Source organism: Streptomyces sp. NPDC048612, from assembly GCF_043199295.1.
Taxonomy (GTDB): domain Bacteria; phylum Actinomycetota; class Actinomycetes; order Streptomycetales; family Streptomycetaceae; genus Streptomyces.
Window position 1 is genome coordinate 1 of the sequence record NZ_JBICVV010000037.1, and the last position, 52,005, is coordinate 52,005.

Sequence of the window (52,005 nt, forward strand, 5' to 3'; positions counted from 1 at the left end):
GGCTCCAGGGTGTAGCCGGTGACGGGGTAGCCGGCCTTGATCAGGTTCTCGGCCATGGGCGAACCCATGATGCCCAGACCGATCCACGCGACCTTGGGAAGACTGCTCATCGGGTGCCTCTTTCGGGGAACGGGCGACGGTCAGGAGCGGGCGGCGCGCCGGTCGGCCGGGAGCCAGCCGAAGGCCTCCGCACTCGGGCCGTCGCCGGGCTTGTACTCCAGGCCGACCCAGCCGTCGTACCCCGCCTTGACCAGGCGGTCGAGCAGGCCGGCGAGGTCGAGCGCGCCGGTGCCGGGGGCGCCGCGGCCGGGGTTGTCGGCGATCTGCACATGCGCGGTCTTCGCGGCGTAGTGGTCGATGACCTCGTCCAGGTCCTCACCGTTCATCGACAGGTGGTAGAGGTCCATCAGGAAGCGGGCGTTGTCCAGGCCGGTCGCCGCGTTCACCGCGTCCACGACCTCGACGGCCCTGGGGGCGCTGACGATCGGGCAGTCCGGCGACTCGGGCGCGTTGAGCGCCTCGATCAGCAGGGTGCCGTTCACCTCCGCCACCGCCCGTGCGGCGAACGTGAGGTTCTCCAGCGCCAGCCGGTCCTGCTCGGCCGGGTCGACGCCCTCGACGCGGTTGCCGTACAGCGCGTTGAAGGAGGTGCACCCCAGCGAGCGCGCGAACTCCACCGCCACCGGCACATTGGCCCGGAACCGCGCCGACTCCTCGCCCGGCACCGACAGCGCGCCCCGGTCCGGGCCCGGCAGCCGTCCGGCGTAGAAGTTCAGCCCCACCAGCCGCGTCCCCGCGTCGTCGAGCGCCTCCCGCAGGGCGTCCAGCTCCGCCTGCTCCGGCACCGGGGCATCCACCCACGGCCACCACAGCTCCACCGCCGTGAAACCCGCCGCCCGTGCGGCCGCCGGCCTCTCCAGGAGGGGGAGTTCGGTGAACAGAATCGACAGGTTGACGTTGAAGCGCGTGTCCGGGAAACCCATAACGGCGGCGCCCTTCCGGATAGTGGAACTGTTTTTCTGCTTAATGGAACACTGCCTGGTGGCTTCGAAGGCTGTCAAGAGGGCTCAGGGGCGATTTCTGGTGGCCGGGCCCCACCGCGCGTAGGTTGAACGACGTGCGATTGAGAGTGGAATTCACGACGGAGCCGTTCGATCTGGACGAGGCACCGGCACATGCGGTGGTGGCACGGGACGTCGTCACGGGCGCCGAGCTGGACGCCGTGGACGTCGGCCCGTTCGGCAACACGGCCGAGGGCGATGCCGACCAGGTGCTCGGCGCGGTGAACGCCCTGCTGCGCGAGTCCCTGCGGGCGGGCGCCACCCGGGTCTCCCTTCAGGTCAACGTCATCGGCGGGGCCGGCCGGGGCGAGGGGGACGCGACATGACCGATCCCGCCGACCACCCCTTCGTCCAGGCGGTCAAGCCGCTGGTCGACGCGATGGGTGGGCAGATGGTCGCGCCGGACCAGGCCGAGGGTGACGATGTCGTGCTGACCTGGGAGGGCCGGGACCGGGTGGCCGTACGGCTCCCGCATCTGTCGGACTCGCTCGACCACATCCTCGCCGAGCTCCAGCGCCGGCACGGGGTGCCGCTCGCGGAGCTGGACCGCAAGACCAAGCAGTCGGTCGTACGGATTCTGGAGTCCCGCGGCGCCTTCTCGGTCCGGCACGGCGTGGAGACGGTCGCCGGCGCCCTCGGGGTGAGTCGCTTCACCGTTTACAACTACCTGAACAGGGAGAACGCCGCGAAGGACGCCGACTGAGGGCGGTCGTTGCCGGCCCGTCCCGGCCGCCGGGGCCGCCGTCGTGCGGCACCGGACGGTGGCCATTGCGTCGCCGAGTTTTCAACAAAGTGTTGACGTTATGTTGCCAGGGGTCTTAGCTGTTTCCAGCCAAGCAGAGCTGTCCAGCACCACCAGGCCACGGAGGCTTCCCGTGTCTTCGCGTTCACCACGCCCGACGGGGGACACCCCCGCGCCCCCCGCGGGGCTCACCCGGTTCAACACCGCCGACGACGGTACGGCACGCGCCGCACTGCACGAGGTGTGTGCCAGCCGGGCATGGGGCGAGCGGATACTCGCCCGGCGCCCCTACGCCACCACCGACGCCCTGTTCGCCGCGAGCGACGCCGCCATGGCGGAGCTGACCGCGGACGACCTGGCCGAGGCGATGGCCGGGCACCCGCCCATAGGCCGGCCGAAGCCGGGCGACCCCACCTCACACCGCGAGCAGAGCGGTATGGCGGGCGCCTCCGACGCGCTGAAGGCGGAGATGCTCGAACTCAACCTGGCCTACCAGGAGAAGTTCGGGCACGTCTTCCTGATCTGCGCCTCCGGCCGTACCGGGGAGCAGATGCGTGACGCGGTCCGCAACCGGATCGACCACACGCCGCAACAGGAACGCGAGATCGTTCGTACCGAACTCGGCAAGATCAACCGCATCCGGCTGACCCGTATCGCGGAGAACGCAGAAGGAGACGCAGCATGAGCGGCGAGACGGCTGCACCGACGTCGGTGTCCACCCACATCCTGGACACCAGCGTGGGCCGCCCCGCGGAGGGCGTCGCCCTCACGCTCTCGGTGCGCTCCGGCGGCGACGGCGCCTGGACCGCCCACGGCGCGTCCACCACCGACGCTGACGGACGCTGCAAGGACCTGCCGGAGCTGCCGGCCGGCACCACCCATGTACGCCTCGACTTCGCCGTCGAGGAGTACTTCGTCTCAAACAAGCACCGCGTTTCACACCAGCACCGCGCTTCACCCCAGCAAGCCGAGGAACAGCAGGACGCCCCCCGCGTAAGGGACAGCGGAGCTTTCTTCCCGGAGGTGGCAATCACCTTTGCCGTCCAGCCGGGCGAGCACTATCACGTACCGCTGCTGCTCAACCCGTTCGGCTACTCCGTATACCGAGGGAGCTAGCACCGACATGACCGACCGATCCCGCCCGGCCCGCCCTGCCGATTCCCGCCCGGCCCGCGCTGCCGATTCCCGCCCGGCCCGCCCTGTGATGCTCGGCCAGAACCAGTACGGCAAAGCGGAGAACCGCGTCGTCAAGATCACCCGGGACGGCGACACCCACCACATCAAGGACCTGAACGTCTCGGTGTCGCTCTCCGGCGACCTGGAGGAGGTCCACCTCTCCGGCTCCAACGCGCACTGCCTGCCCACCGACACGACCAAGAACACCGTGTACGCCTTCGCCAAGGAGCACGGGATCGAGTCGGCCGAGCAGTTCGGCATCCACCTGGCCCGGCACTTCGTCACCAGTCAGGAGCCGATCCACCGGGCCCGTATCCGGATCGAGGAGTACGCCTGGGAGCGGATCGCCGGCTCCGACGCCAACTCCCGCTTCATCGGCGCCGACGAGGTCCAGCACTCCTTCGTCCGCAAGGGCCAGGAGACCCGGCTCACCGAGATCACCTACGACGGTGAGCGGTGGCAGGTCATCTCCGGCCTCAAGGACCTGGTGGTGATGAACTCCACCAACTCGGAGTTCTGGGGCTACATCAAGGACAAGTACACGACCCTCAAGGAGGCCTACGACCGCATCCTGGCCACCGAGGTGTCCGGCCGCTGGCGGTTCAACTGGACCGACGACGAGCAGCGGATGCCGAACTGGGAGCGTTCGTACGAGCAGGTCAAGAAGCACATGCTGCAGGCCTTCGCGGAGACCTACAGCCTCTCGCTCCAGCAGACCCTGTACCAGATGGGGGCGCGCGTGATCAATCACCGCTCGGAGGTCGACGAGATCCGCTTCTCGCTCCCGAACAAGCATCACTTCCTGGTGGACCTGGAGCCGTTCGGGCTCAAGAACGACAATGAGGTCTACTACGCGGCGGACCGCCCGTACGGACTGATCGAAGCCACTGTTCTGCGCGACGGTGTCGAGCCCGAGATCCCGGTGGATCTGACGAACCTCTGAGCGGCTCCGACGCAACGCCGTGCCGTGCGTTCCCCTCCCCACCCCGCAGCGGGGAGGGGAACGCACATCCTGAGGGGAACGACCCATGGCACCGCACCCGCACGACCCGCACCACCCCGCGTCCCCGGTCCATCCGGTGGACGAGAGGCCGGCGGCCCGACGGCTCGTCCCCGCCGCGCTCCAGCACATCGCGGCCATGTACGCCGGTGTCGTCACCCCTCCGCTCATCGTCGGCCAGGCCGTCGGCCTGGACACCGCGGGCCGGACCCGGCTGATCGCCGCGAGCCTGCTCGTCGCCGGGCTCGCCACGCTGGTGCAGACCCTCGGCCTCCGCCGCTTCGCCGGCAACCGCCTGCCGTTCGTCAACGCGGCCAGCTCCGCCGGCATCACCCCGATGCTCGCCATCGCCGAGACCACCGCCACCGGCCATCAACTCCCCGCGATCTACGGGGCGGTGATGGTCGCCGGGGCCTTCTGCCTCGCCGTCGGCCCGTTCTTCGGCAGACTGCTGCGCTTCTTCCCGCCGCTGGTCACCGGTGTCGTCATCACCCTCATCGGGGTCACCCTGATGCCCGTGCCGGTCGGCTGGGCGCAGGGCGGCGACAAGCAGGCCGCCGACTTCGGCGCCATGAAGTACCTGGCGCTCGCCGCCTTCACCCTGGTGGTGATCCTGCTCGTGCAGCGCTTCACCCGGGGCTTCGTCCAGCAGATCGCGCTGCTGATCGGCCTGGTCGCCGGCACCCTCGCCGCGGCGCCCTTCGGGATGGCGAGCCTCGACGGGCTGCGCGCTGCCCCCGTCGTCGCGCTGCCCACCCCGTTCTCCTTCGGCGCCCCCGAGTTCCAGCCCGCCGCGATCCTCTCCCTGTGCCTCGTGATGCTGGTGCTGATGACGGAGTCCTCGGCCGGGATGCTCGCCCTCGGGGAGATCTGCGACCGCCCGGCCACCGGCGCCACCCTCACCCGCGGGCTGCGCACCGACGGCCTCGCCACCCTGCTCGGCCCCGTCTTCGGCGGCTTCCCGACCAGCGCCTTCGCGCAGAACGTCGGGGTGGTCTCGCTGACCCGGGTCCGCAGCCGGTACGTCGTCGCACTGGCCGGCGCCACCCTGCTGGTCCTGGGCGCCTTCCCCGTGCTGGGCGCGGTGGTCTCGCTGGTGCCGATGCCGGTGCTCGGCGGCGCGGGTATCGTCCTGTTCGGTTCGATCGCGGTCAGCGGTATCCGTACGCTCTCCGCGGCCGGTCTCGACGACAGCTCCCACATCATCCTGGTGGCCGTGTCGCTCGGGGCGGGCATCATCCCGCTCGCCGCGCCGGCCTTCTACGCCGACTTCCCCGCCTGGGCACAGACCGTGCTCGGCTCCGGGATCAGCGCCGGAGCCCTGACCGCGGTCGTGCTCAACCTGTTCTTCCACCACCTCGGCACCCGGAGCACCCCACGGACAGCGGTCCTGTCAGCCGCTCCGTCCGGCTCCGGCACTCAAATCCCCTAGGGCCATGCCGTGCCCACCGCCATCACCGAAAGAAGGAATCGCACCATGGCCGCACCGGCATCCCCTGGCAGCGCGGTGAAGCAGCGCCTCGTCATCGAGAACTGCGCCATCGCGACCGTCGACGCCCACGACACCGAGTACGCCACCGGCCATGTGGTCGTCGCCGACCAGGTCATCGAGTCGGTGGGCGCGGGCAAGGCACCCGAGGGGCTGGCGAACGTGGTCCGGCGGATCGACGGCACCGGACACCTCGTCACCCCCGGCCTGGTCAACACCCATCACCACTTCTACCAGTGGATCACCCGGGGCCTGGCCACCGACCACAACCTCTTCAACTGGCTGGTGGCGCTCTACCCGACCTGGGCCCGGATCGACGCCCCGATGCTCGCCGCGGCCACCCAGGGCTCGCTCGGCATGATGGTCAAGGGCGGTGTCACCACCGCCGCCGACCACCACTACGTCTTCCCCCGGGGAACCGGCGACCTCGTCGGCGCGGAACTCGCGGCCGCCGCGGAGATCGGCGCCCGGATCACCCTGGCCCGCGGCTCCATGGACCGCAGCGAGAAGGACGGCGGGCTGCCCCCGGACTTCGCCGTCGAGACCACCGAGGGCGCCCTGCTGGCGACCGAGGAGGCCATCGACACCTACCACGACGCCTCCTTCGGCTCGATGGTGCACATCGCCGCCGCGCCCTGCTCGCCGTTCTCCGTGTCCACCGAACTCATGCGGCAGGGCGCCGAACTGGCCCGCCGCAAGGGCGTACGGCTGCACACCCACGGCTCGGAGACCGTGGAGGAGGAGAAGTTCTGCCACGAGCTGTTCGGCATGGGCCCCACCGACTACTTCGCGTCGACCGGCTGGCTCGGTGACGACGTGTGGATGGCGCACTGCGTCCACATGAACGACTCCGACATCGCCGCCTTCGCCCGCACCGGCACCGGCGTCGCGCACTGCCCGTCCTCCAACGCCCGCCTCGCGGCCGGTATCGCCCGGGTCCCCGACATGCTCGCGGCCGGCGTTCCGGTCGGTCTCGGCGTCGACGGCACCGCCTCCAACGAGTCCGGCGAACTCCACACCGAGCTGCGCAACGCGCTGCTCATCAACCGCCTCGGCGCCCACCGGGAAGCCGCGCTCAACGCCCGCAAGGCGCTGCGGCTCGGCACCTACGGCGGCGCGCAGGTCCTCGGCCGGACGTCCGAGATCGGCTCGCTGGAGGCCGGCAAGCTCGCCGACCTGGTGCTGTGGAAGCTGGACGGCCTCGGCCACTCCTCCATCGCCGACCCGGTCACCGCGCTGGTCTTCGGCGCCGCCGCACCGGTCACCCTCTCCCTCGTCGGCGGCCGGCCGGTCGTCGAGGACAACCACCTCAGCAACGTCGACGAGGACACCGTCGCCCGCACTGCGCGGGCGGAGGCACAGCGTCTGGCCCGTATCGCCGCCGAGGGCTGACCCCCACGGCGCGGTCACACCACCGACGCACACCCCTGACTCGGCCGGGAGGGACGGCTCCCGGCCGGGCCTGTGGACCCGAGCGGGGTCCATAGGCGCCGTACCCCGGGGGGCGGGAATTCCCGTACCCCCGGGGCCGGTAGGCCCGGCAGCCACCGTCCACGCGCCACAAGCGCGCCGTGCCGACCACGCTCACCAGGCGACGTCCCGCACCCGCACCACATCGCACGCCCTCCGTGACAGCCTCGCCTCGCCGGCCCCCGGTGACGCAGAAAACGAAGGAGGCCCGCAGTGGCCGCAATGACCGGGCAGCAGTCGGAGGGGGACCGGAAGCATCCGGTCGATGAGACCCTCCCGCCCCTGAAGATGTTCACCAGCGGCCTGCAGCATGTGGCCGCGATGTACGCGGGTGTGGTGGCCCCACCGATGATCGTGGGCCCGGCCTGCGGGCTGAGCGCCACCGAGACCGCCTTCCTGATGGGCGCCAGCCTCTTCACCGCGGGCATCGCCACCCTCCTCCAGACGCTCGGCTTCTGGAAGGTCGGCGCCCGGCTCCCGTTCGTCAACGGCGTCTCGTTCGCCGGTGTCACGCCGATGGTCGCCATCGGCAAGGCGCAGGGCCCCGGCGACGCCCTCCCGGTCATCTTCGGCGCGGTGATCGTCGCCGGGGTGCTGGGCTTCCTCGTCGCCCCCTACTTCTCCAAGCTCGTACGGTTCTTCCCGCCGGTGGTCACCGGCACCGTCATCACCCTGATCGGCGTCTCGCTGCTGCCGGTGGCCTTCAACTGGTCGCAGGGCGGCAACGACCGGGCCCCGGACTACGGTTCGCTGACCAACATCGGGATGGCCGCGCTGACCTTCCTGATCGTGCTGGTGCTGCGCCGGACGCTGCGCGGCTTCCTCCAGCAGATCGCGATCCTGCTCGGCCTGATCGCCGGCACGCTGATCGCGATACCCGTCGGCATCACCCACTTCTCGGCGCTCTCGGAGGCGTCCCTGGTCGGCTTCCCGACGCCGTTCCACTTCGGCGCCCCGCAGTTCGACCTCGCCGCGATCGTCAGCATGTGCATCGTGATGCTGGTCTGTATGACCGAGTCGACGGCCGACATGCTGGCCCTCGGCAGGATCGTCGGCCGTCCGGCGGACGAGCGCACCATCGAGGGCGGACTGCGCGCCGACACCCTCGGCACCGCCCTCAGCCCGCTGTTCAACGGCTTCGCCAACAGCGCCTTCGCCCAGAACATCGGCCTGGTCGCGATGACCAGGGTGCGCAGCCGCTTCGTCGTGGCGACCGGCGGGCTGATCCTGATCGTGCTGGGCCTGTGCCCGGTGGCCGCCTCGGTGATCTCGCTGGTGCCGCTGCCGGTCCTCGGCGGCGCGGGCATCGTGCTGTTCGGCTCGGTGGCGGCCAGCGGTATCCAGACGCTGGCCACCGCGGCGATGGAGAAGGGCGACAACGCGCTGATCGTCGCTGCGGCCGTCGGCGTCGGCCTGATCCCGATCGCCGCCCCGGACTTCTACCACCACCTCCCCAAGGACCTGCTGGTCGTCCTGGACTCCGGCATCAGCACCGGCTGTCTGGTCGCCATCGTCCTCAACCTCGCCTTCAACCACTTCGGGCGGAAGACGGCGGACGGCGGGACCGCGGAGGGAGACCCCGCGGACGGCACGGCCGCGGCCGCCCGCGGCGAGGCGGAGACCGCGCCGCGCCCCGCCTCCGGCGCCACGGACGAGGCCGGGGCGCCCGCGGCGGCGCCTGCCCACTGACACCGGCGCGGCCCGACGGCCCGTGGGGGAGCGGCATCCGGCGCTTCCTCACGGGCCGTCGGGCGTTCCGGGGGCCGTCGGGCGTTCCGCCGGGGTAGGGCGGGGTCAGCCCAGCAGGCCGCGGAGCAGCTCGCGGAGGCCCGGTGCCGGGTCGAAGTCCTCGTCGGGGAAGGCGAGTTGGTGGAAGGCGACGCCGTCCATGTAGTCGAAGAGAATCTCGCAGTGCCGGCGGGGGGACGGCGAGCCGAAGCGCCGCAGCCACTCCCCGCCCCAGCCGAGGACGGCCGCCCGGCCGCGGGTGAGCGCCGGCCGGATCTCGGGCCGCGCGGTGGCCTCCAGGAAGAGCGCGAAGCGGGCGGCGGTCCTGGCCAGCTCGGGGCCGGTCGCATGCCGCAGGAACTGGGCGACGCTGTCGGCGAGTTCGCCGGTGTCGGCCGGGGCGGCGGCCGCGGCGAAGCGCTCCCAGTCGCGGTGCTCCAGGGTCTGGAGATGGTCGACGATGCCGTCGATCAGCGCCGCCCGGTTACGGAAGTAGTTCGAGGCGGTACCCGAGGGGACACCCGCCGCGGCGTCCACCGCCTGGTAGGTCAGCCGCCGCGCTCCCTCGCTCCCCAGCACCTGGACCGCCGCGTCCAGCACCTGCTCCCGCCGTCGTGCCACCCTGTGTGTCCTTCCGGTCTCTTTACTACGTTTGTAGTGTCTATCTACTACGGGCATAGTAGCGTGCGCCATGCCCCGGAAGCGGTGCCCGGCGGCCGTCGCCGGCGGCGGGATCGGCGGACTGGCCGCGGCCGGGCCGGCGTGCGGCCGGGCCGACAGCCCGGACCGGCCGCCGGTGGGTCCGACGTCCGACCCGACGGCCCGGTCCGGCGGAGCGCTCAGGAGCGGGGCGCGGCGAGTACCTCGGCGAGCTGGCCGGTCATCCAGTCGAGTTCGTCGGCCGTGATGACCAGGGGCGGGGCCAGACGGATCGTGGAGCCATGGGTGTCCTTGGCGAGGATGCCCCTCGCCAGGAGCCGTTCGCAGGCCTCGCGGCCCGACATGAGCTGTGGGTCGATGTCGACACCGCTCCACAGCCCACGGCTGCGGACGGCGAGCACGCCGTGGCCTATCAGCGCTTCGAGACGCTCGCGGTGCTGCTCGCCGAGCCGGGTGGCCCGCGCCTGGTACTCGCCGGTCCGCAGCAGCTCGACGACGGTGTGCCCGACGGCGGCGGCCAGCGGGTTGCCGCCGAACGTCGAGCCGTGGTTGCCGGGCCGGATGACGCCGAGGGTCTCGTGGCGGGCAACCACGGCGGACAGCGGCACGATGCCGCCGCCGAGAGCCTTGCCCAGGACGTACATGTCCGGGGTGACCCCCTCCGCGTCGCAGGCGAAGGTGGTGCCGGTCCGGCCGAGACCGGACTGGATCTCGTCAGCCACGAACAGGACGTTCTCCCGGCTGCACAGCTCGCGCACGGCCGGCAGGTACCCCTGCGGCGGGATCACCACGCCCGCCTCGCCCTGGATCGGTTCGAGCAGCACCGCCACGGTGTGCTCGTCGACCGCGGCCGCCAGCGCCGCGGCGTCCCCGTAGGGCACCGTACGGAAGCCGGGCGTGAACGGGCCGAAGCCCTCCCGTGCGCCGGGGTCCGTCGAGAAGCTCACGATCGTGGTGGTACGCCCGTGGAAGTTCCCGTCGGCGACGATGATGTTCGCACGGTCCGCGGGTACGCCCTTGACCTCGTAGCCCCACTTCCGGGCCACCTTGAGCGCCGTCTCCACGGCCTCGGCACCGGTGTTCATCGGCAACACCAGGTCCATTCCGGCGAGTTGGGCGAGGTCCCGGCAGAACGGGCCGAGCCGGTCGTGGTGGAAGGCGCGGCTGGTCAGGGTGAGGCGTTCGAGCTGTTCCCGGGCGGCGGCCAGCAGCCGGGGGTGGCCGTGGCCGAAGTTGAGCGCCGAATAGCCGGCCAGGCAGTCCAGATAGCGGCGCCCGCCGACGTCGGTCACCCACGCGCCCCGGCCGGAGCTGAGCACCACGGGCAGCGGGTGGTAGTTGCGGGCGGTGGCGGTCTCGGCGAGGTCGAGGTGCTGCCGGGCCTCGGGGGCGGGCGGACGGTCGCCGGTGGTGTCGGTGGCGGTCATGTGCGGGTCCTCGTTCCTGAATGAGGGGTCGGGGCGGGCGCCGGGGAAGGGGGCGTCAGCGCCGTGGGATGAACTGCTCGGCGGCGGCCAGATAGCCGGCGAGCAGGGCGTGGGCGACGTCCCGCACCCGTTCGTCGGGCGGCAGGAACGTCGGGGAGTGCAGTTGCTCGGTGCCGCCGTGCGTCCCCACGAACAGCATCAGCGCGGGCATCCGCTCGGAGAAGTACGAGAAGTCGTCCGCGCCGGCGGACCGCAGGTCGGCGGCCACCTTCAGGCCGAGGGAGGCGAGCAGCGGCCGGGCCGCGGCGGTCAGCGTCGCGTCGTTGTCGAGCACCGGCTCACCCCGGGTGATCCGGACGTCCGCGGTGCAGCCGTGCGCCTGTGCCACCAGCCCGGCGGTCTCCACCAGCCGTTCCTGGATGACCTCACGGTCGGCCGCACGCATCGCGCGCAGGGTGCCGCGGGCCTCGGCGGTGCCGGGGACGACGTTCGCCGCGGTCCCGGCGGCGAGCGTGGTGACGCTCAGCACGACGGAGGACATCGGGTCGATCCCCCGGCTCACCAGGCTCTGGAGGGCGACCACGACATGGGCGAGGGTGACCACGGGGTCGCGGGTGAGGTGCGGGTAGGCCGCGTGGCCGCCGCGGCCCCGGACGGTCACGGTGAACTCGTCCGCCGAGGCGTTGACGCCACCGGGCGTACAGGCGACGGTTCCCGCCGCGAGCGCCGGCTGGACATGCGCGCCGATGGCCGCCCGGCACTGCTCGCGTTCGAGGACGCCGTCCTCGGTGACGTCCCGTGCGCCGGAGGGGTAGGTCTCCTCGCGGGGCTGCAGCACGGCGAGCAGCGGTGCCGGGCCGCCGGCCCGGTCCACGGCCCGCGCGAGGGCGACCAGCGCGGCCAGGTGCACATCATGACCGCAGGCGTGCATCACGCCCGGGTGCCGCGACGCCCAGGGCACACCGGTCTCCTCGTGCACCGCCAGGGCGTCGAGTTCACCGCGGACGGCGACGGCCGGACCGCTGCCGCCGACGCGGACCACGGCTCCGGTGCCGGCGACCTCGGTGGCGGCGTGCCGGCCGGGCAGCGCGGCGAGCACCAGCTCGCGGGCCGCGGCCTCGTCGCCCGACAGACAGGGCCGGGCGTGGAGTTGACGGCGCAGCGCGACGGCGTCGTCCAGCTCCCGTTCGAGCTGTGCCGCCAGGGTGGTCAGGGTGTGGCCGAGGCTCATGCGGCGCCCTCCAGACCGTAGACCCGGCGGGCGTTGCCGCGTCCGATCATGTGGGCCACCCGGACCGCCTCATCGAGGTCCCATTCGCCGTCGCCGACCCACGGCGCCATCGCCCGCAGCATGCCGCGCCGCCACAACAGCGCGCCCAGATGGTGCAGTTCGGGCGGCCCCCAGGCGTCGCTGGAGAAGAGGATCTTGGCGAACGGAGCCAGCTCCAGCGACTCGGCCACCACGGCGTCGGAGCGCACACCGGTGTAGTTCACACCGAGCCCGACATCGAAGAAGACATGCGGGAAGACCTGCGCCAGATACCCGGCGTTGCGCTGGAAGGGGTAGCAGTGCAGCAACAGCAGATCGACCCCGTGCGGCTGCACGCTCCTGATGAACCGGGTGAGCAACAGCGGGTCACAGCGGTGCAGTTCCACGTCCGGATCGCCGTACCCCGCGTGCAGCTGGATGGGCAGCCCCCGGTCGACGCCGGACCACAGGACGAAGCGGAGCAGCACCGGGTCGGAGACCCGTACGGTCCCCGTGCGCGCGCACTCGGCCAGCCACCGCCCGGCCGCGGCGGCCACCTCCTGGTCGGCCGGCCGCCCGGGATCGAAGTCGAAGCCGAAGCGGTAGGCGACGATGCTCTTGAGGCCGACCGCGTCGGTGGTCCGTGCGGCGAGGGTCTCGCGGAACCGCTCGGGCAGCTCCGCCGCGGCCACACCGCTGCGGGCCACGTCCTCCAGCACCGACTCCAGCCGGACGATCTCGTCGACGCGGCGACCGGAGGCCCTGGCCATCTCGTCGGTGCCGAGGATCTCCGCACCCCCGTAGCCGGTCTCCAGCAGGTAGTGGTCGATACCGGAGGCCGCGAGGAGTCGGCGGGTGACCTCCGCCGCTCCCAGCTCCCGGCGCCGGGCGAGATAGGCGTCCGGCGCGGCGTGCGCGGCGAGTCCGAGGACCGGGGCGCACCAGCGGCGCACCGCGAAGCCGATCTGCGAGTCGAACTGGGTCATCCAGGGCGGGACCGGACGGTCGGACTCGGTGAGCATCAGCTCCAGTCCGGCGCGGTCGGTGTCATCGCGGAGCGCGCCGTGGACATGGTGGTCCACGAGCGGCAGTTCGGCGAGCGCCGCCGCCAGGGCATCAGTGGACATCGGCGACCTTCCGGATACGTGCGGCGTCGTCCAGCCCGGCCAGCTGCGCCAGCTCGGACCGCTTGACCGACAGATGGGTGGCGAGGAGCCGCGGATCGAACCACGACCGCACGACCTCGTCCGATTCGAGTGCGTGCAGGGCCTCTTCGAGGGAGGAGGGGAGGGCGGGGACACCGTCGAGTACCGAGGCGTCGGTGTCCTCCGGCCACACCGTGGGCTCGTCGTAGTCGCGCACCAGCCCTTCCAGCCCGGCGCGGAGGAGGACCCCCAGGGCGAGCCAGGGATTGGCGGTGGCGTCCGCCGCGCGGTACTCCAGGTGGAACTGCCCGGCGGCGTCGCCCCCGGCGAGCTGCGTCGTGGGGCAGATCCGCAGCAGCGACTCGCGGTTGCGCTCGGCGAGGAAGATCCCTCCCGCGCTCCAGCGATGGGGGGTGAGCCGGAGGAAGGAGACCGGGCTCGGTGCCGTCCAGGCGGTCAGGGCCGGTGCGTGGCGCAGGATGCCGGCGGAGAACCGGGCGCCGAGCGCCGAGAGGCGCCCCGGGCGCGAGGGGTCGAAGAGGAGCGGGCGGCCCTCGGCGTCCTTCAGGCTCAGATGGAGGTGGACGCCGTTGCCCACCCCGTCCGGGGCGAGGAGGGGCGCGAAGCTGACCGGCAGCCCCCGGCGGCGGGCGAGGTCGCGCACCAGCTCCTTGAGCAGCACGGCGCGGTCGGCGGCGGACATCGCGGTCCCGGGCCGCAGGGTGATCTCGAACTGGCCGTCCCCGTATTCCGGGAGCCAGTTCTCCGGCTGCAGCCCGGCCTGCTCCAGGAGCCGTACGAGGTCCGAACCGAAGGGCTCCGCCTGGCGGAAGCGCTGCAGCGAGAAGGGCGGGCCGGCCGGCAGTCCGCCGAGCACGAACTCGTGCTCGATCGCGGCGACCACCTCGATCCCGGTGCGCTCCCGCAGCTCCTCGACCGCGTCGCGGAGGAAGGTGCGCGGACAGCAGGGCCAGGGTTCCCCGTCGGGCAGGGTCTGGTCGGCGAGGTAGAGCCGGAGGGCCGGGGTGTCCCCGTCCGCCGGGATGTCGACCGCGGTGGCCGGATCGGGGACCAGCCGCAGGTCGCCCCGCGAACCGAAGACGTTGTCGGGCGCGATCGGGCCGAACGAGGAGATCGCGAGGTCGGCCGGTACCCATCCGGTGCCGGAGCGCAGCGCGGAGGCCTGGTCCGAGGAGGGCACGGCCCGCCCCCGAACCTGTCCGGCCAGATCGCAGGTGGCGACGAAGACGGTGGCGGCGTCGGTCATCGGGGGTTCCTCCGGGGCGGCGCGGAGCGTGGGGGAGGGGCCGGGGACGGTGGCGGGACCGAGGAGTCCCGGCTCCTTCCCCGTCGTGTGCACCAGGGTCATGAGGGCACCTTTCGGTTCGGGTCGGTCGGCTGCGCGCCGTCGAGCGGCGTGCTGGTCAGCCGGGCGCCGATGCGCCGGGTGAGGGAGGGCGCCGCGAGGACGACCGCGACACCGGCCAGGCACCAGGCTGCGGCGATCCAGGGGAAGAAGGTGTACGGCGCACGCTGGCCGGTCGACTGCTGGAGGAAGACGAAGCCCAGATAGCCCAGCCCGGCGACCGGCACCACCAGTTCGTAGCGGGGAATCCGGCCCCGCCCGGAGAGCGTGAAGACGATCACCCCGACCCCGGCGACCGCGTACACCACCAGGACGCACAGCACGCCGATCGTGGCGTACCAGTAGTACGTGTCGAAGGCGGCGGCCCCGGTGCCGTACATCACCACGGTCAGCGCCGCCGCGACGGCGCCGCACACCCGCAGTGCCGTGGTCGGGGCGCCGGTGACGGGGTGGGTGCGGGCGAGGGCGCGCGGCCCGAAGCCGTCCCGGGCCAGCGCCTGGACCATCCGGGCGGCAGCCGCCGAGGAGGACAGCGCGGCGGCGAAGGCGGAGGCGACCGCGGTGAAGGCGATGACGAGCGCGAACCAGGTGCCGATGTACCGCCCGGAGAGCGTCGAGAGGGCCGACTCGGCCGCGCCGAACTCTCGTACCCCCTGGGCGTCGGTGCCGAAGCCGATGGTCTGGGCGAACATCATCAGGACGTAGAGGCAGCCGGTCAGCAGCACGCTGCCGGCCAGCGCGCGGGGGATGTTGCGCCGGGGGTCGGCGGTCTCCTCACCCAGCGACGCACAGGCCTCGAACCCCGCCCAGGACAGGAAGGCGAAGACGGTGGCCGTCATGACCGCGCCGTACGTGGTGCCGCCGGCGGTGAACACCGAGAGGTCGAGGCTCTGCTGCCGGGGCGCCGATCCCGTGGCGGCCCGCACCGTGATGACGGCGGCGAGCACCAGCATGGCGAGGATGCCGATGCCCTCCACGATCAGCAGGGTGCGGGCGGTGGTGCGGCCGTCCCGGGAGTTGAGTGCGGTGACGCCGAGGGCCGCGAGGAACGCGACGGCCACCCAGGGGCCGGTGGACCGGATGCCCGTCGCGTGCAGGAGCGCCTGGGCGAAGACACCGGTCGCGGCGAGGGTGCAGACGAGGAAGGCGAGATAGGTGCCCAGCAGGGCGAAGCCGCCGAAGAATCCGGCGCGGGGCCCGATGGTGGCCCCGGCCAGGGCGTACACGGAACCGGCCTGGTTGAAGTGCTGGGTCAGCCGCCAGAAGCCGTAGGCGACCAGGCCGACCCCGAACAGGCCGAGCAGGAAGACGAGGGGGACGGCCTTGCCGACGGTGGCCGCCACTCCGGCCCCATTGAGACCCATGGCGAGTGTCGGCCCCATGAGGCCGACGGAGAGGGTAAGCGCTTCCCACAAGCGCAGCTTGCGTGTTCGAGGGGGATTCGACACAGGGCGCTCCGAGGAGGAGACGGGGCTGAGTCCACAGCAGCCCGAGCCCTGTCATGAAACATACGTTCCACAAGGCGCGTCAAGAGGTGTGCATGAAATATTCATTTCATGGGCGTCATTCCATGGTGCGGTCGCCCGACGCCTCCTCCGCGGCCCTCATCCGCTCCTCCGCCGCTGTTCCCAGGCGTACGTGCACCGCGGCCACGAGCGTCTCCACCACCGCCACGGGCGCCACGAGGCTGTCGAACGGACTGGGCGCCTCGACCCGCACGGGCAGCACGACATCGGCGAACTCGGCCGCCGGGGACAGCCACGGATCGGTGAACAGCACGACCCGCGCGCCGCGTTCCTGCGCGAAGCGGGCGAGCTCCACGGTGTCGCGCTGGTAGCGCCGGAAGTCGAAGACCACACACACCTCCCGCCGCCCGAGGTCCACCCGGAAGCCGCCGTCCCCGCCAGGGGCCGGCAGGTGTACCTGGGTGCCCGGCCGCAGCAGCCGAAGATGCAGATCCAGGTACTCGGCCAGGAGGCGGGAGAACCGCCCGCCGAAGCTCACGATCCGCTTCGACGGGTCGCAGATCAGCTCGACGGCCCGGTCGAACTCCTGCTCCGGCAGCGCCGCGAAGGTGTGGCTCAGGGCCCCCCGGCCGACCTCCTCCGCCGCCTCGACCAGGTCCGAGGTCGGAGAGCTCTCGCTGACCACCGGCCGCAGGGTCAGCGGCGAGGCGCGGCGGGCCTGCACCTCGTCCCGCAGGGACTGCTGGAAGTGCCGGTAGCCCTCGAAGCCGAGCCGGACGACGAAGCGGACCACGGTCGGCGGGCTCACCCCCGCGCGTCCGGCCAGCCCGGACGTCGACTCCAGGCCCGCCGCGGGGTAGTGCGCCAGCAGCGCGCGGGAGATCTTGCGCTCCGCGGGCGACAGGGAACCCTGGAGTCGCCGCAGACGCTCGGCCACCGTCATGCCCAACTCCTGGCCCGCGTCCCCGTTCGCGGCCGGCGGCGCACCGTGTTCTCCTGGCCGATCGTCCATCCGACTGCCTCTCCACTTGGTGCTCACATGACACCACACCGTGCCGGGGCGCCCGCCCCGTCGGGCGGCGGCCGGAACGCCGTGGGGGGGGGGGGGGGGGGGCGGCCCCCGCCGCCCCCCCCCGCGCGCCCGCGCCGCCCTCGCCACCCCCCGTGGGTCTGAACATCCCCCCCCCCGGGGCGGGGCCCCCCCCCGGGGGGGGGGGGCGCCCCCCCGGGGGGGGCCCGCGCCGCCGCCCCGCCCCCGCCCCACCACAGGGACGTACGCCGAGCCGGCTCAGACCAGCAGCTCGTACGCGGGCAGCGTCAGGAACTCGGTGTAGTCCGGGTCCAGGGCGACCCGCAGCAGCAGGTCATGGGCCTGCTGCCACTTGCCCGAGGCGAAGGCCTCCTCGCCGATCTCGGCGCGGATGGCGGCCAGTTGCTCGGCGGCCACCGTGCGCACCAGGTCCGCGGTGGCCTTCTCGCCGTTCTCGAAGACGACACCGGCGTCCACCCACTGCCAGATCTGCGAGCGGGAGATCTCGGCGGTCGCGGCGTCCTCCATGAGGCCGAAGATGGCGACGGCGCCCAGGCCGCGCAGCCAGGCCTCGATGTAGCGGGTGCCGACCTGGACGGCGTCGATCAGGCCCTGGTAGGTGGGCTTGGCGTCCAGGGAGTCGATGGCGATGAGGTCGGCGGCCGAGACCGAGACGTCCTCGCGCAGGCGGTCCTTCTGGTTCGGCCGGTCGCCGAGCACCGCGTCGAAGGAGGCACGGGCGACCGGGACCAGGTCGGGGTGCGCGACCCAGGAGCCGTCGAAGCCGTCGCCGGCCTCCCGGTCCTTGTCGTTCCTGACCTTGGCGAGCGCCTTCTCGTTGGCCTCCGGGTCACGGCGGTTGGGGATGAAGGCCGCCATGCCGCCGATGGCGTGCGCACCGCGCTTGTGGCAGGTACGGACGAGGAGTTCGGTGTAGGCGCGCATGAACGGCGCCGTCATGGTGACCGCGTTGCGGTCCGGGAGGACGAACTTGGCGCCGCCGTCACGGAAGTTCTTGACGATGGAGAAGAGGTAGTCCCAGCGGCCGGCGTTCAGGCCCGAGGCGTGGTCGCGCAGTTCGTAGAGGATCTCCTCCATCTCGTACGCGGCCGTGATGGTCTCGATGAGGACGGTGGCGCGCACCGTGCCCTGGGGGATGCCGACGTAGTCCTGGGCGAAGACGAAGATCTCGTTCCAGAGGCGGGCCTCCAGGTACGACTCGGTCTTCGGCAGGTAGAAGTACGGGCCCTTGCCGAGGTCCAGCAGACGCTTGGCGTTGTGGAAGAAGTACAGCCCGAAGTCCACCAGGGCGCCGGGCACCGGCCGCCCCTCGAACTGCAGATGACGCTCGTCGAGGTGCCAGCCGCGGGGCCGCATCACGACGGTGGCGAGCTCCTCGGCGGGCTTGAGGGCGTACGACTTGCCGGACGCGGCGTCGGTGAAGTCGATGCGGCGCTCGTAGGCGTCGATCAGGTTGACCTGGCCGCCGATGACGTTCTCCCAGGTCGGCGCCGAGGCGTCCTCGAAGTCGGCGAGCCAGACCCTGGCGCCCGAGTTGAGCGCGTTGATGGTCATCTTGCGGTCCGTGGGGCCGGTGATCTCGACCCGGCGGTCGTTGAGCGCGGCCGGTGCGTCAGCGACCTTCCAGCTGTCGTCGGCGCGGACCGCGGCGGTCTCCGGCAGGAAGTCCAGCGAGCTGGTCCGGGCGATCTCGTCGCGGCGCTCGGCCCGGCGGGCGAGCAGCTCGTCGCGGCGCGGGGTGAACCGGCGGTGAAGCTCGGCGACGAAGGTGAGCGCGGCGTCGGTGAGCACCTCGCCCTGCCGTTCGGGGGTGTGCGCGGGGTCGACTGCGACGATGGCCAGCGGGGACGGCGCTGGTGCGGACATGAGCTGTCACTCCATTCAGCGGCGGTGCCGACGGCCGCCGGGACACCGGGCGGCACGGGGTGCCGCGGGCTCCCGGATACGGTCGCGGGCGCCGTCTGGGTTCAGGGCGCTTCTGACCAGTGGAGACTAGTTTCCTTATCGCGGAACTTCAATGGTTTGTTGACGTCGAGATACTCAGGGTCGACAGAAGTGGTGATCGAATGGCTCTCGGTGCCACGCCGGTCACTCTCCATTACTCCCGCACCCGGGCCCGGAAGCCGCCGCCCGCCGCCCGCACTCACTCCAGCCGGTGAAGATCCTCCGGCGTGTCGATGTCGTACGGCTCGGCGATGTCGGCGCACTCGACGAGGGTGAGGCTGTCCGCATGCCGCCGGAGGTAGTCGCGCGCCCCGCGGTCGCCCTCCGCCGACGCCGCGATGTCCGCCCAGCGGTCGGCGCCGAAGAGCACCGGATGGCCGCGCCGTCCGTCGTACGCCGCGGAGGCGAGCGCGCCGCGGCCGTCGTACGCGGCCACCACCCGCGCCACCGCCGCGGCGCCGATGCCCGGCTGGTCCACCAGGGCCACCAGGGCCGCGTCCGCCCCGGAATCCGCCAGTGCGGCCAGGCCCACCCGCAGCGAAGAGCCCATGCCCCGGGCCCAGTCCGGGTTCTCCGAGACGCCGTACGCCGCGAGGCCGGCCCGTTCGCGCACGGCAGCGGCGGCCGCCCCCAGCACGATGTGTACGGGGTCGCAGCCGCCGTCCCGCAGTGCCCGCGCGGCGTGCTCGACCAGAGGCCGTCCCCGGTGGTCGAGCAGTGCCTTGGGCCGTCCCCCCAGTCGCCGCCCGCCGCCGGCGGCGAGCAGCAGACCTGCCACCCTCCCCTCGGGCCGCCCGCCGTTCCGCGCTCCCTCAGGGGTGTCCGGCCGGGCCCGGTGCGGCTGTTCCCGCGGGTCTGTCGGTGCTGTCGGTGCCATGGGGACTGCTTACCTCATGGCGCCGCGTCCGGCGGCCCGCCCGGGGCGCGGCCGACCGGATCAGGCCGCGTCACCGGCGGCCCGTGGCCGGGGGATGTGCGGTCGGAACCGGTCGCGCAGCTGGTGGGTGCGCTCCTCCGCCCGGCGGCGCTCGGCGACATAGCGGTCTATGTGCTCCATCGTGATTTCCGAGGCGTCCGTCAGGCCGTACGCGCGGCAGATGAGTTGGACGACGCTGACGCGACCGGGATTCGAGCCGTTGTCGGGGCCGGAGTTGGGTTCCATGGCGTTCTCCGATCCAGTGATATGCCGGATATTTCCTTGAAAGGGAGAATGCTCCGCCATGTCGCGTCATACGCATCGGACCCCGTCCGCCCACACCAAAGGGGGGCGGTGGGAACGCACGTTCCGACGCATCATCAGGCCATTCTTGGACGCCGCGCATAGGCCCCGTTTCCCAGGTGTCGCGGCCGTCAAAACCCTTCCCGAAAGGGGCCCTTCGGGCAAGACGCCGCGCGCGCCGACTGCCGATGTGAGGTGTGGCGCCTGGCCGGATAAGGTTCTTCCCCGTTGCGGACATCAGGGTCGTCGTGCTGAAGCGACGGGCCTTCTTCGAGTCGGGGGACGTAGTAGTGGTAAACGGTGCGGGCGCGTCCGGAATCTTCCAGGCACTGGAAGGTGACGATCCGCGAGTGATCGCGGGCTATCGCCTCACGGCGAGGCTCGGCTCCGGGGGGATGGGCAAGGTCTATCTCTCCTACACGCCCGGCGGACGGCCGGTGGCCATCAAGGTCATCCGCCCCGAGTTCAGCGAGGACGCGGAGTTCCGCCGCCGCTTCAAGCAGGAGGTGCAGTCCGCGCAGCGCGTACAGGGCCTGTTCACCGCGCCGGTCATCGACAGCGACGCCGACGGCACCGCCCCCTGGCTCGCCACCGCGTACGTCCCCGGGCCCTCGCTCGCCGCGGCCGTCGCCGAGCACGGCCGGCTGCCCGTGCCCACCGTGCTGCTGCTGGTCGCCGGGATCGCCGAGGCGCTCCAGGTCATCCACGGCGCGGGCATCGTGCACCGCGACCTGAAGCCCTCCAATGTGCTGCTGGCCGCCGACGGCCCGCGCGTCATCGACTTCGGTATCGCCCGCGCCGCCGACGCCACCTCCCTGACCAGCAGTGGCGTCACCGTCGGCACACCCACCTTCATGGCGCCCGAGCAGGCCGCCGGCACCACCATCAGCCCCGCCACCGATGTCTTCGCGCTCGGCCAGATCGCCGCCTACGCGGCCCTCGGCACCCCGGCGTTCGGCGAGGGCACCTCGCACGGGGTGCTCTACCGCATCGTCCACGAAGAGCCGGATCTGACCGGACTCCCCGACGAGCTGCGGGAGTTGGTGACCCGCTGCCTGTCCAAGGAGGCTTCGGAGCGGCCGTCCGTCGCCGAGGTGATCGCGCTGTGCGGCGCGGCCTCCGGGCAGACGCAGCTGCGCCGCCCCGAGGAATGGCTGCCCACCGCCGTCGCCGCCGACATCACCACGCGTGCCGCCGCGCCCGCACCCGCGCAGTCACCGCCGCCCCCGCTGGAGGCGCCCACCGCAGCCGCTCCGGCCCAGCCGCCGAACCCGCCCGCCCGGTCGGTTCCGCCGGCCCAGCCGGCCACCAGCCCCACGACGCCGGTGCCGACCGAGCTGAGCCACCCGCAGACCCCGCCGCCCGGCTTCGGCCCGTCGGCCTACGCCCCGACCGCCGCCGGGACCGGCGCGCCGACGCCCACCGGACCGACGCTCACCGGACCGACGCTCACCGGACCGACGGGCTCCGGCCCGGCGGTCACGGCCACCGGACCGGCAGTGACCGGCCCCACCGCCTCCGTACCCGCCCCGCAGCCGCCGAAGAAGAAGCGCACGGGGCTGATCGTGACCCTGTTGCTGGTCTGCCTGCTGGCCTTCGCGGGCGCCGGCGGTGGCCTCGTCTACTACGTCATGAAGGGCGACGGAACCCAGCGGAAGGCCGACCGGGCCGCCGGCGGCAAGGCGGCGCACAAGGACTCCTCGTCGGCGCCCGCCGAGGACCCGGCCGCGAGTTCCGAGGACGACGGTGACACCCCGGACGCCCCGGTGCAGGACCCGAAGCCGGTCGACTACAAGACCGTCAACCTGCCCGACGACTACCACATCTCGCTGGCCGACGAGCCGGTCCATCCGACCAACTCCGACAGCGACACGGACATCGACTTCTCGTACACGGACAACACCTACACGGACGACGAGGTCGACACCGAGACCGGCAAGCTGGTGCTGCTCAAGCCCGGCCAGGAGGGCACCCTCGCCACCTGCCGCAACGAGACCCGCTTCACCGACACCATCCTGACCAAGCAGTTCTCCAAGGGCGCGCAGATCTGCCTCACCACCAAGTACGGCCATCTCGCACTGATCACCTTCAAGGGCTACGCACCGAAGTCGGACCCCAGCAGCTACATGACCATCGACGTCCGGGTGTGGCGCAACGCGGTGGAACCGGAACAGGATTCCTGAGCCGACGGGCGGGGGTTCCGCAAGGGCCGGGTCTCTGGTCCACACCCGCGTCACCCCCGGCCCTCGCCACCCCCTCCCCGCCTCCTCCCCCACCCCGTCAGGGGTGGGCACCCGCGTCACTACACCCGCCCACCCCCCGAGGGGGGGTGGGCGGCGGGGAAAAAATGCATAAGGAACGGTCAGCCTCTGGCCAAAGCCGCCCGATTCACCCAGTGATCCGGTTTTTTCGCTCTCCGTATGGCGCGATGAGCGCAGAGTGGCGTTAACTGGCCCGCATTGCGGAACGGGCAACGGCTCGGGAGGACGCCGTCGTTGTGGAACAGCTGCAGAAGGACAGACGAGTGACCGGGGCCGAGGGTGATCAACGGGTCCAGGAATTGCGCGGGGCGGTGGCCCGGCTACGGCGTCAACTGGCCGTTCTTCCTGGGGAGTTACCGGATCGGGTGGCTGCCGATGACGAGCTGGCCGCCCTGGACGCGATGGTGAGTCACGGGCTGCCCGAGGTGCCCCGGCTGCGTCGTTCGCTGCTTCTGATCGCCGGGGCCGTCGGCTCGGTGAGTGCGCTGTCGCCCGCGCTCGCGGAGGTGCGTGAGGGCATCGACCGGTTCGGCGGGATGCCGCGCGCCCGCTGACCACCCCGCGCGCCCCGCACCGGAGCCCGGCGCGCCGGTGTGCTGACCCGGCTCACGCACCGGTGGTGAGCGCCGCGCCGACCGCGCGCGGCTCGCCCTCGTGCGCAGCCGACTTGCCCGCCCGCCCGCGTGTGCCTGCCGGGTCCCGCTATGCCGGTGTCTGATTCGCGAGCGCCACCGACAGCTGCGCCGCGACGTCCTGCAGTACCGGCACGATCTTGTCCGTCGACGCCTCGGTCACCCGGCCGGTGGGGCCGGAGATGGAGATCGCCGCCGAGGTGGGGGAGTTGGGCACCGGCACCGCCAGGCAGCGGACGCCGATCTCCTGCTCGTTGTCGTCGACGGCGTAGCCGAGGCGGCGGACCTCGGCGAGCGCTTCGAGGAAGCGGTCCGGGTCGGTGATGGTCTTCTCGGTCGCGGCGGGCATGCCCGTACGGCCGAGCAGGGCGCGGACCTCTTCCGGGGCGTGGTGGGCCAGCAGGGCCTTGCCGACGCCCGTGGAGTGCGGCAGCACCCGTCGCCCGACCTCGGTGAACATCCGTACCGCGTGCCGGGACGGGACCTGGGCGACGTAGACGATCTCGTCGCCGTCGAGCAGCGCCATGTTGGCGGTCTCGCCGGTCTCCTCGACCAGCCGGGCCAGGAACGGCCGGGCCCAGGTGCCCAGCAGCCGTGAGGAGCTCTCGCCGAGCCGGATCAGCCGGGGGCCCAGTGCGTAGCGGCGGTTGGGCTGCTGGCGGACGTAGCCACAGGCGACGAGCGTGCGCATCAGGCGGTGGATGGTGGGGAGCGGCAGCCCGCTGCTGGTGGAGAGTTCGCTCAGGCCGACCTCGCCGCCGGCGTCGGCCATCCGCTCCAGCAGGTCGAAGGCGCGCTCAAGGGACTGGACGCCGCCGCTGGCGCCTGGCTTGGCTTCGGAGGCGGAGGTGCTGGCGCTGGACGGCGGCACGGAGCGTTCCTTTCGGGGCGGGTCAGGCCGGTCTCGGCCGGGTGCGCGGGCGCCGGGCCCGACCGGAGCAGCCTACCGGTCCCCTTCCGCCGGCACACGGACTCTCGCACACTCGTTCGTGCCGGTCAGGCCTGCTCCGTCGCACGGGGTGCACCGCTGCGCAGTCACCTAGGCGCGATCCCTTGACGGTGCCAGTGGCCATAGCTACGTTCTGCTGCGCGAAACATACTGTCCATTCTGTGGAATCCTCCAAAATGCTGGAGCGTCATGCGCATTCTCGTCATGAACCCGAACACCACGGCTTCCATGACCGCTTCGATCCGCGCCACCGCCACCGCAGCCGCCGCCCCGGGCACCGAGATCATCGCCACCGAACCCCTGTGGGGGCCGGAGTCGATCGAGGGCCACTTCGAGGGCTGTCTCAGCGCCGCGGCCGTCCTGGACCGGCTCGCCACCCTCGATCTGTCCTACGACGCGCTGGTCATGGCCGGATTCGGGGAGCCGGGCAGGGAGGGTGCCCAGGAGCTGCTGGACGTGCCCGTCCTGGACATCACCGAGAGCGCCGCCCAGATGGCGATGATGCTCGGCCACGCCTACGGCATCGTCACCACCCTCGATCGCGCCGTACCGCAGATCCGGGACCGGCTGCTGACCGCGGGACTGCTCCAGCGCTGCGCCGCGGTCCGGGGCACCGGTCTCGGGGTCCTGGAGCTGGAGGAGGACGCGGAGCGCACCGTGGAGGTGATCATCGAGACCGCCCGGGAGGCCGTCCGGGCCGGCGCCGAGGTGATCTGTCTGGGCTGCGGCGGCATGGCCGGGCTCCAGGAGAAGGTCGCCGCGGCGCTGGGGGTGCCGGTGGTGGACGGTGTCGCCGCGGCGGTGAAGTTCGCGGAGGCGGTCGTCGGCCTCGGGCTCACCACCAGTACGGAGCGCAGCTTCGCCCCGCCCCGTCCGAAGGCCATCGGTTCCTGGCCGCTGAGCGCCCATCTCTCCCCGGGGCGCGTTCAGGGCTCCCCGCGGGGCGCCGCAATTTCCGCACAGACATCAGGCATCTGACAACTACAACCCCCTAAGCTCACCCCCATCCCCGCCCGGGAGGACCCGTGACCACACGCCCGAAGCCCCCGCAGCCCGACCCGCGCCTCTTCAACGAGGACCTCGCACCGGCCCCTGAGCGCACCTGGGGCACGTACAGCATCTTCGCGCTGTGGATGTCCGACACCCACGCGATCAGCAACTACGCCTTCGCCTCCAGCCTGTTCGTGCTGGGGCTGCCGGCCTGGGAGGTGTTCGTCGCGCTGCTGGCCGGCATCTCGATCGTCCACTGGCTGATGAACCGCATGGGGCACGCCGGGCACCGGACGGGCGTGCCCTATCCGGTGCTCGCCCGTGCCAGCTGGGGTGTCTACGGCGCCAACATCCCCGCGCTGCTGCGCGCGATCATGGCCGTGGCCTGGTACGGCATCCAGACCTGGCTGGCCTCGACCGCCGTGGTCCTGCTGACCCTCCAGCTCGCGCCGGGGCTGGCGGTCTACCACCACAACTCCGTGCTGGGGCTGTCCACCCTGGGCTGGGTCGCCTTCATGGTGATGTGGGGGCTGCAGGCCGTCCTGCTGACCCGTGGGATGGAGTTCATCCGCAAGGTCCAGGACTTCGCGACCGGTCCGGTGGTCTGGCTCGTGGTGCTCGCGCTCGCGGTGTACCTGGTCGTCAAGGCCGGCGGTGACATCTCGCTGACCCGCAGCCTCACCGGTCTCAGCGGTTCCGAGCAGCTCCGGCAGAGCCTCATCGCCGTCAGTCTGACCGTGGCCACCTTCCTGACCCTGGTCCTCAACTACGCGGACTTCGCCCGCTTCACGCCCGACCACCGCTCCTACCGGCGCGGGAACCTGCTCGGGCTGCCGCTGAACTTCACCGCCTTCGCGATGGTCGCCGTGCTGGTCACCGCGGGCACCATCGCGGTCTTCGGGGAGGCGATCTACGACCCGGTGAAAGTGATCCAGAAGATCGACAACCCGGTGGTCACCGTGATCGGCGCGCTGGCCTTCATCGTCGCCACCATCGGCATCAACGTCGTCGCCAACTTCGTCTCGCCCGCCTACGACTTCGCCAACCTCGCGCCGAAGTACCTGAACTTCCGGCGCGGCGGCATGATCACCGCGGTGCTGGCTGTCGTCGTCCTGCCCTGGAAGCTGTACTCCTCGGCGCTGGTGATTCAGTACTTCCTGGGGGGACTGGGCGCCTTCCTCGGGCCCCTGGTGGCGATTCTGCTCGTCGACTACTACCTGGTGCGCCGGGGGCGGATCGATGTCGATGCGCTGTTCTCGGCCGATGCCCGGGGTGCGTACTTCTACCGCCACGGCTACAACCCGAAGGCCGTGGTGGCCTTCCTGCCCGCCGCCGCGGTCTCCGCCGCGCTCGCCCTGGTGCCGGCCTTCAGCGTGGTGGCGCCGTTCTCCTGGATCTTCGGAATGGGGCTGGCCGGTGCGCTCTATGTCCTGGTGTCGGGCCGGGACCGGTCCGCTGCGGGCGCCGCTCCGGTCCCGGACGAGATCGTCCCGTCGCAGGTCAGCGCCGCGGCGGCGGGCGAGGCGGCGGGGTCGGAGGGTGCCGGGGCGGTGGCGCTGCCGGTCCCGGCCGAGGGGTCTTGACGGGCCGGGGCCCGGAGTGAAGACTCATTCAACAGATTGTTGAATCCATGGATCGTCCCGTGTGCCGGGCGCGTTCCGGGGGCCGCGTCCGCCATGTGCGGCCGTGCACCCGACCCGCCCGCACGCCACGATGAGAACAGCCACGAGGAGGGACCGGGTGTCCGAAACAGAGCTGGTGCTGCGCTCCCGGCGCGTCGTCACCCCACAGGGCACGCGCGCCGCGTCCGTCGCCGTCCAGGACGGCAGGATCGCCGCGGTACTGCCGTATGACGCCCAGGTCCCGGCCGGGGCACGGGTCGAGGACTTCGGTGACGACGTCCTGCTGCCCGGCCTCGTCGACACCCACGTCCACGTCAACGACCCCGGCCGCACCGAGTGGGAGGGCTTCTGGACGGCCACCCGCGCGGCCGCGGCCGGCGGCATCACCACCCTCGTGGACATGCCGCTCAACAGCCTCCCGCCCACGACCACCACCGCCCATCTCGACACCAAGCGCGAGGTGGCCCGCGGTAAGGCGCATATCGACGTCGGCTTCTGGGGCGGCGCCATCCCCGGCAACGTCAAGGACCTGCGCCCGCTGCACGACGCCGGGGTCTTCGGCTTCAAGTGCTTTCTGTCGCCGTCCGGCGTGGACGAGTTCCCCGAGGTCGACCAGGAGCAACTGGCCGCCGCCCTCGGCGAGATCGCGGGCTTCGGCGGCCTGCTGATCGTGCACGCCGAGGACCCGGGCCACCTGGACGCGGCACCCCCGCCGCACGGTCCCAAGTACGCCGACTTCCTCGCCTCCCGCCCGCGCAGCTCCGAGAACGACGCCATCGCCGGGCTGATCGCGCTCGCCCAGCGGCTCGACGCCAGGGTCCACGTCCTGCACCTGTCCTCCAGCGACGCGCTGCCGCTGATCGCCGCCGCCAAGCGCGAGGGCGTCCGGATCACCGTCGAGTCCTGCCCGCACTTCCTGACCCTGACCGCCGAGGAAGTCCCCGACGGCGCAACGGAGTTCAAGTGCTGCCCGCCGATCCGTGAGGCCGCCAACCAGGACGCGCTGTGGGAGGGCCTGGCCGACGGCACCCTCGACTGCATCGTCTCCGACCACTCGCCGTCCACCGCCGACCTCAAGACCGCGGACTTCGGCGCGGCCTGGGGCGGCATCTCCTCCCTCCAGCTCGGCCTGCCCGCCATCTGGACCGAGGCCCGCGAGCGCGGCCACACCCTCGACGACGTGGTGCGCTGGATGGCCACCGCACCGGCGGCGCTGGTCGGCCTCGACCGGAAGGGCGCCATCGAGCCCGGCCGGGACGCGGACTTCGCGGTGCTCGCCCCCGAGGAGACCTTCACCGTCGACCCGCAGGCCCTCCAGCACCGCAACAAGATCACCGCCTACGCCGGAAAGACCCTGTACGGCGTCGTACGGTCCACCTGGCTGCGCGGCCGCCGGATCAATGACGGCAGCACCCTCACCGAGCCCACCGGCCAACTGCTCGAACGGCCCGCGGACGGCGCACGCCGACCGGGCGCCCGCCCCACGGGCTGAGCGGCGGACCTGCCGCCCCGGTGGTGCCGACGGTGTTCCGCCGGCGCCACCGGGCCGGATCATCCGGCGACGGAGTCCCAGAACATCAGCTCGTACGCCTGGAGGAGACGGCCGTAGCGATGCGCCGTGGGCGGCCGTGCCTGGCCGGTGTCGAGGCCGTGCTGCACCGCCGCGCGCGCCTTCTCCTCGACGGCCGGCGCCGGCTCGGCGAAGAACCCGAAGAAGGCGCACGCCGCCTCCGGGAAGCCGTAGTGATCCCGCATCGCCGTGCCGACGACGGTGCAGTAGCCGCCCCAGGCCGCGAAGTTGGCGGTCAGCGCGATCGCCACGTCGGCCGGGTCGCCGCTCAGCGCGAGCCGCGCCGCATAGGACGGGTACGCCTGACAGCCGGGCCGCGGCCGGTACTCCGCGATCTCCCGCGCGGTCAGCTCACAGGCGTCCGCCAGCCCGGCCAGCCGCTTGAGCGCCAGCGTCTCGCCCTGGGCGAGCAGGTCGTAGAAGTCGGCGACGGGCGGGTCACCGTCGGCGCGCCGCGCCAGATGCTGGAAGCTGACCCGGTCGGCGGCGATGACCTGGTGCTGTTCCAGGGCGAGGGTGGCGAACACGGTGCGCGGCGCCGCGCCCGCCTCGATCTGTGCGACGAGCGGGTTGGCGGCGGAGTCCGGGGCGAGCGCGCGGACCGCGTCGTCCAGGACGGCGGCCGCGGTCGGGCGGGGGGCATCGGGAGCGGTTCGGGCCATGGGTCTCCTCCGGGGCGAGGGCGGTGGCCGGCACCTCAGATTAGGGCGCGGAGCGGCCGCCGTGGGGGAGATGGCGCGACGCCGCCCGGCGAACCGTCGCCCGTCGGACAGTGGAGCGCGGCACCTCGCGTACGGCCCTTCCCCTCGGTGCACTTCCGCCGCTCGGCGCGCCCTCCCCCCTCGGGACACCCCCACCTCCTCAGCGCACCACCACCTCATGGACCACGAGCGCCGCCGTCCCGTCCCGCCACACCAGCCGGATGGCCGCCGCACGACCACGGAACGTGCCGCGCGGGGCACCTCGGGCGGGAACTCCAGCGTCTCGCCGGGCCGCCCGCTACCGGGAGTTCGCGGCGATCACCACCAGGCTCATCATCGCCAGCAGCACATGCGTCGCGATGACGTAGATGAACACCCGCACATACAGCCCGCGCGGCGGCTTGTTCTCGACGTACTTCCGTACGGGCGCCGCCCCGGCGAGCGGCTCCGGCGCGGACAGCGGTTCCGGCGCCGGGGGAGTGGCGGGCATGGTCTGATCGGGCACGACGGTGGGTCCTTCCCTGAGAGCGGCGCCGGGGTTCACAGCCCGCGGCGCCTGGTGTCGTCGCCGCCGAGGCACAGTTCGGCGGCCCCGCTCTGCAGCAGTGTGTGGACGAACAGCAGCTCCACGCCGCCCGGCGAGGCGGCGGCGATCCGGTGCGGGGTCAGCGAGTCGAAGTGCGCCGCGTCCCCCGGCTCCAGCACCTGCACGGCCCCGCCGAGCGTCAGCCGCAGCCGCCCTTCGAGGACGTACAGCCACTCCTCGCCCGGATGGACCCGGACCAGATCGCCCTGCGACCGCTGCGGCACCCGCAGCCGCAGCGCCTGCATCGCCCGGCCGGCGCCACCCACGGTCCAGTACGTCCAGCCCCCGGCCTCCGAGGCCTCCGCCCGGCCGGCCCGCACGATCGGGTCCCGCTCCGCGGCGGTCTCGCCGAGGAGGTCGGATACCGTGGTCCCGTACGTACGGGCCAGCGCCAGCAGCATCGGCAGCGACGGCTGGCGCTGACCGGTCTCCAGCCGCGACAGATGCGCGGGCGACAGCCCCACCAGCCGGGCCGCGGCCTCCAGCGTGAAACCACCGCGCCGCCGCAGATCCCGCAGGCGCGGCGCAACGGTGAACAGCTCGTCCGGCGAAGCGCCGGTGGGCTCGTCGGGGAGCTCGGTCATATCCCCGGTATAGCGACCTTTCACCTCTCCGGCAAAAGATTTGCCTCAGAGGCAAAGGAGTCGTGGGTGAGCGTCAAGCACCGTCCGCACGGCCGGGCCGGGGCGGGCGTCCGAAGCGGACGGCGACGCCTGGCGAGTAGAGCACGCTCGCCGGTGTCCCGTTCTGTTCGGGCAGTCCGGCGGCCGTCACTAGGCTCTCGTGGCATTCGAGCAGTTCGGCGCGGTGAAGCGGCCACCTCGGGTGAGTGTTCCGCAAGTACACCGGCTGTCCGAAGAGGCTGTTGTGCATGCCCCAGCGCGCGGTCAGGAAGTGCTCCAGCGCGGTGGGTTCCTCGATCTTTTCGCCGAGCCGTATCGTCACCCTGCTGTGCGCGCCGCGCGGTCCGGGCCAGCGGCGGCGGCTGTGGTAGCTGATGGTGTCGGCATCGCGGCTGACGGACATGCGGGACCACAGGTACGGCAGCCGGAAGAAGGTCCGCGCGATCGCCACGGGGATGAGGCGCGAGGCGTCGAGCGAGCGAAAGGCGACGCCCCGGCGCCCGTGGGCGTCCACGGTGTACAGGCGCACGTTCGTCTCCGGGAAGGTGCCCAGGTATGGCACGCCGGGCAGCCGGAACCATCCGACGCGGTGCATGCGGAAGGCGACCAGGCCGACGTAGGTGGCGCCGTCGAACGTGTCGGGGACCGTGCCCGCCGGCAGGAGCGGGCTGACCTCGGCCGGGTCAACGGCCCAGTGCACGAAGGCCAGATCCAGCCACGACTGGGTGAGGAGAGGCCGTGGCGTCGCGTGCGCGGGTTCCGGCCGCACGGGTTCCGGGGTGAGGGACGTGGTCGGCACGTCGGCAGCATCGCATACCCCCTTTGTGCCGCTCCGAGGGGGCCCGGGATATGCGGAAATGTGGGGCAGTTGGTGGGGTGGGCTTGTGAACTCCCGGAAAACTTAGGGCGGTTGGGATTGACAGGGGCACGTCTACGCGCGTCATTCTGGAGGGCATGAGAATCCCCCCACGGATCACCAAGTTCGGCGCCGTCGGCGCCCTCGCTTCGGCCCTTCTCATCGGCGGTACCACGGTCTCCGCCACCCCCGCCGTCGCCACGACGCACGCGCCCGCCTCGTACGCCGCGTCGGCGCACGTCACGTCCGTGCACGTGCAGGACGTCGGCAAGGTCTGCTACTCCAAGCTGCCTTCGCAGGCGCACGACACCCTCGGCCTGATCGAGAAGGGCGGGCCCTACCCGTATCCGAAGGACGGCACGGTCTTCGACAACCGGGAGGGCATCCTCCCGTCCCAGAGCGACGGCTACTACCACGAGTACACCGTCGTCACTCCGGGCTCGCCCGACCGCGGTGCGCGGCGCATCGTGGCCGGTGAGAAGAAGCAAGAGGACTACTACACCGCCGATCACTACAAGACCTTCGACCTCGTCGACCGCGGCTGCTGAAGCCGGCGGGCCGGCGGGCGAGCGGCCGGCGGTCCGGATGACCGGCCGGCCGTCATGACAACAGCACATCAGGGGTGACGGGCCGACCGGGCCCGTGACCGGAAACCGCGGCGGCCGGGGTGTACACACACCCCGGCCGCCGCCGTGCTGTGCGCCCGTGCAGTGGGCCGGTGCCGCGAGCCTGTTCCGTGCGCCCCCTCCGACCTGCCGCTTCCCTCGATTCCCGGCCCATTCTCGGCAGAAGGGGCGCACGGGGCGCACCCCCGAGAGAGGATTGTCAGTGGCTCCCGGTAGCGTTTCGGTGAAAACGAGGAGCGGGCGGGCATCGGCGGAAAAAGACCATGTGAGGTCAGCTGCTGCGGCACGCCCCGGAAAATGCCGTATCCGCTGTAGGTCATGGCGAGGCGGCATGGAGCGTCGGAGACAAGGAAGGACGGCGAACTGCCGTGTATCGCTGGGAAATCACCCGGGCCGCACTGGCGCAGCGTGTTTTCGCCATCGTCCGCAGCCGGACCTATGACGAGGCCAGCGCCACCGCCGACACCCTGCTGTCGGCGGGCATCACCAGCCTGGAGATATCCCTCACCACCCCCTTCGCCCTGGAAGCGGTCACCACGCTCACCCGCGAGCTGGGCGACGACGCGGTCATCGGCGCCGGCACGGTCCTTGACGCGGCATCGGCCCGGATGGCGGTCGACGCGGGCGCCCGGTTCCTGGTCTCGCCGAGCCTCGACGCCGAGGTGATCCGTACGGGCCACCGCTACGGCATCCCGGTCTTCCCCGGGGTGTCGACCCCGACCGAGGTGGTCCGCGGCCTGGAGCTGGGGGCGGACGCGCTCAAGCTGTTCCCCGCCTCGGCGCACGACCCGTCCTGGCTGGCCGAGGTGCGTGCCTCGCTGCCGCAGGTGCCGCTGCTGCCGACGGGCGGGGTGACGGTCGACAGCGCGCCGGAGTGGATCGCCGCGGGTGCCGTCGCCGTCGGCATGGGCGCGGCCCTCTCCGAAGGCGACCGTGACACCGTTGCCAAGCGCGCCGCCGACCTCCTCACCCGCCTCGAAGAGGCCGCCCCGGACCGTCTGATGGGCCGGGACGCCGCGGACTTCTGAGCGGGGTGCGGGGAGCGGCGTCGTGCTGCGGGGAGGGGCGTCGTCGGGCGGGAGGAGCTGAGGCCGGGGCCGGTGTACGGCCGCAGAGGTCCCCGGCGTCCGTCCCGCTGGGCGGGCAGGGGGTTCACCGGCACCGCGGGCTCTGCCACCCTGAGCGCTTCGCTCAGGCGCCATGCCGCCGCGTACCGGAGTCCCAGGAGCCCCTATGAAGCGCGCCGTTGCCCTCTCCGCCCTCGCCTGTCTGCTCGCCGTCACCGCCGCCGCACCGGCGGCCTCGGACACGCCCGCCGGGGTGCGTGAAGCCGCCTCCGCCGCCACCGGAAAGACCTCGGCCCTCGACGCCGTCCCCCGGCGCGGGGTGCTGCGCGTCTGCACCACCGGTGACTACCGGCCCTTCAGTCACCGCGACCCCGCGACCGGTGCATACCGCGGTGTGGACATCGAGATGGCCGGGGACCTCGCCAAGAGCCTGGACGCCAGGCCGCGTTACGTGGCCACGACCTGGGCCGGTCTCGTCGGCGACCTGTCGGCCGGCCGCTGCGACATCGCCATGGGCGGGGTCTCGGTCACCCTCCCGCGCGCCCGCTCCGTGTACTTCAGCGAGCCCACCCGCACCGACGGCAAGACCCCCATCGTGCGCTGCACGGACAAGGACAGGTATCAGACGCTGTCGCAGATCGACCGGCCCGGCACCCGTGTCATCGTCAACCCGGGCGGCACCAACGAGGAGTTCGCGCGCGCCCGTATCCACCGGGCCGCGCTCACGGTCCACCGGGACAACACCACCATCTTCGACGAGATCATCGCGGGCCGCGCCGACGTGATGATGACCGACGCCAGTGAGACCCGCTACCAGGCCAAGATCCACCCCGAGCTGTGCTCGCTGCACCCGGACAAGCCGTTCACCTTCTCCGAGAAGGCCTACGCCCTGCCCCGGGGTGACGAGGAGTTCAGGGCGTATGTGGACCAGTGGGTGCACCTGGCCACCCACGACGGGACGTACCGGAAGTACGAGGAGGCGTGGATGAAGTAGCGGGCCGGTGGCCGCGTACCGTATTGGAGAGTCGGCTCTAATAGCGGGGCGGGCGGCCGGACGCAGGGCGAGAGGCGGAGGACGAGATGGCCGGTGCGGGGCAGGCGAGCGCGGTGTTCGATCTCGCGGAGGTGCAACGGGCACTGGAGGCACAGCCGTTCAGCAGGCTGGTGCAGGCGCGGATCACGGAGTTCGGAGAGGGCGCGGCGACGCTGGAGATCGATATCCGCGAGGAACTCCTCCAGCAGCACGGGTTCGTGCACGGCGGGGTGCTGTCGTACGCCGCCGATAACACCCTCACCTTCGCCGCGGCCACCGCCCTGGGCCCGGCCATCGTCACCGGCGGTTTCTCCATCCAGTACGTGCGGCCGGCGCTCGGCCGCACGCTGCGGGCCCGCGCCGAAGTCGTGCAGGCCGGGCGCCGGCAGGCCGTGTGCCGCTGTGAGCTGACGGTGCTCGACGCGGAGGGCACGGAGAGCGTGTGCGCGGTGGCGCAGGGGACGGCGATGACGCTCAACGGGCCTGCGGCCGGCGGCGAGGGGTAGCCGGCAGGCGGCGGCTCAGCCGTCGGCGGCGACCGCGGTGCCCTCGGTGCCGTGCGCGGGGGCCCGGTGGCTGAGGACGTTCACGACCCGGCCGTTGGGGTCCTCGACGAAGAAGCGGCGCACGCCCCACTCCTCGTCCTGGAGCGGCCGGACGATCCGCGCCCCGGAGGCCAGCACGGCGGTGTAGGCGGCGTCCACGTCGTCGACCTCGATGCTCAGGTCGGGGATGACCGGGGCGGACTCGTCGTGCGTCAGGAAGGTGAGCTGGGCGGTGGGGTGGGCGGGGGACGCCAGGGTCATGACCCAGCCCAGGTTCATGACCTCCTCGAACCCCAGCAGGCCGTAGAAGGCGCGGTTTCCTTCCAGGTCGTCGGAGTGGATGTCGGGGACGACGCGGCGTACGGGCATGGGGCTCCTCCGGGGCGTGCGGTCGGCCGTCACGGGCGGGGCGCCCGTCCGGTGTGCGGTCGCGGCTGTCGAAGGCCGAGTATTCCGGGGTACGGGCGCGCGCACCTGCCTTCGCGCCACCGGGTCCCCCGCCGGGCGGATCACCGGGCCCCGCCCCCGTCGCCCGCCTTGTCCGGACAATGTGACCTCCGGACTTCCCGTCATCTGCCGGGGCGGATACGCTCGCGAGCGTGGGGAAACGCGAGACAGAACAAGCCCTGGGCGCCGACGGCCCGGTCCAGTTCAGCGTGGACCGGAGCAGTCCGGTCCCGTTGTACTTCCAGCTGTCCCAGCAGCTGGAGGCCGCCATCGAGCACGGGCGGCTGGCGCCCGGCAGCCTGCTCGGCAACGAGATCGAGCTGGCCGGACGGCTGGGCCTGTCCCGGCCCACGGTGCGGCAGGCGATCCAGTCGCTGGTCGACAAGGGCCTGCTGGTGCGCCGCCGCGGTATCGGCACCCAGGTCGTGCACAGCCAGGTCAAGCGCCCGCTGGAGCTGAGCAGCCTCTACGACGACCTGGAGGCGGCCGGGCAGAAGCCCGCCACCCGGGTGCTGCTCAACACCACCACCGAGGCCGACGCCGAGGTCGCCGCCGCGCTGGGGATCGCCGAGGGCGCGGAGGTCGCGCTGGTCGAGCGGCTGCGGCTGGCCCACGGCGAACCCGTCGCGCACCTCCGCAACCACCTCCCCGCCGGGCTGATCCAGCTGAGGACCGCCGAGCTGGAGGAGACCGGCCTCTACCGCCTGATGCGGTCGGCCGGGATCACCCTGCACAGCGCCCGTCAGGCGGTCGGGGCCCGGGCCGCGACCGTCGAGGAGGGCGAGCGGCTGGAGGAGCCCGAGGGCGCCCCGCTGCTCACGATGCAGCGGACGACCTTCGACGACACCGGGCGGGCGGTCGAGTTCGGCTCGCATGTCTATCGCGCGTCCCGTTACGCCTTCGAGTTCCAGCTGCTGGTACGGCCCTGAGGGTGCGGCCGGGCGCGGCTCCTCGCACGGCCGAGGGCTGCCGGGCCGTTCGTCCCGGCAGCCCCGTGAGCGCCGTCGGACGGGCCTTATCGGCCGGTATGCCCCGCTGTACACAGCCCACGCGACCCGCCTTCGTCAGAATGTTCTGACAAAGTCTTGACGCGGCTCCGCGCGCGCCGTTACAAACTCCTCCAGCCGCATTCCGGCGGCCGGGAGAAAAGGCGGTCCCACGATGATCGGCGTGCGTACGACTGGCCCCCTCACTGCCCACCGCGTCGCTGTGCGCAGCGCGTCCGCTTTACTGGCGACCGCCCACGGACCAGAGCTGACCGCGTACACCGGGCGAGGCACCCGGTGAAGCCCCAGGGAAGACGGGACCCCATGAACCGGGACAGATCACCGGTAACGGATACTTGGCCGGCTGGGCCCGGCCGCCCGGTGCCGGCGGACGACACCACACGGCGGCCGGCGGGTCCGGCCGGACAGCGAATACAACCAACGCCGACACGGCAAGATCAGCGGGAAGGGCGAGTCCTCGTGGCACGGGTTCGGAGAAGGGGACGCGTCGTGGGCGCCGTGCTGGCGGCGGTACTGGGCGCCTCCCTGGCGGGTTGCAGCAGCACCGGAGGCCTGCGGGCCGAGCAGGAGCGCGCCGCCCAGGCGGCCGGCGGCAAGGCCGCGGTGAACACCCCCAGGTGGACCTTCGCGATGGTCACCCACTCGGGAGACGGCGACACCTTCTGGGACATCGTGCAGAACGGTGCCCAGCAGGCCGCCGTCAAGGACAACATCAAGTTCGTCTACGGGCACGACAAGGAGGCCCAGCGGCAGAGCCAGCTGGTGCAGTCCTACATCGACCAGAAGGTCGACGGCCTGATCGTCTCGCTCGCCAAGCCCGACGCTATGAAGGACGTCCTCGCGAAGGCCCGCAAGGCCGGTATCCCGGTGATCACCGTGAACTCCGGTGCCGAGGAGTCCAAGGCGTTCGGCGCGCTCAGTCACATCGGGCAGGACGAGAAGGTGGCCGGCGAGGCGGTCGGCGAGGAGCTGAACGAGCGCGGCCGCAAGAAGGCCCTGTGCGTCCTGCACGAGCAGGGCAACGTCGGCCACGAGCAGCGCTGCGACGGCGCCGGGAAGACCTTCAAGGGCGACCTGCAGAAGCTGTATGTCGAGGGCACCAACATGCCCGACGTGCAGTCCTCCATCGAGTCCAAGCTCCAGTCGGACAGCTCCATCGACGCCGTCGTCACGCTCGGCGCGCCCTTCGCCGCCACCGCCGTCAAGGCCAAGGAGCAGGCCGGCAGCAAGGCCGAGATCGACACCTTCGACCTCAACGCCCAGGTCGCGACCGGTCTCAAGGACGGCTCCCTCGGCTTCGCCGTCGACCAGCAGCCCTACCTCCAGGGCTACCAGGCCGTCGACCTGCTGTGGCTGTACAAGTACAACTCCGACGTCCTCGGCGGCGGCAAGCCGGTGCTCACCGGGCCCCAGGTGATCACCAAGAAGGACGCCGCGGCGCTGCAGGAGTACACGAAGCGGGGGACCCGATGAGCAGCACCGACGCACCACCGGTGCCGCCCGCCGGACCGGCGGAGGGCGGAGCCGACGAACGGCTGCTGCACCGCTCCCTGGCCCGCCGCCTGATGGGCCGCCCCGAACTGGGCTCCGTCGTCGGCGCCGCCGCGGTCTTCCTGTTCTTCTCCATCGCGGCCGAGCCGTTCCTGCGGGCCTCCAGCCTGTCCACGGTGCTCTACGCGTCCTCGACGATCGGGATCATGGCCGTGCCGGTGGCGCTGCTGATGATCGGTGGGGAGTTCGACCTGTCGGCCGGTGTCATGGTCGTCAGCTCGGCGCTGATCTCGTCGATGTTCAGCTACCGGATGACCGCCAACACCTGGGTGGGTGTCGGGGTGTCGCTGCTGGTCACGCTCGCCATCGGGGTGTTCAACGGGCTCCTGCTGACCCGTACGAAGCTGCCCAGCTTCGTGATCACGCTCGGCACCTTCTTCATGCTGACCGGCCTCAACCTCGGCTTCACCAAGCTGATCAGCGGCACCGTCTCCACGAAGACCATCGCCGACATGGAGGGCTTCGACTCGGCCCGCACGGTCTTCGCCTCACGTCTGACCCTGGGCGGCGTGGACATCCAGATCACCATCCTGTGGTGGCTGCTCCTGGTCGCCGTCGCCACCTGGATTCTGCTGCGCACCCGGGTCGGCAACTGGATCTTCGCGGTGGGCGGCAACGCGGACGCCGCACGGGCCGTGGGTGTCCCGGTCACTAAGACCAAGATCGGCCTCTACATGGGCGTCGCCTTCGCCGCCTGGGTCTCCGGACAGCACCTGCTGTTCTCGTACGACGCGATCCAGTCCGGCGACGGCGTGGGCAACGAGTTCCTCTACATCATCGCCGCGGCGGTCGGCGGCTGTCTGATGACCGGCGGCTTCGGCTCGGCGATCGGCGCGGCCGTCGGGGCCTTCATCTTCGGCATGGCCAGCAAGGGCATCGTCTACGCACAGTGGAATCCGGACTGGTACAAGTTCTTCCTCGGCGCGATGCTGCTGCTCGCCACGCTCCTGAACGCATGGGTCCGCAAGCGGGCGGAGGAAAAGGCATGACAGCGCTGGTCGAGCTGACCGACGTCAGCAAGTACTACGGGAACGTCCGGGCCCTGGAAGGCGTCTCGCTGGAGGTGCACGCGGGGGAGATCTCCTGTGTGCTCGGCGACAACGGCGCCGGCAAGTCCACCCTCATCAAGATCATCGCCGGGCTGCACCGGCATGACACCGGCTCCTTCACCATCGACGGCGAGGAGACCTCGCTCTCCTCCCCGCGCGAGGCCCTGGACCGCGGTATCGCCACCGTCTACCAGGACCTGGCCGTCGTGCCCCTGATGCCGGTCTGGCGGAACTTCTTCCTCGGCTCCGAGCCGACCACCGGCGTCGGCCCGTTCAAGCGCCTCGACGTCCGCACGATGCGCGAGACCACCCGCAGCGAGCTGCTGCGGATGGGCATCGACCTGCGCGACGTCGACCAGCCCATCGGCACCCTGTCGGGCGGCGAACGGCAGTGCGTCGCCATCGCCCGCGCCGTCTACTTCGGCGCCAAGGTCCTCGTCCTGGACGAGCCGACCGCGGCGCTCGGCGTCAAGCAGTCCGGTGTCGTCCTCAAGTACGTCGCGGCCGCCCGGGACGCCGGGCTCGGCGTGGTGTTGATCACCCACAACCCGCACCACGCCTATCTCGTCGGCGACCGCTTCGTGCTGCTCAAGCGGGGAACGATGGCCGGAAGTCATGCCAAATCGGAGATCGCCCTCGACGAGCTGACCCGCCAAATGGCGGGCGGCAGCGAGCTGGAACAGCTCAGCCACGAGCTGGCCCGCACCGCGACCCCGGAATTCCCCGGAGGTCACCGGCCCGAGTGATCCCCACCGCGCCCCGCGCAGGCCTCCGGGCCGCGCGGGGCGCGGTCACTCTCCGTCGCGGTGCGCGGAACGGTGCGGGTGATGCACAATCGCAGCGAACCAGCACATCGAGGCCCCGGCCTCCCGAGACCCGCAGGGACGAGACGACTCTTGCGAGCACGCAGCCGCCGCATGGGGGTACCACCCGCGCCCACCAGGCAGTGGGGGAGTACCAGCGAAGAGGTGGGTCGATGAGCATGTACCGGGACCGGGTACACCGCGGCTCCGCGAGAGCCACCGTGCTGCGCACGGTCGGCACCCGTGAGCGGCGCTCGCACCTGACCGCCCCCCGGGTGCCCACCGTCGGCATCGACATCGGCGGCACCAAGGTCATGGCGGGCGTGGTCGACGCCGACGGCGCCATCCTGGAGAAGGTCCGTACCGAGACGCCGGACAAGTCCAAGAGCCCCAAGGTCGTCGAGGACACCATCACCGAGCTGGTGCTCGACCTCTCCGACCGGCACGACGTCCACGCGGTCGGCATCGGCGCGGCCGGCTGGGTCGACGCGGACCGCAGCAAGGTGCTCTTCGCACCGCATCTGAACTGGCGCAACGAGCCCCTGCGGGACCGGCTCGCCGGGCGCCTCGCGGTCCCGGTCATGGTCGACAACGACGCCAACACCGCCGCCTGGGCCGAGTGGCGCTTCGGCGCCGGCCGCGGCCAGGACCACCTCGTGATGATCACGCTCGGTACCGGCATCGGCGGCGCGATCCTGGAGGACGGCGCGGTCAAGCGCGGCAAGTACGGCGTCGCGGGTGAATTCGGCCATATGCAGGTCGTCCCCGGCGGCCACCGCTGTCCGTGCGGCAACCGCGGCTGCTGGGAGCAGTACAGCTCCGGCAACGCGCTGGTGCGCGAGGCCCGCGAGCTGGCCGCCGCCGACTCCCCGGTCGCGTACAACATCATCGAGCGGGTCGGCGGCCGGGTCGGCGACATCACCGGACCGCTGATCACCGAGCTGGCCCGGGAGGGCGACGCGATGTGCGTCGAGCTCCTCCAGGAGATCGGCCAGTGGCTCGGCGTCGGCATCGCCAACCTCGCCGCCGCCCTCGACCCGTCCTGCTTCGTCATCGGCGGGGGCGTCAGCGCCGCCGACGACCTGCTGATCGGCCCGGCCAGGGACGCCTTCCGGCGCCACCTCACCGGCCGCGGCTACCGACCCGAAGCCACCCTCGCCAAGGCCCAGCTGGGCCCCGAGGCCGGGATGGTCGGCGCCGCTGATCTGGCCCGTCTGGTGGCCCGCCGCTTCCGGCGCGCCAACCGGCGGCGCGTCGAACGCTACGAACGCTACGAACGGGCCGGCCGCCGATGACCGACACCGACCTGCACACCGTGCACGACGACCCGCACCCGTCCACGCCGCCGCGCGCCAAGCGCCGCCGGCCGCTGCTGATGGCGCTGATCGTCTTCCTGCTGATCGCGATCCCGGCCGGCTACATCGTCATCTCGGCCGAGCAGAGCCGCGACAGCGGCGAGGGCAAGGAGCTGGAGGCCGCCGCCACCGGCCTGACCAACGCCTTCCCGTCCAAGGTCCAGCAGCGGATCTACAACGTCCCGGTGCCGATCGGCTCCACCCCGGTCTACTACTACGAGACCAACTCCTGGCAGACCAGCTCGCTGTTCGTGCAGTTCCGGACCAACGAGTGGGGCCTGGAGCACTACCTCGCGGCCGTCGGCACCAGCACCGACGCCCTCAAGAAGGACCAGAAGACCATCCCGCCCGGCCAGGCGGCCAAGGTCGGCTGGGACCTCGACACCGACGGGCCCTGGGCCGGCACGACGACCACGGACCGGTCACCGCACCCCAACCAGCGGATCATGGTCAGCTACGACGAGCCGGGGCACCCGGTGGTCTACACGGTCTCGACCGTGAAGTTCTGAACGGGGCCGGGGCCAGGGCCGGTTCCGTTCCGCTGCGGAATCGACCCCCACGGCCCTCGTGCTGGTCCTGTGCCGCTTTGCCGGGGCACAGGACCAGACGAAGGCCGTGGGAGCCGTTCGGGTTCAGACCATGAGGAGCAAGCTCAGCGCATCCACTCCGAGTAGAAGTTGGGGAGGCCGGGCTGGGGGTCGCTGACGCAGGTGGCCTCGTGGTACTTGGGGTTCTGTGCCAGGTCACTCTGCATCTGGTCGTAGCACTTCTGCCAGGAGTCGAACGACTCGCCACCGACCGGCTGCCAGCCGTCACCGGGCGGAGGGCCGGCGGCGAAGGCGGCCGTGGCGGTCAGCGGTACCGTGACCGCCGCGACACCCACGGCGAGACCGAGAGCGATACGGGTGCGCCAGGACTTCATGAACTCCTCCATCGTGTCGTCAGATCTTTCTGAGCACAGCTCTCCTGGAGAGACGCCGCGGCCGAAGCCGCCTGCCCTGTGCGTCGTTCCCCTGCGGGGAACCGGGGTGCCGCCGTCGCCGGGCCGCGACGGCGGCACCCCGGGACCTCGCAGGTCTCAGCCCTCGCGGGGGGAGAAACCGCCCACGGCGACGCCGTCGGCCGTGCAGTCCGTGCCGTCGTAACGGTCGGCGAAGGTGCCGGTGAGGCCGGTGAACGCGTCGTACGCGTGGTCCATGGGCAGGTCCTTGCTCACCCTGAACCGCAGCTGCACATGGACGGACTCGCGGGGCTTCAGCGTCTTCGGGCCGGGGACCGTGCCGCCGGCGTCTCCGTTCGCCTGGCGCAGCGTCTTCCAGGCGCGCTGCGCGGTGTCCCAGTACTGCAGATCGCCGTACGGACTCAGGTCACGCTCGCCCTCGTTGTAGACATAGCTGCCCAGCTCGGCGCTGAGCGCGAACGATGTCAGCTCCTTCGCCGAGGCGTTGGTGAGCGTGGCGGTGTAGGACGTCCAGTGGGTGCCGAGAGTGACCGAGTCGGGTATGCCGAACGAGCGGCCCACGAGGGCGTTGTTGTGGGGCTGCCCGAGCTCGGAGCACTTCGGGATCTCCGCGGCAGAGGCCGCCTGGGAGGCGGGCGCGGCGGCTAACGCCACGGGGAGCAGGACGGCGCTGGCGGCCGAGACCGACAGGGCGCGGCGCAGTGTCATGAGGATCTCTTTCCTGGTTCGTGGAGAGGCGGCTGGGCTTACGCGGCGATGTCCGTGGTGCCCGGACCGGCCGCGTTCTTCCGGCGGCGCACGCCGATGACCGCACCCGCGCCGGCCACCATCGCGGCTCCGCCGATGAGAGCGATCGCCGGGAGCGTGGACGAGGAGCCGGTCGCGGCGAGCTGGGCGCCGCCCTGCGGGCCGAGGTCACCGGCGGAATCGGAACCACTCGGACCGCCACCGGACACGGCGCTCCGGCCGGTCTCGGCCGTGCCACCCGGCTTGCCCGGCTCACCCGGCTCGGCCGGGGCCTGCGTCGGCTTCGCGCCCGCGGGGAGGATGGTGAAGTCGTACCAGGATTCCTTGGCCGAGCCACAGGAGCCGTCGCGGTTGCGGTAGTCGCCGGCGGCGAGCGCGTACCCGGTGCCGGGCTCGGCGCCCTTGACCACGCGGGTGCGCAGCTGGAGCGTGCGGGAGCTGCGCGGACCGACGGCGAAGGAGCCGAACAGGTCGTCGGGCTCCGCATCATGGAGGGTCTTCCACCGCCCCGTCTTGGCGTCGCGGTACTCGGTGTCCAGCTCCCGGGACGGCCGGTCGACATCCTGGGCTGAGGACACGAGCAGGAAGGGCTGGACCTCGCCCAGGGGCTTGGCGGTGGTGTTGGTGAGCGTCAGGGAGAAGGGGGCCCAGGCGCCGCCCGCAGCCAGCCGGCGCGGCAGCCCGCGGACGGCCACCTGCAACTGCTCGGACTCGAACGCGCAGGGCTGACCCGCATCGTCGGGATCACCGGCGTCCGTCCGGTCCCCTGCTCCGCCGCCGTTCGTCGCGGAATCCGCTGACCGGTCCGCCGGTGTGGCGGCGCCGGGAGCGGCGGACGTGCGGGGACCGGCCTCCGATACCGGCTCCGTTGCGGACGCGGCGGCGGGTGCGGCCAGTACGGCGGCGGGCGCCAATACGGCAGCCGCTGCGGCGGCCGTCAGGGTGCGGCGAATCTTCATCCGGCAGACCTCTCGAATCCCAAGTGCCGCTTGGGCAGCACAGGTTGACGTGCGTCATGTTCAGGTCGTGCATGACTCGTGGTGTGTGTGCGGACGCCGGACCGCTTCCGGCGCTGCGGCACCGCGGCACTGCGGCGGTGGGGCGGTGGGGCCGCCCGCCGGGGGTGGCTGCACCGCCGCAGCCGGGCGGGCCGTTACTCGTGGGCGCTGATCACACCGCCGGCGCTGAGCACGATGTACACGCCGTTGGCATCGACCCCCACGTCGTGCCCCTTCGTCTCCAGCGTGGCGGCCACGCCCTCGAAGCCGGTGATCTGCGCGCGGTACCGCAGCTCGCCGACCTTCGTGACCTTGGCCTTCCAGCCGCCAGCGAGCGTGAACGTGCCCGGTCCCTGGTGCTCGCCGCCCCTCCACGAGTGGATCTCGCCGCCCCTCGTGAGCACGACGTACATGCCGTTGGCATCGAGCCCGGCGTCGGCGTCCGGCCCCGTCGTCTCCATCGTGGCCACGACCGAACCGCCGCTGACGATCTCGGCGCGGTAGCGCTGGGAGCCGAGGTCGTAGATCTTGGCCGTGCTGCCGTCCACCAGGGTCTGGGTGCGGACGGGGGACCCCGCCCTGACCCTGGCGGACTGCACGCCGCCCGACTGCTTTCCCGCAGCGACCGACTGGGTGCCGGCCTTGGCAACGGCGCTCGCCCTGCCATCGGTGCTCTGAAGTCCGGACCAGCCCGCGACGGTGGCCTTGGCGGCGGCGGAACTCGTGCTCGGGTGGCCCGCGGACTGCGCGTCGGCGGCGTCCGAGCCGGAGCAGGCGGCCAGCGCGAGACCGGCGGCCGCGGTCAGGGCCGCGGCGGCCACGCGCAGGGTGCGGCGACGGGCCGCGCGGGCAGTGATGCTGGAGCGCATGTCAGGTCCCCCGGGGGCAGTGGGTGCCGTTGTTCTTCGGTATGTCACCCACCCTGGTCCGGGCCACTATCGAGAAGCTGCCGCTCCGCTAACACCCGGCTAACACGGGTGCGGGCAGGGGGAGAAGCCACGCGAGGGAGCGGCAACGTGACCCGCGTTCCAAACTTCGGACTCCCTTTCTCGTATCCCTAAGGCCCGCTGCCGGCCGGGCAGTTCGCTTTGGCTTTCCCCAAGTCCGGCTTTCAAGTTGCAGGTTACGAGTGGTGCGCATACAGTTCTCCCTTGTGGCTACGGGGGGCTGACCGCAAGGTTTGACGTTTTGCATGTGTGCAACCTTTCCCCTCGTGGCATGAGCAGAGGTATGGCCTCTGCGGCTGAATAATGGGGGTTTTGAGAATGCGTAACACTGTGCGGCGTCTCGCTGCCATAGCCATCGGCGGAGCATTTGTCGCGGGGGCCACTCCTGCTCTGGCGTCAGACAATCTCTATGCTGCCACCTATGGTTCTTCCGGCTGGGTGAGCCCGCAGCATGCCTACGCTTACGCAAAGGACAAGAAGGCGGACGGTGACCCCGTCTACAGCCGTTACGGCCGGGAAGTCGGAAACGGCGACACGTACACGCTGCACAATAAGAGCGGCAATGGCACCACGGCGACCAGCGGTGCGGGAGCGTACATCTACACGCTGCGCAGCTGCGTCTCGCTGGACTGGCAGCCCGACACCTGCGCATGGGCGAACTGACTTCCGGACGCAACGCCTGATCCACCGGTGAGGGCTCCCTTTCTGACGGCCCGGCGGCCCAATAGCGCTGCCGGGCCGTCAGCAGTATCTATCGAGGCATATCAGCATGGTTGATTCGAGCGCCGCTGTTCATCCGATACTGCGTCTCAACGATCTGAGATACAGCATCGGCGAGCGTCAGCTGCTCCGAGGGCTCACCCTGGATCTGGCTCCCGGAGAGTCCGTGGCGGTGACCGGGCCGAGCGGTAGCGGGAAAAGCACCTTGCTGTCGCTGGTCCTGGGCCTTGTTCCCGCCGGCAAGGGACAGGTTTCGGTGGCCGGCCGCGATATGTCGATGCTGCGGGGCAAGCGTCTGGCACGCCATCGGGCACAGCACCTCAGTATGGTTTTCCAATTCGGGGAACTGCTCCCGGAACTGACTCCCGTGGAGAATGTGGCGCTGCCGGCCCTGCTGGCCGGCGAGTCCCGGAGCGACGCGTACGAGCGGGCGGCCGGTCTCCTGCACGAGGTGGGCGTGACCGGAACCACGGCCACCACAGGCGAACTGTCCGGTGGTGAACGTCAACGGACCGCTGTGGCACGCGCCTTGATGAACAAGCCCTCGCTGATCCTGGCCGATGAGCCGACCGGCTCACTCGACCCCGACGCCCGCAGCACGGTCGCTGATCTGTTGTTCTCGCTGCCGGAGCAATGGGGGTGCGGCCTGCTGGTGGCCACCCACGATCCGAGCGTGGCGGCTCGTGCCCACCGGCACCTGAGCCTGCGCGACGGGCTGCTGCACACGGAACGGGTGGCGACATGACCAGGGTTCCGGGCGACTCCGGATTCGGGACGCGGTGGCAGATGCTGCGGATCGGCCGGGCCGCCCGGCGGGGCCGTGCGGGGAGTGCCACCCGCTTCGTCGCGCTGTCGTTCGCGACGGCGGCACTGTGCCTGGCGCTCACCTCCCTGGTGGCGGTGTGCGCCGGCTACGCCGGAACCGAGGAGCGGACCGCGGCCCGCAGCCCGCAGCGGGTGGCCGCCGGGCACGGCACCACGCTCGCGCGCTACTTGCTCAAGCAGGACACCTTGGATGACGCGCGCGGGTACACGGTCGTCTGGGTGGAACCGGTGAGCCCTGCCGCCGACCCGCCGCCCGGCCTGACCTCGTGGCCCGCCCCCGGCGAGGCGGTGCTCTCGCCCGCGCTCCTCCGGGCGGGCGCTGCCGAGCGGGTCGGCGAGCGCTATGGCAGGTTGGCAGGGACGATCGGACCGGAGGGGCTGGCGTCTCCCGGAGAGCGTTTCGCCTACGTCCGGCCGCCGCACAGCATGCGGGGACTTGAGGAGGCACGCCCGATCCACGGATTCGGCAGCGTGCCGGAGTGGGGCAGCGGGGACTTCACCAACCAGCGTCCCCTCTGGGAGTTCCTGCTCACCGTCGGCGGATTTCTCCTCCTTCCCGCAGGTGTCTGCACGGTGCTGGCCGCCCGTATGGGCGCCGACGAACGGGACCGGCGTACCGCCCTGGTCACCGCCCTGGGCGCGCTGCCCGCTCACCGGCGACTCATCGTCCTGGGCGAAGCGGCCCTGCCCGCGGCCCTGGGAGCGGTGGCCGGGGCGGTACCGGCAGTTGTGGGCTGCCTGACCGACGTGCCGGTGCCCTTCGCACACTTCGTCCTCCACGCACCGGACCTGCGTGCCGGCGCCCTGTGGCTCGTCGTCGCGGCAGTGCTGTCGCTGGTGCTGGCGCTCTCCGCGGTCACCGTGCTGCACCGCCACCGGCCGGCGGCCACGGCCACCCGCCCGCGCGCGGGCCGTGCCGCTCTCACCAGATTCGCCTGCTGGGCCTGCCCGCTGTTCCTGCTGGCAGCCTCCTACGGGCCCGGGCTCGCCCCCACGCCCACGCTGCGTGTCCTGCTGCAGGTCCTGGGAACCCTCGGCGGCTTCGCCACCCTGCCGTCGCTCATCGCGGCGGCATGCACGGCAGCCGGCTCGGCCCTGGCGGAACTCTCCCGCCGCTGGGCCGGCCCTTCCGCCCTGATCTCGGGACGCTGGATGGCGGCTTCCGCCGCCACGACCGCACGGCTGGTGTGCTCGGTGGTGATCGCCATCGGGCTCACCGGCGAGGCACAGCTGTGGATGTCCCGCATGGCCGAACCCGTTCGGCAGGCAACCGCGGTGCACGAAGCGGTCGGGGACAGCGTGCTGACGGTGACGGCTCCCCAGGGCCTCACCGCGGAGTTCGCGAGAGCACTGCCCCCGCAAGCCATGCTCGTCGCGCTCGACAAGGCCAGGGGCGCCACGCGTCTCACCGGCCGATGCCAGGACCTCACGGCCCTTCGCCTCCCGTGCCGTTCGGGCGCGGTCACCCCGGTGGCGCAAGCCGATGAACGCCTGCGCTACGCCCTCGGAGACGGCACCGGCCTCGCCACCACCGCCACCACACGGGTGCCCGCCGGTACCGGCGACTCGGCTCTGCTGCTCTCCCGTGACGGAACCGCTCTCGACGTCGCCCGGATCAAGCACACCGCGCACCGCACCCTCGCCCCCGGAAGCAGCGTCAGCGCCCTGGGCATCGGCTGGATCAGCGGCGGCAAGGTGCTCAGCGACCAGTCAGGATGGCTGCTCTTCTTCGGCCTCCTGGGAACCTGCGTGCTCGCCGTGGGTTTCGCGCTCAACTCCCAGGCGGAGTTCCTGCGTCAAGGACGCGCCGCTGCCCCGGTGGCGGTGCTCTGCGGCCGCCGCACGGTCTTCTACGGGCTCAGCGCGTGGAGCCTGCTGGCGCCGGTCCTCGCGTCGGGAGCCGTAGGAGTCCTCGTCTACTCCTGGCTCGCCACACCGCTGGTCACGGACGGACACGCGAACACCTCGCTGCCCCTCATGCTCGCCGGCCTCGGTGTGAGTGGCGCCCTGGGCCTGCTGCTGTGGGGCTGCGGCGGAGCCAGCGCCGCCCGGAGCGCCGGGCGCTGGCGGCCCAGCGGCGAGTGAGGGGGGTCGACGGCAGGGGTCCCCGCAACGCCTGCTCTCAAGAGGTGAGGAACCGTCGGGGGCTTGGGGGTTCGCTACGGACCGGGTGACGGGAATGGAACCCGCGCTCTGAGCTTGGGGATCAACGGTGCTCACGAGACCGCAACTGCCCGTGAACTGGAGAGAAGCAGGCCGGTGGTGGAGCCTCACAGCCATCCCTGTGGGACGCCATCGGACACGATGACGCCGCCATCGGTCGCACCGTTGCAGGCCGCCGCAGCAGCACGGTCGAGGCGGTCAGGGCCGAGTGATTGCGCCGTATCGTTTTCGGCGTCGGCGTCGGCGTCGGCTCGGCTCCGGCTCGGCGTTTCGGCGGCCAACTCCCCGCGCCAACCCGAGCTCAACCCCCATGACCGCGCCAGCTCCGCAGCCGCTCCTTCACCGATAGGAGAGAGCCCGTGCCGCATCCTGACGCGCCGGAACCCGTACAGCCCATCCCCGCCACTGCCGAAGAGGCACTGGACGCCGCTCGCGCCCGATTCGAAGTACTGGATCTGGAAGGAAACCCGGCGCTGTTGTACGTGGTGGAGTTCGACATCGGATTCCTCATCCACGCCGTCATGCCCCCGCCACCGCCCGGCACTCAGGCGTCGTTGGGGGGAAGCCACATGGTCATCTCCAAAAGGGACGGAGCCGTCACCTATGTCCCCAACTTTCCGCCGGACTCCGCCATCGAGTTGTACCGCAGCATGCGTCGGCCCAATGGCTAAGGGCTGGGCGGCTCTGGGCCGGATATCTGCTACAGCACTGTGGCGCAAGGGAGTTGAGGGACCAGAAGGGCCGCTGAGCAGGCTCCGGCATGGGAATGGCTCTGCGCCAAAGCAAGCCGGTTGAGCGGCCGGAAGAACCACGGATTGTGTGTCCGGTGATACGCACAGGGTGGGTCGGCCCCTGCGCAGCACTTCTCAAGGGTGCCGAGGGCATGGCTGGAACGGACGAATGCGTACGCGACCGAGTCATCAACGACGGCGAACCCCCGGACACAGAGGTGCTCATTGCGAATATCTTCGAAGGCGAGGGGCATGAGCGGTTTGATGGATTCTATCGAAATTCACCGGCACCATAGATCCAGTGTATCGACTTGTCGACGGCGAGCGGGAGTTGGTTTCAATGCACGCAAACCCCGCCCCCGGACGTCGTCCGTAGTAGGGGGCATTCGGTGAACGGGGAACTCGAAAGATTCATCAAGGTCTACCTCGACCATGAGCAGGCGTACGATTCCAGCGCAACCCTGCGTCCAACTCTGCATGCATTCAGCCCGGGGTATGTTGAGGGCGTACGAGAAGGTCTGAAGTCCGTACTGAGCAATCGCGAAATCTCGACAGCCGACTATGAAAGAATCACGGACATCGAGTTTGATAGCGAGGAAGCGCTGTATTCCTATCTGCAGGAGATGTTTCGATACCTGTTTGAGGATGGCGAAGAGCAGCCACTGCCGCCCGAGTAGCATGCAAATTGGTCAAGGCGTCAACCCGCTCGAACTTCCGGATTATGGGAGGGTGCGGATGAGAGGGGCGGGTGACCAGCCCGCCTGGTCGTACGTCCTCCACAACGAGTGACACAGCAAGCGACGCGTCCGTGTCGGCGCGTCAGCCGGAGAGGCGACCGACAACACGCCTCAGCCCCTCCTGGCAGTTGACCCCCGTCTGGAGCGCCTTCCAGGCCTGGGCGGCCCTGTGGCTCGATCAGGTCGGGCAGGGTCTCGTCGATCCGTGTGCGCAGGTCAGACATGGGCCTGGTGCCGAACAGGTCCCGGGGGCTCATCGTGGCCATCAGGGCTTCGACCGCCGGCCGGTCCGCCTGGAGCGGAAGGTCGGCCATGACCAGCGCGGCCACGTCCACAGCCGCGAACTCCCGCGCCGCCGCCTCGTCCTTGAGCAGCTCGTCGACGACCCCGCCGACGTGCACGAAGGGGGCGAGTACGCGGACGAGCCCGTTCAGGTCGAGGCCTGCGCGCAGGCGTGCGCGTTGGCGGTCCAGCCAGGCGTGCAGCGCCTCACGGCCCAAGGGTGTGCGGCAGATGCCGGGGGTGCTCTGCCAGCTGCCGAGTTCGGTGGCGCGATGCGGGCGGTAGTGATGGTGGTACGAAATCCCTGCCTCCGGCAGCCCCACCAGTTCGAGTTCGGCGTCGAGCGCCTTGCGCAGCTCGCGGGCGAAGCGCGGGTCGGCGAGCAGCCAGGTCAGGTGCGGGCGCCGGTGGACGAGCATGTTGGCGGCGCCCGGGCCGCCCAGTCTCGGCGGAGGGTCGGCCAACGGAACCCCGTGTTCGAGAAGTTCGTCCGCCAGGTCGAGCGGGATGAGGGCCCGCCTGCGGCCGGACGCGGGATCGGGGTCGGGACAGGGCAGGCGCACCGGGACGGCGTCCGCCGCCAGGCGCGGGGCGAGGCGCACCGCCAGGTCGTACAGCTCGTCACTGCGCACACGCGACGTCGGCTCGCTCGCCAGCCAGTCGTGCAGCAGGCGGGCGGCCTCGCCGACGGGGAGCCCCGGGCGCTCGCCCGTCAACTGGGCCAGGGCGCCGCTCCGTTGGAGCAGAGACAGCCACTTCTCCGCACTGCTCGCGTCGTCGGGGGCCAGCCGCAGAACGTCGTGCACCGTCTCCGGGCGTCGCTCGGCCAGCAGCTCCAGGGCCTTCCCCTTCAGGGCGTCGACCCAGAACTTGTCCGTGTCACCCGCGCACAGCCCGATCGTCGGCACGATGCCCTCAAGCAGCGCGGCCACCTCGCCCTCGGGATGCGCGCCCGCCGCCCGGGCCACCTTGCGCAGGTCCGCGACCATGCCTGGACACAGGTCGTCGGGCGTGTGCACGCGTCGTACCAGGGTGTCGCGGAATCGCCTGAGTTGGTCCGGTGAGACCACCGCGCCTCGGGGGCCAGTTCCTTGGCACGCGCGCGTACCGCCCCGCCGGCCAGCGCTCCATGGTCCGCGAAGGTGGCGTAGCGGGCGTCGAGCCAGTGTTCGTCGGGCTCGGAGTGCTGCTCACGTTCGGCGTTCCTTGCGCGCGTGAAGTACCCGGTGGAGTACTGCTTGTGCTTTCCGCCTTCCCTCAGGCATAGGTCGGCGAGTTCGTCGAGGAACGCGGGGAGGAACCTGGGTGCCGTCGCGGCCAGGTCCTCCAGATCGTTGTCCAGGAGGAACTTGTAGAGACTCGGGCTGCCCCAGAGGCTCCAGCCGAAGGCGTAGGCCGCTTCCAGGACCGCCTGTTCCTGGCCGGGGTGTGCCGCCATCAGCCGCTCGGGGAACGGGAGGTCGGTGCCCTCGGTGCCCTCGGTGCCCCCGGTCTCTCCCGGAGCAGCCCGGATGCCGGTCGCGAACGTGTCCGTCAGCGCCCACTCCTCCCGCGACGCCAGCAGCACGTCCCAGTGGCGTGCGAAGGGGGTGTCCAGGAGGAGCGTCATGGTGTGGTCGTCGGGATGGACGTACGTCCGCGCAACCAGCATCGCCTCGTCGGCATCCGGCGCGAGCGGGTCTTTCACCGGTTCCACCCCGGCGTCGTCGAGTGCCTCGCGCCACACGATGTCGGACTCGGCGAGGGCCATGGGCACGCGCGTGCCCGCCCCGGCCCAGGATTCGGCCAGCACGCGCGCCTGCTCGCGGTGTGCCTTCAGCGCCCGCCGCAGCCGGTACAGCCGGCGCGCGCTGTGGCTGTCCGCGAGCCAGTCGGGTACCTGCTGAAGCGTCTTACCGCGTGGATTGCGATAGACGACCCGGAGGTCGTCGTCCAACTCGACGGTGTATCGGTCCACTTCGTAGCGCCGGCCCATGCTCCGGTACTGCCTCCCCGTCTTGCCTGTCGCGGCCGTTCTCGCCGTCCGATCCGGCGTGCCCGTTGGGCCGCAGGTCGCAGCGCGTACGCCTGTACCCCCCTCGTGTGTACCGCCCTCGCGACCGTCGGTACGCGTGCCTGCCGACACCTCGAGACGTTAACGGAGGCGCGGCAGGCCGGGCCGGATAGGGGCCTGCTTCGCGTACGTGTGCTCAGCCCGGGGCGGCCGCGACGCGGTGCAGCACCACGGTCCAGTCGTCCTCGCTCGGCCAACCCGTCAGGTCGGTGAGCTGCCAGGTCTCCTCGCCCACGGGGAAGGTCTCAGGCACTACTCGCTTCTCATCCTCCAGCCCGTGCTAGAGCCTGTCTGACAAATAATTACCTGGCCGCTTCACGGAGCCAGAGAATCAGGGAGGCCAGGACGACTCCCGCACGGTAGCGGTCCGCGAGC

The 52,005-nt window shown here is 71.5% G+C and carries 52 protein-coding genes; 27 read left to right on the forward strand and 25 right to left on the reverse strand.

Annotated features, from left to right (window positions below; translation table 11 throughout):
• The coding region (locus ACGFN2_RS33940; RefSeq protein WP_393366725.1) for an NAD(P)-binding domain-containing protein at positions 1-110 on the reverse strand (110 nt) is incomplete at its 3' end.
• A 30-nt stretch (positions 111-140) separates the two neighbouring features.
• Positions 141-983, reverse strand: a complete 843-nt coding sequence (locus tag ACGFN2_RS33945) for a TIM barrel protein (protein ID WP_393366675.1) — start codon at positions 981-983, stop codon at positions 141-143.
• Between the two features lie 134 nt (positions 984-1,117).
• Here ACGFN2_RS33945 and ACGFN2_RS33950 point away from each other — a divergent pair, with 134 nt between their 5' ends.
• The 8 genes from ACGFN2_RS33950 (at position 1,118) to ACGFN2_RS33985 (ending at position 8,627) form a co-directional block, all read left to right on the forward strand.
• Positions 1,118-1,387 (forward strand): hypothetical protein, encoded by a 270-nt coding sequence (locus tag ACGFN2_RS33950; protein WP_362613724.1) that lies wholly within the window; start codon positions 1,118-1,120, stop codon positions 1,385-1,387.
• Positions 1,384-1,764: a helix-turn-helix domain-containing protein gene (locus tag ACGFN2_RS33955; protein ID WP_362613725.1), complete on the forward strand. Its 381-nt coding sequence runs from the start codon at positions 1,384-1,386 to the stop codon at positions 1,762-1,764. Before ACGFN2_RS33950 ends, ACGFN2_RS33955 begins: the two co-directional genes overlap by 4 nt.
• A gap of 172 nt (positions 1,765-1,936) precedes the next feature.
• Positions 1,937-2,488 (forward strand): 2-oxo-4-hydroxy-4-carboxy-5-ureidoimidazoline decarboxylase, encoded by a 552-nt coding sequence (gene uraD, locus ACGFN2_RS33960; RefSeq protein WP_393366677.1) that lies wholly within the window; start codon positions 1,937-1,939, stop codon positions 2,486-2,488.
• The gene (gene uraH, locus ACGFN2_RS33965; RefSeq protein ID WP_362613730.1) at positions 2,485-2,919 is read left to right on the forward strand and encodes a hydroxyisourate hydrolase; all 435 of its coding nucleotides are present in this window, start codon (positions 2,485-2,487) and stop codon (positions 2,917-2,919) included. The genes uraD and uraH overlap by 4 nt, the downstream gene beginning before the upstream one ends.
• 88 nt (positions 2,920-3,007) lie before the next feature.
• The gene (gene pucL, locus ACGFN2_RS33970) at positions 3,008-3,922 is read left to right on the forward strand and encodes a factor-independent urate hydroxylase (RefSeq protein WP_362613751.1); all 915 of its coding nucleotides are present in this window, start codon (positions 3,008-3,010) and stop codon (positions 3,920-3,922) included.
• A gap of 85 nt (positions 3,923-4,007) precedes the next feature.
• Positions 4,008-5,411, forward strand: coding sequence for a nucleobase:cation symporter-2 family protein (locus ACGFN2_RS33975; protein WP_393366680.1), 1,404 nt, complete (start codon positions 4,008-4,010; stop codon positions 5,409-5,411).
• 45 nt (positions 5,412-5,456) lie between these two features.
• Positions 5,457-6,860: an 8-oxoguanine deaminase gene (locus ACGFN2_RS33980; protein ID WP_393366682.1), complete on the forward strand. Its 1,404-nt coding sequence runs from the start codon at positions 5,457-5,459 to the stop codon at positions 6,858-6,860.
• A gap of 300 nt (positions 6,861-7,160) precedes the next feature.
• On the forward strand, positions 7,161-8,627 hold the full coding sequence (locus tag ACGFN2_RS33985) for a nucleobase:cation symporter-2 family protein (protein ID WP_393366728.1): 1,467 nt from the start codon (positions 7,161-7,163) through the stop codon (positions 8,625-8,627).
• A 105-nt stretch (positions 8,628-8,732) separates the two neighbouring features.
• Here ACGFN2_RS33985 and ACGFN2_RS33990 read toward each other — a convergent pair whose 3' ends face one another.
• From ACGFN2_RS33990 to ACGFN2_RS34035, 10 genes are all read right to left on the reverse strand, one after another.
• The gene (locus ACGFN2_RS33990; RefSeq protein ID WP_362613736.1) at positions 8,733-9,287 is read right to left on the reverse strand and encodes a TetR/AcrR family transcriptional regulator; all 555 of its coding nucleotides are present in this window, start codon (positions 9,285-9,287) and stop codon (positions 8,733-8,735) included.
• Positions 9,288-9,505: 218 nt separating this feature from the next.
• Positions 9,506-10,753 (reverse strand): ornithine--oxo-acid transaminase, encoded by a 1,248-nt coding sequence (gene rocD, locus ACGFN2_RS33995; RefSeq protein WP_362613737.1) that lies wholly within the window; start codon positions 10,751-10,753, stop codon positions 9,506-9,508.
• Positions 10,754-10,808: 55 nt separating this feature from the next.
• Positions 10,809-11,984 carry a M20 family metallopeptidase gene (locus ACGFN2_RS34000; RefSeq protein ID WP_393366684.1) on the reverse strand — a complete coding sequence of 392 codons (1,176 nt, stop codon included), beginning with the start codon at positions 11,982-11,984 and terminating at the stop codon, positions 10,809-10,811.
• Positions 11,981-13,129 (reverse strand): amidohydrolase family protein, encoded by a 1,149-nt coding sequence (locus tag ACGFN2_RS34005; RefSeq protein ID WP_393366686.1) that lies wholly within the window; start codon positions 13,127-13,129, stop codon positions 11,981-11,983. The genes ACGFN2_RS34000 and ACGFN2_RS34005 overlap by 4 nt, the downstream gene beginning before the upstream one ends.
• Positions 13,119-14,516, reverse strand: coding sequence for a glutamine synthetase family protein (locus ACGFN2_RS34010; RefSeq protein WP_362613744.1), 1,398 nt, complete (start codon positions 14,514-14,516; stop codon positions 13,119-13,121). The genes ACGFN2_RS34005 and ACGFN2_RS34010 overlap by 11 nt, the downstream gene beginning before the upstream one ends.
• The gene (locus ACGFN2_RS34015; RefSeq protein ID WP_393366688.1) at positions 14,513-15,961 is read right to left on the reverse strand and encodes an APC family permease; all 1,449 of its coding nucleotides are present in this window, start codon (positions 15,959-15,961) and stop codon (positions 14,513-14,515) included. Before ACGFN2_RS34015 ends, ACGFN2_RS34010 begins: the two co-directional genes overlap by 4 nt.
• A gap of 115 nt (positions 15,962-16,076) precedes the next feature.
• Positions 16,077-16,991: a MurR/RpiR family transcriptional regulator gene (locus ACGFN2_RS34020; RefSeq protein ID WP_362613749.1), complete on the reverse strand. Its 915-nt coding sequence runs from the start codon at positions 16,989-16,991 to the stop codon at positions 16,077-16,079.
• Positions 16,992-17,267: 276 nt separating this feature from the next.
• A complete protein-coding gene (gene aceB, locus ACGFN2_RS34025; RefSeq protein WP_393366690.1) occupies positions 17,268-18,896 on the reverse strand; it encodes a malate synthase A in 1,629 nt (542 codons plus the stop codon).
• Positions 18,897-19,173: 277 nt separating this feature from the next.
• Positions 19,174-19,752 (reverse strand): nucleotidyltransferase family protein, encoded by a 579-nt coding sequence (locus ACGFN2_RS34030; RefSeq protein WP_362615085.1) that lies wholly within the window; start codon positions 19,750-19,752, stop codon positions 19,174-19,176.
• Between the two features lie 159 nt (positions 19,753-19,911).
• Positions 19,912-20,136, reverse strand: coding sequence for a hypothetical protein (locus ACGFN2_RS34035; RefSeq protein ID WP_362615079.1), 225 nt, complete (start codon positions 20,134-20,136; stop codon positions 19,912-19,914).
• A gap of 347 nt (positions 20,137-20,483) precedes the next feature.
• Between ACGFN2_RS34035 and ACGFN2_RS34040 the strand changes: the two genes are divergently transcribed.
• Both ACGFN2_RS34040 and ACGFN2_RS34045 read left to right on the forward strand, forming a co-directional pair.
• Positions 20,484-22,376: a serine/threonine protein kinase gene (locus ACGFN2_RS34040; protein WP_393366730.1), complete on the forward strand. Its 1,893-nt coding sequence runs from the start codon at positions 20,484-20,486 to the stop codon at positions 22,374-22,376.
• A gap of 341 nt (positions 22,377-22,717) precedes the next feature.
• Positions 22,718-23,008 carry a DUF5955 family protein gene (locus tag ACGFN2_RS34045; protein ID WP_362613420.1) on the forward strand — a complete coding sequence of 97 codons (291 nt, stop codon included), beginning with the start codon at positions 22,718-22,720 and terminating at the stop codon, positions 23,006-23,008.
• Between the two features lie 148 nt (positions 23,009-23,156).
• Here ACGFN2_RS34045 and ACGFN2_RS34050 read toward each other — a convergent pair whose 3' ends face one another.
• A complete protein-coding gene (locus ACGFN2_RS34050; protein WP_362613374.1) occupies positions 23,157-23,957 on the reverse strand; it encodes an IclR family transcriptional regulator in 801 nt (266 codons plus the stop codon).
• 267 nt (positions 23,958-24,224) lie between these two features.
• Here ACGFN2_RS34050 and ACGFN2_RS34055 point away from each other — a divergent pair, with 267 nt between their 5' ends.
• The 3 genes from ACGFN2_RS34055 to allB all read left to right on the forward strand — a co-directional run bounded on the left by ACGFN2_RS34055 (position 24,225) and on the right by allB (position 28,139).
• Positions 24,225-25,013 carry an aspartate/glutamate racemase family protein gene (locus ACGFN2_RS34055; RefSeq protein ID WP_393366692.1) on the forward strand — a complete coding sequence of 263 codons (789 nt, stop codon included), beginning with the start codon at positions 24,225-24,227 and terminating at the stop codon, positions 25,011-25,013.
• A 47-nt stretch (positions 25,014-25,060) separates the two neighbouring features.
• Positions 25,061-26,608, forward strand: coding sequence for an NCS1 family nucleobase:cation symporter-1 (locus ACGFN2_RS34060; protein WP_362613379.1), 1,548 nt, complete (start codon positions 25,061-25,063; stop codon positions 26,606-26,608).
• A 157-nt stretch (positions 26,609-26,765) separates the two neighbouring features.
• Positions 26,766-28,139 carry an allantoinase AllB gene (allB, locus tag ACGFN2_RS34065; protein ID WP_393366694.1) on the forward strand — a complete coding sequence of 458 codons (1,374 nt, stop codon included), beginning with the start codon at positions 26,766-26,768 and terminating at the stop codon, positions 28,137-28,139.
• A 59-nt stretch (positions 28,140-28,198) separates the two neighbouring features.
• On the opposite strand, the gene ACGFN2_RS34070 is transcribed toward allB, so the two are convergent.
• The 4 genes from ACGFN2_RS34070 to ACGFN2_RS34085 all read right to left on the reverse strand — a co-directional run bounded on the left by ACGFN2_RS34070 (position 28,199) and on the right by ACGFN2_RS34085 (position 30,926).
• Positions 28,199-28,879 (reverse strand): transcriptional regulator, encoded by a 681-nt coding sequence (locus tag ACGFN2_RS34070; protein WP_393366696.1) that lies wholly within the window; start codon positions 28,877-28,879, stop codon positions 28,199-28,201.
• A gap of 337 nt (positions 28,880-29,216) precedes the next feature.
• Positions 29,217-29,423, reverse strand: coding sequence for a DUF6126 family protein (locus ACGFN2_RS34075; protein WP_362613384.1), 207 nt, complete (start codon positions 29,421-29,423; stop codon positions 29,217-29,219).
• A 35-nt stretch (positions 29,424-29,458) separates the two neighbouring features.
• Positions 29,459-30,088 carry an XRE family transcriptional regulator gene (locus ACGFN2_RS34080; RefSeq protein ID WP_362613386.1) on the reverse strand — a complete coding sequence of 210 codons (630 nt, stop codon included), beginning with the start codon at positions 30,086-30,088 and terminating at the stop codon, positions 29,459-29,461.
• 73 nt (positions 30,089-30,161) lie between these two features.
• Entirely contained in the window at positions 30,162-30,926 is a 765-nt protein-coding gene (locus ACGFN2_RS34085) for a YqjF family protein (RefSeq protein WP_393366699.1), read from the reverse strand.
• A gap of 155 nt (positions 30,927-31,081) precedes the next feature.
• Between ACGFN2_RS34085 and ACGFN2_RS34090 the strand changes: the two genes are divergently transcribed.
• The 4 genes from ACGFN2_RS34090 (at position 31,082) to ACGFN2_RS34105 (ending at position 34,215) form a co-directional block, all read left to right on the forward strand.
• Entirely contained in the window at positions 31,082-31,531 is a 450-nt protein-coding gene (locus ACGFN2_RS34090; protein ID WP_362613391.1) for a ribonuclease domain-containing protein, read from the forward strand.
• 446 nt (positions 31,532-31,977) lie between these two features.
• Positions 31,978-32,637 carry a bifunctional 4-hydroxy-2-oxoglutarate aldolase/2-dehydro-3-deoxy-phosphogluconate aldolase gene (locus ACGFN2_RS34095; RefSeq protein WP_362613394.1) on the forward strand — a complete coding sequence of 220 codons (660 nt, stop codon included), beginning with the start codon at positions 31,978-31,980 and terminating at the stop codon, positions 32,635-32,637.
• A 205-nt stretch (positions 32,638-32,842) separates the two neighbouring features.
• Positions 32,843-33,670 (forward strand): transporter substrate-binding domain-containing protein, encoded by an 828-nt coding sequence (locus ACGFN2_RS34100; protein ID WP_362613396.1) that lies wholly within the window; start codon positions 32,843-32,845, stop codon positions 33,668-33,670.
• 86 nt (positions 33,671-33,756) lie between these two features.
• Positions 33,757-34,215, forward strand: coding sequence for a PaaI family thioesterase (locus ACGFN2_RS34105; protein WP_393366702.1), 459 nt, complete (start codon positions 33,757-33,759; stop codon positions 34,213-34,215).
• A gap of 15 nt (positions 34,216-34,230) precedes the next feature.
• Here ACGFN2_RS34105 and ACGFN2_RS34110 read toward each other — a convergent pair whose 3' ends face one another.
• Positions 34,231-34,623: a VOC family protein gene (locus tag ACGFN2_RS34110; protein ID WP_393366704.1), complete on the reverse strand. Its 393-nt coding sequence runs from the start codon at positions 34,621-34,623 to the stop codon at positions 34,231-34,233.
• 230 nt (positions 34,624-34,853) lie between these two features.
• On the opposite strand from ACGFN2_RS34110, the gene ACGFN2_RS34115 reads away from it, so the two are divergent.
• From ACGFN2_RS34115 to ACGFN2_RS34140, 6 genes are all read left to right on the forward strand, one after another.
• The gene (locus tag ACGFN2_RS34115; RefSeq protein WP_362613403.1) at positions 34,854-35,630 is read left to right on the forward strand and encodes a GntR family transcriptional regulator; all 777 of its coding nucleotides are present in this window, start codon (positions 34,854-34,856) and stop codon (positions 35,628-35,630) included.
• A gap of 567 nt (positions 35,631-36,197) precedes the next feature.
• The gene (locus ACGFN2_RS34120) at positions 36,198-37,181 is read left to right on the forward strand and encodes a sugar ABC transporter substrate-binding protein (RefSeq protein ID WP_393366706.1); all 984 of its coding nucleotides are present in this window, start codon (positions 36,198-36,200) and stop codon (positions 37,179-37,181) included.
• Positions 37,178-38,248, forward strand: coding sequence for an ABC transporter permease (locus ACGFN2_RS34125; RefSeq protein WP_393366708.1), 1,071 nt, complete (start codon positions 37,178-37,180; stop codon positions 38,246-38,248). The genes ACGFN2_RS34120 and ACGFN2_RS34125 overlap by 4 nt, the downstream gene beginning before the upstream one ends.
• The gene (locus tag ACGFN2_RS34130) at positions 38,245-39,054 is read left to right on the forward strand and encodes an ATP-binding cassette domain-containing protein (RefSeq protein ID WP_362613410.1); all 810 of its coding nucleotides are present in this window, start codon (positions 38,245-38,247) and stop codon (positions 39,052-39,054) included. Before ACGFN2_RS34125 ends, ACGFN2_RS34130 begins: the two co-directional genes overlap by 4 nt.
• 230 nt (positions 39,055-39,284) lie before the next feature.
• A complete protein-coding gene (locus ACGFN2_RS34135) occupies positions 39,285-40,406 on the forward strand; it encodes an ROK family glucokinase (protein ID WP_362613412.1) in 1,122 nt (373 codons plus the stop codon).
• On the forward strand, positions 40,403-40,975 hold the full coding sequence (locus ACGFN2_RS34140; RefSeq protein ID WP_362613415.1) for a hypothetical protein: 573 nt from the start codon (positions 40,403-40,405) through the stop codon (positions 40,973-40,975). The genes ACGFN2_RS34135 and ACGFN2_RS34140 overlap by 4 nt, the downstream gene beginning before the upstream one ends.
• A gap of 143 nt (positions 40,976-41,118) precedes the next feature.
• Here ACGFN2_RS34140 and ACGFN2_RS34145 read toward each other — a convergent pair whose 3' ends face one another.
• From ACGFN2_RS34145 to ACGFN2_RS34160, 4 genes are all read right to left on the reverse strand, one after another.
• Positions 41,119-41,388 carry a hypothetical protein gene (locus tag ACGFN2_RS34145; protein ID WP_362613417.1) on the reverse strand — a complete coding sequence of 90 codons (270 nt, stop codon included), beginning with the start codon at positions 41,386-41,388 and terminating at the stop codon, positions 41,119-41,121.
• A gap of 156 nt (positions 41,389-41,544) precedes the next feature.
• On the reverse strand, positions 41,545-42,135 hold the full coding sequence (locus tag ACGFN2_RS34150; protein ID WP_393366711.1) for a hypothetical protein: 591 nt from the start codon (positions 42,133-42,135) through the stop codon (positions 41,545-41,547).
• 38 nt (positions 42,136-42,173) lie between these two features.
• Positions 42,174-43,133 (reverse strand): LPXTG cell wall anchor domain-containing protein, encoded by a 960-nt coding sequence (locus tag ACGFN2_RS34155; RefSeq protein WP_393366713.1) that lies wholly within the window; start codon positions 43,131-43,133, stop codon positions 42,174-42,176.
• 194 nt (positions 43,134-43,327) lie between these two features.
• The gene (locus tag ACGFN2_RS34160; protein ID WP_393366715.1) at positions 43,328-44,041 is read right to left on the reverse strand and encodes a hypothetical protein; all 714 of its coding nucleotides are present in this window, start codon (positions 44,039-44,041) and stop codon (positions 43,328-43,330) included.
• Between the two features lie 396 nt (positions 44,042-44,437).
• Here ACGFN2_RS34160 and ACGFN2_RS34165 point away from each other — a divergent pair, with 396 nt between their 5' ends.
• From ACGFN2_RS34165 to ACGFN2_RS34175, 3 genes are all read left to right on the forward strand, one after another.
• A complete protein-coding gene (locus ACGFN2_RS34165; RefSeq protein WP_393366717.1) occupies positions 44,438-44,782 on the forward strand; it encodes a hypothetical protein in 345 nt (114 codons plus the stop codon).
• Between the two features lie 106 nt (positions 44,783-44,888).
• Complete coding sequence (locus ACGFN2_RS34170) at positions 44,889-45,584, forward strand: ABC transporter ATP-binding protein (protein ID WP_362613664.1); 696 nt, start codon at positions 44,889-44,891, stop codon at positions 45,582-45,584.
• Entirely contained in the window at positions 45,581-47,749 is a 2,169-nt protein-coding gene (locus ACGFN2_RS34175; protein WP_393366719.1) for an FtsX-like permease family protein, read from the forward strand. The genes ACGFN2_RS34170 and ACGFN2_RS34175 overlap by 4 nt, the downstream gene beginning before the upstream one ends.
• 185 nt (positions 47,750-47,934) lie before the next feature.
• Here the strand turns inward: ACGFN2_RS34175 and ACGFN2_RS34180 are convergent, their stop codons facing one another.
• Positions 47,935-48,342, reverse strand: coding sequence for a hypothetical protein (locus ACGFN2_RS34180; RefSeq protein ID WP_393366721.1), 408 nt, complete (start codon positions 48,340-48,342; stop codon positions 47,935-47,937).
• A 605-nt stretch (positions 48,343-48,947) separates the two neighbouring features.
• Between ACGFN2_RS34180 and ACGFN2_RS34185 the strand changes: the two genes are divergently transcribed.
• Positions 48,948-49,235: a hypothetical protein gene (locus ACGFN2_RS34185; protein ID WP_362613672.1), complete on the forward strand. Its 288-nt coding sequence runs from the start codon at positions 48,948-48,950 to the stop codon at positions 49,233-49,235.
• A 20-nt stretch (positions 49,236-49,255) separates the two neighbouring features.
• Here ACGFN2_RS34185 and ACGFN2_RS34190 read toward each other — a convergent pair whose 3' ends face one another.
• Both ACGFN2_RS34190 and ACGFN2_RS34195 read right to left on the reverse strand, forming a co-directional pair.
• Positions 49,256-50,566, reverse strand: coding sequence for a hypothetical protein (locus ACGFN2_RS34190; RefSeq protein WP_393366723.1), 1,311 nt, complete (start codon positions 50,564-50,566; stop codon positions 49,256-49,258).
• A 1,200-nt stretch (positions 50,567-51,766) separates the two neighbouring features.
• Complete coding sequence (locus ACGFN2_RS34195) at positions 51,767-51,883, reverse strand: DUF6406 domain-containing protein (RefSeq protein WP_362613677.1); 117 nt, start codon at positions 51,881-51,883, stop codon at positions 51,767-51,769.
• Positions 51,884-52,005 lie beyond the last annotated feature (122 nt).

Coding starts and splice junctions, on each gene's coding strand:
- ACGFN2_RS33945 (WP_393366675.1), bottom strand. CDS start 983: ATGGGTTTCCCGGACACGCGCTTCAACGTCAACCTGTCGATTCTGTTC.
- ACGFN2_RS33955 (WP_362613725.1), top strand. CDS start 1,384: ATGACCGATCCCGCCGACCACCCCTTCGTCCAGGCGGTCAAGCCGCTG.
- uraH (WP_362613730.1), top strand. CDS start 2,485: ATGAGCGGCGAGACGGCTGCACCGACGTCGGTGTCCACCCACATCCTG.
- pucL (WP_362613751.1), top strand. CDS start 3,008: ATGCTCGGCCAGAACCAGTACGGCAAAGCGGAGAACCGCGTCGTCAAG.
- ACGFN2_RS33975 (WP_393366680.1), top strand. CDS start 4,008: ATGGCACCGCACCCGCACGACCCGCACCACCCCGCGTCCCCGGTCCAT.
- ACGFN2_RS33980 (WP_393366682.1), top strand. CDS start 5,457: ATGGCCGCACCGGCATCCCCTGGCAGCGCGGTGAAGCAGCGCCTCGTC.
- ACGFN2_RS33985 (WP_393366728.1), top strand. CDS start 7,161: ATGACCGGGCAGCAGTCGGAGGGGGACCGGAAGCATCCGGTCGATGAG.
- rocD (WP_362613737.1), bottom strand. CDS start 10,753: ATGACCGCCACCGACACCACCGGCGACCGTCCGCCCGCCCCCGAGGCC.
- ACGFN2_RS34000 (WP_393366684.1), bottom strand. CDS start 11,984: ATGAGCCTCGGCCACACCCTGACCACCCTGGCGGCACAGCTCGAACGG.
- ACGFN2_RS34005 (WP_393366686.1), bottom strand. CDS start 13,129: ATGTCCACTGATGCCCTGGCGGCGGCGCTCGCCGAACTGCCGCTCGTG.
- ACGFN2_RS34010 (WP_362613744.1), bottom strand. CDS start 14,516: ATGACCCTGGTGCACACGACGGGGAAGGAGCCGGGACTCCTCGGTCCC.
- ACGFN2_RS34020 (WP_362613749.1), bottom strand. CDS start 16,991: ATGGACGATCGGCCAGGAGAACACGGTGCGCCGCCGGCCGCGAACGGG.
- aceB (WP_393366690.1), bottom strand. CDS start 18,896: ATGTCCGCACCAGCGCCGTCCCCGCTGGCCATCGTCGCAGTCGACCCC.
- ACGFN2_RS34035 (WP_362615079.1), bottom strand. CDS start 20,136: ATGGAACCCAACTCCGGCCCCGACAACGGCTCGAATCCCGGTCGCGTC.
- ACGFN2_RS34055 (WP_393366692.1), top strand. CDS start 24,225: ATGCGCATTCTCGTCATGAACCCGAACACCACGGCTTCCATGACCGCT.
- ACGFN2_RS34070 (WP_393366696.1), bottom strand. CDS start 28,879: ATGGCCCGAACCGCTCCCGATGCCCCCCGCCCGACCGCGGCCGCCGTC.
- ACGFN2_RS34080 (WP_362613386.1), bottom strand. CDS start 30,088: ATGACCGAGCTCCCCGACGAGCCCACCGGCGCTTCGCCGGACGAGCTG.
- ACGFN2_RS34090 (WP_362613391.1), top strand. CDS start 31,082: ATGAGAATCCCCCCACGGATCACCAAGTTCGGCGCCGTCGGCGCCCTC.
- ACGFN2_RS34100 (WP_362613396.1), top strand. CDS start 32,843: ATGAAGCGCGCCGTTGCCCTCTCCGCCCTCGCCTGTCTGCTCGCCGTC.
- ACGFN2_RS34105 (WP_393366702.1), top strand. CDS start 33,757: ATGGCCGGTGCGGGGCAGGCGAGCGCGGTGTTCGATCTCGCGGAGGTG.
- ACGFN2_RS34110 (WP_393366704.1), bottom strand. CDS start 34,623: ATGCCCGTACGCCGCGTCGTCCCCGACATCCACTCCGACGACCTGGAA.
- ACGFN2_RS34125 (WP_393366708.1), top strand. CDS start 37,178: ATGAGCAGCACCGACGCACCACCGGTGCCGCCCGCCGGACCGGCGGAG.
- ACGFN2_RS34130 (WP_362613410.1), top strand. CDS start 38,245: ATGACAGCGCTGGTCGAGCTGACCGACGTCAGCAAGTACTACGGGAAC.
- ACGFN2_RS34135 (WP_362613412.1), top strand. CDS start 39,285: ATGAGCATGTACCGGGACCGGGTACACCGCGGCTCCGCGAGAGCCACC.
- ACGFN2_RS34140 (WP_362613415.1), top strand. CDS start 40,403: ATGACCGACACCGACCTGCACACCGTGCACGACGACCCGCACCCGTCC.
- ACGFN2_RS34145 (WP_362613417.1), bottom strand. CDS start 41,388: ATGAAGTCCTGGCGCACCCGTATCGCTCTCGGTCTCGCCGTGGGTGTC.
- ACGFN2_RS34150 (WP_393366711.1), bottom strand. CDS start 42,135: ATGACACTGCGCCGCGCCCTGTCGGTCTCGGCCGCCAGCGCCGTCCTG.
- ACGFN2_RS34155 (WP_393366713.1), bottom strand. CDS start 43,133: ATGAAGATTCGCCGCACCCTGACGGCCGCCGCAGCGGCTGCCGTATTG.
- ACGFN2_RS34160 (WP_393366715.1), bottom strand. CDS start 44,041: ATGCGCTCCAGCATCACTGCCCGCGCGGCCCGTCGCCGCACCCTGCGC.
- ACGFN2_RS34165 (WP_393366717.1), top strand. CDS start 44,438: ATGCGTAACACTGTGCGGCGTCTCGCTGCCATAGCCATCGGCGGAGCA.
- ACGFN2_RS34170 (WP_362613664.1), top strand. CDS start 44,889: ATGGTTGATTCGAGCGCCGCTGTTCATCCGATACTGCGTCTCAACGAT.
- ACGFN2_RS34175 (WP_393366719.1), top strand. CDS start 45,581: ATGACCAGGGTTCCGGGCGACTCCGGATTCGGGACGCGGTGGCAGATG.
- ACGFN2_RS34190 (WP_393366723.1), bottom strand. CDS start 50,566: ATGGTCGCGGACCTGCGCAAGGTGGCCCGGGCGGCGGGCGCGCATCCC.